This is a genomic window from Bacillus sp. FSL K6-2819 (genome assembly GCF_038008305.1).
GTDB classification, from domain to species: Bacteria; Bacillota; Bacilli; order Bacillales; family Bacillaceae; genus Bacillus; species Bacillus amyloliquefaciens.
In genome coordinates, this window is sequence record NZ_JBBOYV010000001.1 from 496,751 (window position 1) to 553,230 (window position 56,480).

Annotated in this window: 58 protein-coding genes, 3 pseudogenes and 1 riboswitch (2 of these 62 running past the window's edge); of the genes and pseudogenes, 31 read left to right on the top strand and 30 right to left on the bottom strand. The window is 44.7% G+C overall.

The window, feature by feature from the left end:
* Positions 1-354, bottom strand: the 5' end (the start) of a protein-coding gene (locus MHH91_RS02595) for a patatin-like phospholipase family protein (protein WP_014469807.1). 609 nt of this gene lie to the left of the window's left edge; the window shows 354 of its 963 coding nt (coding positions 1-354); its start codon is at positions 352-354; the stop codon falls past the left edge of the window.
* 186 nt (positions 355-540) lie between these two features.
* Between MHH91_RS02595 and MHH91_RS02600 the strand changes: the two genes are divergently transcribed.
* Positions 541-840 carry a hypothetical protein gene (locus MHH91_RS02600; protein ID WP_014469808.1) on the top strand — a complete coding sequence of 100 codons (300 nt, stop codon included), beginning with the start codon at positions 541-543 and terminating at the stop codon, positions 838-840.
* Positions 841-1,247: 407 nt separating this feature from the next.
* Positions 1,248-2,594: an FAD-binding oxidoreductase gene (locus MHH91_RS02605; protein ID WP_014469809.1), complete on the top strand. Its 1,347-nt coding sequence runs from the start codon at positions 1,248-1,250 to the stop codon at positions 2,592-2,594.
* 122 nt (positions 2,595-2,716) lie between these two features.
* Here MHH91_RS02605 and MHH91_RS02610 read toward each other — a convergent pair whose 3' ends face one another.
* Complete coding sequence (locus MHH91_RS02610) at positions 2,717-3,142, bottom strand: VOC family protein (protein WP_014469810.1); 426 nt, start codon at positions 3,140-3,142, stop codon at positions 2,717-2,719.
* Positions 3,143-3,418: 276 nt separating this feature from the next.
* On the opposite strand from MHH91_RS02610, the gene MHH91_RS02615 reads away from it, so the two are divergent.
* Positions 3,419-4,354: a cation diffusion facilitator family transporter gene (locus tag MHH91_RS02615; protein WP_014469811.1), complete on the top strand. Its 936-nt coding sequence runs from the start codon at positions 3,419-3,421 to the stop codon at positions 4,352-4,354.
* Positions 4,355-4,631: 277 nt separating this feature from the next.
* On the opposite strand, the gene MHH91_RS02620 is transcribed toward MHH91_RS02615, so the two are convergent.
* The gene (locus tag MHH91_RS02620; protein ID WP_013351121.1) at positions 4,632-5,912 is read right to left on the bottom strand and encodes a DedA family protein; all 1,281 of its coding nucleotides are present in this window, start codon (positions 5,910-5,912) and stop codon (positions 4,632-4,634) included.
* A gap of 463 nt (positions 5,913-6,375) precedes the next feature.
* Between MHH91_RS02620 and MHH91_RS02625 the strand changes: the two genes are divergently transcribed.
* Together MHH91_RS02625 and satA are read left to right on the top strand one after the other, a co-directional pair.
* Positions 6,376-6,909, top strand: coding sequence for a cupin domain-containing protein (locus tag MHH91_RS02625; protein WP_013351122.1), 534 nt, complete (start codon positions 6,376-6,378; stop codon positions 6,907-6,909).
* 331 nt (positions 6,910-7,240) lie between these two features.
* Positions 7,241-7,762, top strand: a complete 522-nt coding sequence (gene satA, locus MHH91_RS02630) for a streptothricin N-acetyltransferase SatA (protein ID WP_013351123.1) — start codon at positions 7,241-7,243, stop codon at positions 7,760-7,762.
* A 131-nt stretch (positions 7,763-7,893) separates the two neighbouring features.
* Here satA and MHH91_RS02635 read toward each other — a convergent pair whose 3' ends face one another.
* The gene (locus tag MHH91_RS02635; RefSeq protein WP_013351124.1) at positions 7,894-8,784 is read right to left on the bottom strand and encodes an AraC family transcriptional regulator; all 891 of its coding nucleotides are present in this window, start codon (positions 8,782-8,784) and stop codon (positions 7,894-7,896) included.
* 372 nt (positions 8,785-9,156) lie between these two features.
* Here MHH91_RS02635 and MHH91_RS02640 point away from each other — a divergent pair, with 372 nt between their 5' ends.
* From MHH91_RS02640 to MHH91_RS02655, 4 genes and pseudogenes are all read left to right on the top strand, one after another.
* Positions 9,157-9,360 carry a hypothetical protein gene (locus MHH91_RS02640; protein ID WP_014469812.1) on the top strand — a complete coding sequence of 68 codons (204 nt, stop codon included), beginning with the start codon at positions 9,157-9,159 and terminating at the stop codon, positions 9,358-9,360.
* 149 nt (positions 9,361-9,509) lie between these two features.
* A pseudogene (locus MHH91_RS02645) lies at positions 9,510-10,542 on the top strand (Cfr family 23S rRNA (adenine(2503)-C(8))-methyltransferase).
* Between the two features lie 264 nt (positions 10,543-10,806).
* Complete coding sequence (locus tag MHH91_RS02650; protein WP_013351127.1) at positions 10,807-11,214, top strand: hypothetical protein; 408 nt, start codon at positions 10,807-10,809, stop codon at positions 11,212-11,214.
* A gap of 115 nt (positions 11,215-11,329) precedes the next feature.
* Positions 11,330-12,292 (top strand): arsenic resistance protein, encoded by a 963-nt coding sequence (locus tag MHH91_RS02655; RefSeq protein WP_013351128.1) that lies wholly within the window; start codon positions 11,330-11,332, stop codon positions 12,290-12,292.
* A gap of 77 nt (positions 12,293-12,369) precedes the next feature.
* Here MHH91_RS02655 and MHH91_RS02660 read toward each other — a convergent pair whose 3' ends face one another.
* The gene (locus tag MHH91_RS02660) at positions 12,370-13,419 is read right to left on the bottom strand and encodes an NAD(P)-dependent alcohol dehydrogenase (protein WP_013351129.1); all 1,050 of its coding nucleotides are present in this window, start codon (positions 13,417-13,419) and stop codon (positions 12,370-12,372) included.
* A gap of 166 nt (positions 13,420-13,585) precedes the next feature.
* Between MHH91_RS02660 and MHH91_RS02665 the strand changes: the two genes are divergently transcribed.
* The gene (locus MHH91_RS02665; RefSeq protein ID WP_013351130.1) at positions 13,586-13,990 is read left to right on the top strand and encodes a MerR family transcriptional regulator; all 405 of its coding nucleotides are present in this window, start codon (positions 13,586-13,588) and stop codon (positions 13,988-13,990) included.
* Positions 13,991-14,241: 251 nt separating this feature from the next.
* Complete coding sequence (locus MHH91_RS02670) at positions 14,242-15,531, top strand: Na+/H+ antiporter NhaC family protein (protein ID WP_013351131.1); 1,290 nt, start codon at positions 14,242-14,244, stop codon at positions 15,529-15,531.
* Positions 15,532-15,560: 29 nt separating this feature from the next.
* Here MHH91_RS02670 and pdxR (MHH91_RS02675) read toward each other — a convergent pair whose 3' ends face one another.
* Complete coding sequence (gene pdxR, locus MHH91_RS02675; protein ID WP_013351132.1) at positions 15,561-16,943, bottom strand: MocR-like pyridoxine biosynthesis transcription factor PdxR; 1,383 nt, start codon at positions 16,941-16,943, stop codon at positions 15,561-15,563.
* A 118-nt stretch (positions 16,944-17,061) separates the two neighbouring features.
* On the opposite strand from pdxR (MHH91_RS02675), the gene MHH91_RS02680 reads away from it, so the two are divergent.
* Entirely contained in the window at positions 17,062-17,682 is a 621-nt protein-coding gene (locus tag MHH91_RS02680; RefSeq protein WP_013351133.1) for an FMN-binding negative transcriptional regulator, read from the top strand.
* 173 nt (positions 17,683-17,855) lie between these two features.
* On the opposite strand, the gene MHH91_RS02685 is transcribed toward MHH91_RS02680, so the two are convergent.
* The gene (locus MHH91_RS02685) at positions 17,856-19,046 is read right to left on the bottom strand and encodes an MFS transporter (RefSeq protein ID WP_013351134.1); all 1,191 of its coding nucleotides are present in this window, start codon (positions 19,044-19,046) and stop codon (positions 17,856-17,858) included.
* A 239-nt stretch (positions 19,047-19,285) separates the two neighbouring features.
* On the opposite strand from MHH91_RS02685, the gene MHH91_RS02690 reads away from it, so the two are divergent.
* Positions 19,286-19,864, top strand: coding sequence for a TetR/AcrR family transcriptional regulator (locus tag MHH91_RS02690; protein ID WP_118977665.1), 579 nt, complete (start codon positions 19,286-19,288; stop codon positions 19,862-19,864).
* A 51-nt stretch (positions 19,865-19,915) separates the two neighbouring features.
* Here MHH91_RS02690 and MHH91_RS02695 read toward each other — a convergent pair whose 3' ends face one another.
* On the bottom strand, positions 19,916-20,800 hold the full coding sequence (locus MHH91_RS02695) for a DMT family transporter (RefSeq protein ID WP_013351136.1): 885 nt from the start codon (positions 20,798-20,800) through the stop codon (positions 19,916-19,918).
* Positions 20,801-20,947: 147 nt separating this feature from the next.
* On the opposite strand from MHH91_RS02695, the gene pdxR (MHH91_RS02700) reads away from it, so the two are divergent.
* Entirely contained in the window at positions 20,948-22,339 is a 1,392-nt protein-coding gene (gene pdxR, locus MHH91_RS02700) for a MocR-like pyridoxine biosynthesis transcription factor PdxR (RefSeq protein ID WP_013351137.1), read from the top strand.
* A gap of 56 nt (positions 22,340-22,395) precedes the next feature.
* On the opposite strand, the gene MHH91_RS02705 is transcribed toward pdxR (MHH91_RS02700), so the two are convergent.
* From MHH91_RS02705 to MHH91_RS02725, 5 genes are read right to left on the bottom strand one after another with little or no spacing between them, the layout of a single operon-like run.
* Positions 22,396-22,695: a spore coat protein gene (locus MHH91_RS02705; RefSeq protein WP_013351138.1), complete on the bottom strand. Its 300-nt coding sequence runs from the start codon at positions 22,693-22,695 to the stop codon at positions 22,396-22,398.
* A gap of 15 nt (positions 22,696-22,710) precedes the next feature.
* Positions 22,711-22,908 (bottom strand): hypothetical protein, encoded by a 198-nt coding sequence (locus MHH91_RS02710; protein ID WP_013351139.1) that lies wholly within the window; start codon positions 22,906-22,908, stop codon positions 22,711-22,713.
* A gap of 19 nt (positions 22,909-22,927) precedes the next feature.
* Entirely contained in the window at positions 22,928-24,064 is a 1,137-nt protein-coding gene (locus MHH91_RS02715) for a zinc-dependent alcohol dehydrogenase (RefSeq protein ID WP_014469821.1), read from the bottom strand.
* 18 nt (positions 24,065-24,082) lie between these two features.
* Positions 24,083-24,451 carry a spore coat protein gene (locus MHH91_RS02720; RefSeq protein WP_003156070.1) on the bottom strand — a complete coding sequence of 123 codons (369 nt, stop codon included), beginning with the start codon at positions 24,449-24,451 and terminating at the stop codon, positions 24,083-24,085.
* Positions 24,452-24,468: 17 nt separating this feature from the next.
* On the bottom strand, positions 24,469-24,714 hold the full coding sequence (locus MHH91_RS02725; protein WP_013351141.1) for a hypothetical protein: 246 nt from the start codon (positions 24,712-24,714) through the stop codon (positions 24,469-24,471).
* A gap of 86 nt (positions 24,715-24,800) precedes the next feature.
* Here MHH91_RS02725 and MHH91_RS02730 point away from each other — a divergent pair.
* A pseudogene (locus MHH91_RS02730) lies at positions 24,801-25,160 on the top strand (MMPL family transporter); the annotation flags it as partial.
* Between the two features lie 40 nt (positions 25,161-25,200).
* Here MHH91_RS02730 and MHH91_RS02735 read toward each other — a convergent pair.
* The 4 genes from MHH91_RS02735 to MHH91_RS02750 all read right to left on the bottom strand — a co-directional run bounded on the left by MHH91_RS02735 (position 25,201) and on the right by MHH91_RS02750 (position 29,457).
* Positions 25,201-25,923 (bottom strand): gamma-glutamyl-gamma-aminobutyrate hydrolase family protein, encoded by a 723-nt coding sequence (locus MHH91_RS02735; RefSeq protein WP_013351143.1) that lies wholly within the window; start codon positions 25,921-25,923, stop codon positions 25,201-25,203.
* A gap of 126 nt (positions 25,924-26,049) precedes the next feature.
* Positions 26,050-27,681 (bottom strand): ribosomal protection-like ABC-F family protein, encoded by a 1,632-nt coding sequence (gene abc-f, locus MHH91_RS02740; protein WP_013351144.1) that lies wholly within the window; start codon positions 27,679-27,681, stop codon positions 26,050-26,052.
* Between the two features lie 275 nt (positions 27,682-27,956).
* Positions 27,957-28,484, bottom strand: coding sequence for a GNAT family N-acetyltransferase (locus tag MHH91_RS02745; protein ID WP_013351145.1), 528 nt, complete (start codon positions 28,482-28,484; stop codon positions 27,957-27,959).
* Between the two features lie 115 nt (positions 28,485-28,599).
* Positions 28,600-29,457, bottom strand: coding sequence for a YitT family protein (locus MHH91_RS02750; RefSeq protein WP_014469822.1), 858 nt, complete (start codon positions 29,455-29,457; stop codon positions 28,600-28,602).
* A gap of 281 nt (positions 29,458-29,738) precedes the next feature.
* Here MHH91_RS02750 and MHH91_RS02755 point away from each other — a divergent pair, with 281 nt between their 5' ends.
* Entirely contained in the window at positions 29,739-30,872 is a 1,134-nt protein-coding gene (locus MHH91_RS02755; RefSeq protein ID WP_014469823.1) for a glycerol dehydrogenase, read from the top strand.
* A gap of 155 nt (positions 30,873-31,027) precedes the next feature.
* Positions 31,028-32,239 (top strand): Bcr/CflA family efflux MFS transporter, encoded by a 1,212-nt coding sequence (locus MHH91_RS02760; RefSeq protein WP_013351148.1) that lies wholly within the window; start codon positions 31,028-31,030, stop codon positions 32,237-32,239.
* A 27-nt stretch (positions 32,240-32,266) separates the two neighbouring features.
* Here the strand turns inward: MHH91_RS02760 and fabF are convergent, their stop codons facing one another.
* Positions 32,267-33,502, bottom strand: a complete 1,236-nt coding sequence (fabF, locus tag MHH91_RS02765; protein ID WP_038462619.1) for a beta-ketoacyl-ACP synthase II — start codon at positions 33,500-33,502, stop codon at positions 32,267-32,269.
* Positions 33,503-33,610: 108 nt separating this feature from the next.
* Between fabF and MHH91_RS02770 the strand changes: the two genes are divergently transcribed.
* Entirely contained in the window at positions 33,611-34,450 is an 840-nt protein-coding gene (locus MHH91_RS02770; protein WP_013351150.1) for a helix-turn-helix transcriptional regulator, read from the top strand.
* Positions 34,451-34,491: 41 nt separating this feature from the next.
* Here the strand turns inward: MHH91_RS02770 and MHH91_RS02775 are convergent, their stop codons facing one another.
* Positions 34,492-35,235: a sulfite exporter TauE/SafE family protein gene (locus MHH91_RS02775; RefSeq protein ID WP_014469825.1), complete on the bottom strand. Its 744-nt coding sequence runs from the start codon at positions 35,233-35,235 to the stop codon at positions 34,492-34,494.
* A gap of 157 nt (positions 35,236-35,392) precedes the next feature.
* On the bottom strand, positions 35,393-35,851 hold the full coding sequence (locus tag MHH91_RS02780; protein WP_013351152.1) for a GNAT family N-acetyltransferase: 459 nt from the start codon (positions 35,849-35,851) through the stop codon (positions 35,393-35,395).
* Positions 35,852-36,004: 153 nt separating this feature from the next.
* Here MHH91_RS02780 and MHH91_RS02785 point away from each other — a divergent pair, with 153 nt between their 5' ends.
* The 3 genes and pseudogenes from MHH91_RS02785 (at position 36,005) to MHH91_RS02795 (ending at position 38,667) form a co-directional block, all read left to right on the top strand.
* On the top strand, positions 36,005-36,826 hold the full coding sequence (locus tag MHH91_RS02785) for a MerR family transcriptional regulator (RefSeq protein WP_013351153.1): 822 nt from the start codon (positions 36,005-36,007) through the stop codon (positions 36,824-36,826).
* A 207-nt stretch (positions 36,827-37,033) separates the two neighbouring features.
* Positions 37,034-37,880, top strand: a pseudogene (locus tag MHH91_RS02790) (DMT family transporter).
* A 169-nt stretch (positions 37,881-38,049) separates the two neighbouring features.
* Positions 38,050-38,667 (top strand): NUDIX hydrolase, encoded by a 618-nt coding sequence (locus tag MHH91_RS02795; protein ID WP_013351155.1) that lies wholly within the window; start codon positions 38,050-38,052, stop codon positions 38,665-38,667.
* Between the two features lie 129 nt (positions 38,668-38,796).
* On the opposite strand, the gene MHH91_RS02800 is transcribed toward MHH91_RS02795, so the two are convergent.
* Positions 38,797-39,705 carry an alpha/beta fold hydrolase gene (locus MHH91_RS02800; RefSeq protein WP_013351156.1) on the bottom strand — a complete coding sequence of 303 codons (909 nt, stop codon included), beginning with the start codon at positions 39,703-39,705 and terminating at the stop codon, positions 38,797-38,799.
* A 21-nt stretch (positions 39,706-39,726) separates the two neighbouring features.
* Positions 39,727-40,782 carry a tartrate dehydrogenase gene (locus tag MHH91_RS02805; protein ID WP_013351157.1) on the bottom strand — a complete coding sequence of 352 codons (1,056 nt, stop codon included), beginning with the start codon at positions 40,780-40,782 and terminating at the stop codon, positions 39,727-39,729.
* A 180-nt stretch (positions 40,783-40,962) separates the two neighbouring features.
* On the opposite strand from MHH91_RS02805, the gene MHH91_RS02810 reads away from it, so the two are divergent.
* The 4 genes from MHH91_RS02810 (at position 40,963) to MHH91_RS02825 (ending at position 44,913) form a co-directional block, all read left to right on the top strand.
* Positions 40,963-41,658, top strand: a complete 696-nt coding sequence (locus MHH91_RS02810; protein WP_013351158.1) for a GntR family transcriptional regulator — start codon at positions 40,963-40,965, stop codon at positions 41,656-41,658.
* 131 nt (positions 41,659-41,789) lie between these two features.
* Positions 41,790-42,983 (top strand): macrolide family glycosyltransferase, encoded by a 1,194-nt coding sequence (locus tag MHH91_RS02815; protein WP_014469829.1) that lies wholly within the window; start codon positions 41,790-41,792, stop codon positions 42,981-42,983.
* Between the two features lie 211 nt (positions 42,984-43,194).
* Positions 43,195-43,464: a hypothetical protein gene (locus MHH91_RS02820; RefSeq protein WP_013351161.1), complete on the top strand. Its 270-nt coding sequence runs from the start codon at positions 43,195-43,197 to the stop codon at positions 43,462-43,464.
* Between the two features lie 90 nt (positions 43,465-43,554).
* Entirely contained in the window at positions 43,555-44,913 is a 1,359-nt protein-coding gene (locus MHH91_RS02825) for a serine hydrolase (RefSeq protein WP_013351162.1), read from the top strand.
* Positions 44,914-44,963: 50 nt separating this feature from the next.
* Here the strand turns inward: MHH91_RS02825 and MHH91_RS02830 are convergent, their stop codons facing one another.
* The gene (locus MHH91_RS02830; RefSeq protein WP_014469830.1) at positions 44,964-45,137 is read right to left on the bottom strand and encodes a hypothetical protein; all 174 of its coding nucleotides are present in this window, start codon (positions 45,135-45,137) and stop codon (positions 44,964-44,966) included.
* A 205-nt stretch (positions 45,138-45,342) separates the two neighbouring features.
* Between MHH91_RS02830 and MHH91_RS02835 the strand changes: the two genes are divergently transcribed.
* Positions 45,343-45,909 (top strand): YdhK family protein, encoded by a 567-nt coding sequence (locus tag MHH91_RS02835; RefSeq protein ID WP_013351163.1) that lies wholly within the window; start codon positions 45,343-45,345, stop codon positions 45,907-45,909.
* A 52-nt stretch (positions 45,910-45,961) separates the two neighbouring features.
* Here the strand turns inward: MHH91_RS02835 and MHH91_RS02840 are convergent, their stop codons facing one another.
* Positions 45,962-47,122 carry an MFS transporter gene (locus MHH91_RS02840; protein WP_014471486.1) on the bottom strand — a complete coding sequence of 387 codons (1,161 nt, stop codon included), beginning with the start codon at positions 47,120-47,122 and terminating at the stop codon, positions 45,962-45,964.
* Positions 47,123-47,177: 55 nt separating this feature from the next.
* Positions 47,178-47,277, bottom strand: a riboswitch (purine riboswitch).
* Between the two features lie 177 nt (positions 47,278-47,454).
* Between MHH91_RS02840 and MHH91_RS02845 the strand changes: the two genes are divergently transcribed.
* The 3 genes from MHH91_RS02845 to MHH91_RS02855 all read left to right on the top strand — a co-directional run bounded on the left by MHH91_RS02845 (position 47,455) and on the right by MHH91_RS02855 (position 50,184).
* Entirely contained in the window at positions 47,455-48,171 is a 717-nt protein-coding gene (locus MHH91_RS02845; protein ID WP_014469831.1) for a GntR family transcriptional regulator, read from the top strand.
* A 122-nt stretch (positions 48,172-48,293) separates the two neighbouring features.
* A complete protein-coding gene (locus MHH91_RS02850; protein WP_013351166.1) occupies positions 48,294-48,980 on the top strand; it encodes a FadR/GntR family transcriptional regulator in 687 nt (228 codons plus the stop codon).
* Positions 48,970-50,184: a CynX/NimT family MFS transporter gene (locus tag MHH91_RS02855; protein WP_013351167.1), complete on the top strand. Its 1,215-nt coding sequence runs from the start codon at positions 48,970-48,972 to the stop codon at positions 50,182-50,184. The genes MHH91_RS02850 and MHH91_RS02855 overlap by 11 nt, the downstream gene beginning before the upstream one ends.
* Positions 50,185-50,243: 59 nt before the next feature.
* Here the strand turns inward: MHH91_RS02855 and MHH91_RS02860 are convergent, their stop codons facing one another.
* From MHH91_RS02860 to MHH91_RS02885, 6 genes are all read right to left on the bottom strand, one after another.
* Positions 50,244-50,558: a DMT family transporter gene (locus MHH91_RS02860; RefSeq protein WP_013351168.1), complete on the bottom strand. Its 315-nt coding sequence runs from the start codon at positions 50,556-50,558 to the stop codon at positions 50,244-50,246.
* Positions 50,558-50,887 carry a DMT family transporter gene (locus MHH91_RS02865; RefSeq protein ID WP_013351169.1) on the bottom strand — a complete coding sequence of 110 codons (330 nt, stop codon included), beginning with the start codon at positions 50,885-50,887 and terminating at the stop codon, positions 50,558-50,560. The genes MHH91_RS02860 and MHH91_RS02865 overlap by 1 nt, the downstream gene beginning before the upstream one ends.
* Positions 50,888-50,958: 71 nt before the next feature.
* Positions 50,959-51,540, bottom strand: coding sequence for a TetR family transcriptional regulator (locus tag MHH91_RS02870; protein WP_013351170.1), 582 nt, complete (start codon positions 51,538-51,540; stop codon positions 50,959-50,961).
* A 115-nt stretch (positions 51,541-51,655) separates the two neighbouring features.
* Positions 51,656-53,218: an APC family permease gene (locus tag MHH91_RS02875; RefSeq protein ID WP_013351171.1), complete on the bottom strand. Its 1,563-nt coding sequence runs from the start codon at positions 53,216-53,218 to the stop codon at positions 51,656-51,658.
* A 257-nt stretch (positions 53,219-53,475) separates the two neighbouring features.
* On the bottom strand, positions 53,476-54,330 hold the full coding sequence (locus MHH91_RS02880) for a manganese catalase family protein (RefSeq protein WP_013351172.1): 855 nt from the start codon (positions 54,328-54,330) through the stop codon (positions 53,476-53,478).
* A 113-nt stretch (positions 54,331-54,443) separates the two neighbouring features.
* Entirely contained in the window at positions 54,444-54,911 is a 468-nt protein-coding gene (locus tag MHH91_RS02885; RefSeq protein ID WP_013351173.1) for an SRPBCC family protein, read from the bottom strand.
* A gap of 128 nt (positions 54,912-55,039) precedes the next feature.
* Here MHH91_RS02885 and MHH91_RS02890 point away from each other — a divergent pair, with 128 nt between their 5' ends.
* Complete coding sequence (locus tag MHH91_RS02890) at positions 55,040-56,041, top strand: NADPH:quinone oxidoreductase family protein (protein ID WP_013351174.1); 1,002 nt, start codon at positions 55,040-55,042, stop codon at positions 56,039-56,041.
* A 429-nt stretch (positions 56,042-56,470) separates the two neighbouring features.
* Positions 56,471-56,480 carry the 5' portion of a sugar porter family MFS transporter gene (locus tag MHH91_RS02895; RefSeq protein ID WP_013351175.1) on the top strand. The gene runs 1,409 nt beyond the window's last position, so only the first 10 of its 1,419 coding nucleotides appear in the window; its start codon is at positions 56,471-56,473; its stop codon lies off the right edge, out of view.

Below are 56,480 nucleotides of genomic sequence, written 5' to 3' on the forward strand. Positions count from 1 at the left end.
TGAAGGGACAACAATTCGTCTTTTTAAATCTTTGAGACGAAGATCTGCCGGGAAAAAGTTTCGTACCGCTTTAATAAAACCGGAATATGGTAATTGTTGATTGAAAACAGGTCCGCCCGGCCGGGAAATGCTGAATGCTGGCAGGATATTTTCCTTAAAATAGCGGAATGTCTCCTGCGGTGATCTTCCGCTGGCTAATGCAAGGGCAGTGAATGAACCGATTGAATTTCCCGAAAACACATGGGTTCGGCTTATTAATGTTGGATTTTGTTTAACCAGTCTGTTCAATAGTTGTAAACTTAAAGCACCTAAGGTACCGCCCCCATCAAAGGTCATAATCCGATATTTTGCCAAAGTTAATTTCTCCTTTCAATTTAAAACTATCATTCAGTATATGTTTCTCCAGTGTCTATTGTATGGATGAATGAAAATTTCTCTAAAATGTGTTGATTAATCAAAATAATAGTCCAAGCTGTGATTTTTTATTTACATAATATGTAATGATTTAATCATTTAATCATATGAGAAGGAGTGATGGTCATGTATTATAACCAAGATGAAGATCAAATGTTCATTCCGAAGAAAAAGCCATACAACGAAGCCTGTGACATTGGTCATGATATGGATCAGGTGGAAGAAGCATTAAGAGCAGAAGCAGCAAGAGAAGCAGAGGCAAGAGCAAGAGCAGAAGAAGCAATAGCGAGGGCAGAAGAAGCAAGAGCAAGAGCGGCGGAAGCAAAGGCGGAAGCAATAAGATTAGCAGCAAAAGCCAAATGTAAAAAGCGTCATAAGAAAGAGAAAGAACATGATTGCAAACGTAAGCACAAGAAGAAAAAATAAAATTTTAATAATGTAAAAGACTTGAATCATTTTTTCTTGAAAGAAAATTTTCACCGCGGAAATTCCTGCATGGCTGTTGGAGGAGCAATCACGAAGCTTGCTCAGCAGAACTAAACGGGCAGGCATAAAAAACATCCGGCTCATAACGTTTAGGGAACTGTCTGTCGGACAGCCTACAAAAGTCAATATGTTATCCCAGAACGTTATAAAAAGTGAGAAGAGACAAGAGAGTGGCAGCTTGCCGCCCTTGTCTTTTTTTGTGTTTTTATAGAGGGATAAGTCGATGATCAAGTTAAGCTTTCGCATATATTTATCTATTTTTAAGTTAGTAGACCATCTGTCTAAGAATTTGTCCAAATCCTACATATACTGGTACCGGAATCAAATGCTTATTGGGAGTGAAATAGATGGGATCAGCACAGTTAACAGGACGTGTAATCTTCAAAGGGGACCCCGGCTATACACAGGCGGTTAAGAATTGGAACCCTTATGTTGATGTCTATCCGCTTGTCTTTGTTTTTGCACAAAATTCATACGATGTCAGTAATGCTATTAAATGGGCTCGTGAGAATAATGTGCCTTTGCGTGTCAGAAGCGGCCGCCATGCTCTGGATAAGAATCTTTCAGTAGTAAGTGACGGAATTGTTATTGATGTGAGTGACATGAATAAAGTCCTCTTGGATGAAAAAAACGCGATTGCAACCGTTCAAACCGGCATTCACGTTGGTCCGCTTGTAAAAGGATTAGCTCGGGATGGTTTTATGGCTCCGTTTGGAGACAGTCCGACCGTCGGAATCGGAGGAATTACGATGGGCGGCGGATTTGGCGTGCTCTCACGATCGATTGGCCTTATCAGTGATAACCTTCTCGCACTGAAAATGGTAGATGCAAAAGGCAGGATTATTCGAGCAAATCAATCTCACAATGAGGACTTACTATGGGCTTCCAGAGGAGGCGGGGGAGGTAATTTCGGATATAACACCCAATATACTTTCAAAGTTCATCGTGCTCCTAAAACTGCAACCGTCTTTAATATTGTTTGGCCATGGGAACAATTAGAAACTGTATTTAAAGCTTGGCAAAGATGGGCGCCGTTTGCAGATGAACGATTAGGATGCTACCTTGAGATTTTCAGCAAAGTAAATGGCTTGTGCCATGCAGAAGGAATTTTCCTCGGTTCAAAACCTGAGCTGATTAAAGCATTAAGACCGTTATTAAATACCGGAACTCCGACACAAACCGTAATCAAAACATTATACTATCCAGATTGTATAGATTTCTTAGACCCTGATGAACCAATCCCCGGCAGATCCGATCAGAGTGTTAAATTTTCCTCGGCTTGGGCGCTCAATCTTTGGCCGCAAGAACCCATATCAATCATGAGACAATTTTTAGAAAGAGCCACTGGGACAGAAACTAATTTCTTTTTCATAAATTGGGGCGGTGCGATAAGCAGAGTTCCTAGCAGCGAAACAGCCTTCTTTTGGCGCCGGCCATTGTTTTATACGGAATGGAATGCCAGTTGGGAACATAAATCACAAGAAGCCTCGAATCTTGCGTCAGTTGAAAGAGTGCGTCAGCTGATGAAGCCATATGTAACAGGTTCATATGTGAATGTTCCGGACCAAAATATTGAAAATTTCGGAAAGGCATATTATGGCTCAAACTTTGCAAAGCTTCAAAGAATAAAGGCGAAATACGATCCCGAAAATGTATTTCGTTTTCCGCAAAGCATCCCGCCGTCTTATCACTAGTGTATTGTTTTGTTAAGCATTCTAAATATCATCAAGTTGGAACACACCAGAAAATTCAGGTGTGTTTTTATTTTTGCTTTTATTTCTTAAATGAAAAGCACTCTCCATCAGAAAATAGCATATCAGTTTTCTAATGTATCCCAGTGCGGATTCCAAACGATTTCCCATAGGTGCCCATCGGGGTCTTGGAAGTGACCGGAGTATCCGCCCCAAAAAGTATCATGAGCGGGATCAGTTATAGTTGCTCCTGCCTGTTTTGCCTGATCCATTACTTTATCGACTTCAGCTTTACTATTAACATTATGCCCTAATGTACATTCGACAGGGCTTGGTGCGGTTAAAGCAACGTTTGCTTCATGTGCGATGTCTTTGCGATCCCAAATGGCAAGTTTCAGTCCTGGCTGCAAGTCAAAAAAGGCAACTGCACCATGCTCAAACTCTTTACCGACTATTCCTTCTGTAGGCAGACCCAGACCATCTCGATAGAAGTGCAGCGCTTTTTCTAAATGATCTACACCTAACGTGATTACTGTAATCTGTGGTTTCATAAAAATGCAGCCTCCCATGCTCATGATAAGAAAATTATATCAATCATTGATTAGGAGAGACAGCGGAAGTTATTTAATTATTCAGTTTGTTTTTGGGGATGTAAAGAGGGTATTGGAAATCTTCATTAAAAATTATAGTAAAGAACATTTATATTCAGATATGAACACATGATCATATATAATTGTTTGTGTGTGACATGTTAGAATGCTTCATAACAGAAAAGAAATAATAAAAGCATATGCATCAAGAAATTTTAGGTTAAGGAGGAGATTTTTATGGGTCACAATCATACTGATGGGGCCAACAAAAAGGTTTTATTGATCTCTTTTATCATGATTACAGGTTATATGATTATAGAAGCAATAGGCGGATTTTTAACGAATAGTCTGGCGCTTTTGTCAGATGCGGGTCATATGCTGAGTGATTCAATCTCATTAATGATTGCTCTGATTGCTTTTAAATTGGCTGAAAAAAAGGCGAGTCACAATAAGACGTTCGGCTATAAACGATTTGAGATTCTTGCAGCTGTGATAAACGGTGTTGCATTAATTCTTATTTCCCTTTATATCATTTATGAAGCAATCAAACGTTTCTCTCATCCGCCCGAGGTAGCAACAACGGGCATGCTTATCATTAGTATCATCGGATTAGCTGTGAATATATTGGTCGCATGGATTATGCTGAATGGCGGAGATACAAAGAATAACCTGAACATAAAAGGAGCTTATTTACACGTAATAAGTGATATGCTCGGATCTGTGGGTGCCATTCTAGCTGCGATTCTTATCATCTTCTTTGGGTGGGGCTGGGCAGATCCATTGGCCAGTGTCATTGTGGCTGTTCTTGTCCTAAGGAGCGGTTATAACGTGACGAAAGATGCCATTCACGTATTAATGGAAGGAACTCCAGAAAATATTGATGTTACTGACATCATTCATACAATTGAAGAGACAGAGGGCATTCAAAACATTCATGATTTACACATATGGTCTATCACAAGCGGATTGAATGCTCTTTCCTGCCACGCTGTTGTTGATGATCAGCTGACTATTTCAGAAAGTGAACGTATTTTACGCAAAATTGAACATGAGCTTGAGCACAAAGGCATTACGCATGTAACGATTCAAATGGAAACAGCCGCGCATAATCACGACAATGCGATTCTTTGTCAGGCCAAAAGTGAGCAGACGGACGGCCACCATCATCATTAAATTTTTATCTGATTTGAATGCAGAGATGGATGGGAACGTTAAATGGTATTTCTCATCGATTGATGCAGGATGACGGCACCCAGCCAGCGGCTGTTTTAGAAAAAGACTAACTCTTGGAGCTGAATGAAAGCTTTCCGGGATGTATACGCTTGGTAAGTAAATTTACAGAGAATTGTTTAGCTCACGCACATAGAAAAGCTCCTTGTTAAAGGAGCTTTTCTACTCTTTACATATGGTTCATATAAAATGTTTGCTTTCACTCCCCGCCCAGCCTTTCTCATTTAATCCTTTCAAGCACAAGTCGAAACAGCTCAAATAACAGGAAGTTAAAAAACATCCAAACCCCGCCGTATACATATCCGCCCACTATGTCGCTTGGAAGAACGCTTGTCCATTTAATATTTACAATCGCGAGACCTATTAATAACAATAATCCAAATAAAGGAGCCGCAATGGTCACATAATGTGTGTTTGAATGACGAACAAGCAAAAATATGCAAGTTCCATAAATGATAATCATCATAGCTGCATTCAGATCCGGAAAATCGGCAGAATGAAATTTCCCCTTAAAACCAATCGTTCGAAGGATAGAGAAGGCCTCCATAATAAATTCACGAAAAGGGGCTCCTCCGAGTATGGAAACCGATAATAATAGATACTCCAGCAGCCTATTCTGATTCTTCAACCAAATGACTAATAGGGTTAAAACGATGAGGCCGGCGATGCCAGCGGGTTGTTGAAAAATGAATAATTCTTTCATCCAGTCCATATAAAAGGCAGTATAAACGACATATTCCGCAATTTGATTAAACTGGGCAACGTCATTTGCAAGATAATCCTGAGCTAAGCCAAACATCAGGATCACAAATCCAATTAAAACTGACGTGAGGCAAGTAAGGAATATTTCAGTGGCTCTTATCGTTCTGAATCGATTTGTTAATCTCGTCAGCCATTGGATAAAAAAGTTTTTAATCTGGATTTTATAAAATCTAAAAAGAAGATATCCCGCTAACAAAACAGCCAGAACAAGAAGAAAAATGATTAAATATTTGCTTGCTGCCTGATGTAAGGTTTCCCATTTAGGCCCCAATAATTTCCCTAAAGTAATAAAACAGCTTCCCCACAAAATGGCCCCAATGTAAGCAGGGATAATAAATGTCTGGAATGACATTCTGGAACTTCCTGATACATAACCGGCAAAATGCCTGACCCCGGGAATGAAATAAGCGAACACAAGTAATTTACTTCCTGACCGCTCAAACCAAGCCGCTGTTTTGTTATACCTTTCGGGCCCTAAATGAACATACTTTCCATACCGCTCGATTAATCTATATCCTCCGGTTCTGCCAACCCAATATGTGATTGTTATCCCCGTGCCCGCGGAAATAAAGGCAGTTAGAAGTGCTAAAGCATAATCCATTTTTCCTTGATAAACAAAATACCCTGCATAGCTCATGATCATCTCGGCTGAAATTGGAATAGCTAAGAGCTCTAAAATAATACCGGAAAATAAAATCAGATAACTATGTTGTTCAAATAAAGTTATTAAATGTGACATAAAAGCCTCCGGATTTTTATCTAACACCGTTACCTTGATCTGCAAAGTATCATTATTTTTTTAGTAAGTTTAGCATTTTCAGAAACTTGTAAGTTTTTAATAGGAACTAGTTTATTGTATAGAGTAAGGATGCCCGATTCCGAAAAAAATATAACATCAGTCCAAGCAATTGCGATGCTTACTCATATGTAAAAGCGATTTTTAAAGCTTTAACTTTTAATGCAAAGCTGACGGGTTTATCAATTGCTTCGAATTTTTGTCACCTCTTCTCATTACGTATCAAAATATAGTAAGTTTGTGGAGCAGAGAACAGTATCATTGAGGGACAATGGATGAGTGACCTGCGGAAGTTCAAGTTTTCTCAGTCGTAATCATGATAAGGGGAAAATTCCTTAGCGTGGCACATTCTCACTGTAAAAGCATAGGATAACATCATAAAAATTTAAAATTGCGGGGATGAAAAATGTATTATATACCTTTTTCACATCAATGTTATTATTGTGTGAATGTACCGATGTATAGCGATGGAAGATCTGTTTATTGGACTGTTCCAAATAACTATGATCCTTCATACGAAGATAGAAACCTTCTCTTGAAAGATTATGGACCAAAACCATTTGTCGTGAATATCAATAAAGCCGCAAAACAAAATCATACGTTCCGTACTGCCTTATGGACCGGAAAACATTTTCAAATTACTTTGATGAGTATCGGCATTGGAGAAGATATCGGTTTGGAAATCCACCCCCACGTAGATCAATTCTTACGGATTGAGCAAGGCCGGGGAATCGTTAAAATGGGCAGGAGTAAGGAAAATTTAACTTTCCAAAGAAATGTCTATGATGACTTTGCCATTGTTGTACCTGCAGGCACTTGGCACAATGTTATTAATACGGGTAATACGCCGTTAAAACTATATTCAATTTATGCGCCTCCCAACCATCCATTTGGCACGGTTCATGCGACTAAGGCAGATGCAGAGGCTGCGGAAGGTTAGCATAAAGTATACTGCAGAGGTTTGACAAACTGGGATTCCGCCTTTCTGGCTGCCTAAGAGTATGGTAAATAAGGCCGATTTAATATGAATCGGCTTATTTTTTGTTGGATTTATTTTCTTTGAACAGCCTTGGATCGCTGCGGGCAATGTATCGGTTTTATCGGCCTTAAATTCTCCGGTATACCCCGGCACGAGTCCAATATGGCCTTCTTGATTAGGCTTTTCAGCAAAGAATAGCTTTTTCATTCATTTGGCAAACGTTATTGATTTATTTGCGGAATAACATATAATGGAACCGTCAAAATATAATCTCGTTAGAAGGGAGATTCATATGATTATTAAAATGACTCAATGTCATATGAAAGACTTCAATAAACCAAATGAACCTCTGGTTGTTTTCGGGAGAATTATACCCGCACTTGAAAACAATGTGTGGTCATATACTGAGGAACGGTTTTCTAAACCTTATGTTAAGAAATATGAAGATGAGGATATCGATGTCAGTTATGCTGAAGAAGAGGGGAAAGCTGTTTTTTTGTATTATGCTGACAACAACTGCATCGGCCGGATTAAGATTCGTGCCCATTGGAATGGGTATGCGCTGATAGAGGATATTGCTGTTGCAAAAGACTATAGAAAAAATGGTGTTGGAACAGCATTATTAAATAGAGCGATGGAGTGGGCAAAGGAGAATGATTGTTGCGGTCTTATGCTTGAAACACAGGATATTAATGTGTCAGCTTGTCATTTTTATGCCAAACACGGCTTTGTAATAGGCGCAGTTGATACTATGCTTTATTCCAACTTTTCAACGGCAAATGAGATCGCGATTTTTTGGTACTGTAAATTTTAATTGCTGCTGAATTTTAAACGGGCACTATTGTGTGCGTATTGAGGAAAGACGAAAAATGCAGACAGGGCTGCAAAATGGTGCATAAAAAGGAAGGGGGCATAATCCTTCCTTAAAAGAATCTTCAATACCTTTTACTTCTTTGTATAACATTCCTTTTTTGAAATCGGCACCCAAATTTCGCTTTTGAAAGATGGCGATGTTATATCCTTATGCTCGTTCCACAGTATTTCCGGGCCTTCTACTTGTTCATAATTTGACGATGGAAACCATTCGGAATAAATCCGTCCCCACACTTCTTGCAGCGCATCCGGGAATGATCCGATTGCTTCGAATACAGCCCACGTTAAGGCAGGAACTTTAAGCTGCGATAGGTGATTTGGGCAATGTTTCGTCGTTGCTGCGCCAATATAGTGATCAAGCTCCCCTTTCTCCTCTGTACGGCCTTCAGAAAAGTTTGTGGATGCACTAATGAGTCCCAAAGGTGTTGTATTAGAAAGCTCTTTAAGTTCATTTATTGTTTCTTCATCTAAACTTTCCCACATGGATGCAATATCCGGATTCACCCCTTTGAAAATAATAGGAACTCTTTTCTTAATGCCAACGATGCGAAATGCCTCTTTTTCTTCGATACGATAGTTCATTTCATTTCCTCCTTTGATTGATAACTGGAAGGTCATTCGTGGATAAGCTTTAAGTGAATGGCCATTATGTTTAGCTTCAGATGGTCTTATGCCATGCAAATGTTGAAATGCTCGAGCGAAAGAATCTGGTGAGTGATAACCGTACTTTATTGCAATGTCAATAACCTTTGCGCTGCGGTCTTTAAGTTCAAAAGCTGCAAGAGTAAGACGTCTGCGGCGAATGTATTCCGATAATGAAATACCCGTAAGGAAAGAAAACATCCTTTTAAAATGATATTCAGAGCAGAAAGCAAGCTTTGCTGCTTCTTTAAAATCAATATCGTTCGTAAGGTTTTCTTCAATATACGTTAGCGCACTGTTCATACTTTTAATCGAATCCATTTTATTGACCTCCTTTAACAAAAGAATAACAGGAGCGGCGTGTATCTGCCCGACATTCCGTGCACGGTTTTGCAGGGTTAATAAAAAACGTTACCATGCTATAAGGGCATTTCATACGGTATCTTATCTGAAACTGTATCTTTTTAAATGTCAGTCGATGTAATACCCTGCAAGCCATGCAGAATCTAAATGCTGCAATCCCTGCCCCTTAGCTTATTAGATAATAAACCGGTCAATCTGGAGCAATTAAACGAACTGATCGATGAAGTGACATAAATATAAAACATTACTATAAGAAGATTGGTATTCAAGCAGGCAGTTATAGTCAAGCATTGTTATGTTTTAAACTTTACATAGGGGAACCCTTATGATATGGTGATTATTACTAATATTGACAATAAAGAGGTGAAAGCAATGATAACCGTTTTTAGAATTTTGTATGGTTCAGATGCAAAAATTGGAAATATCTTGGCCGACAAAGGGAGCAGTCTGTCCTTTTTTAAGCCAAATAACCATAAAAAAACAGTTATCGGCGCTTTTTCTCTTTGGCAAATAAACGTTAATTCAATGACATGATGTCCTTGTTTATTTGTGCATGATTTTATTTAAGCGCAGCACCGATAATTGTGTCGGTGTTTTTTTGTGCCTAATTTTAAAAAAGGTTAGATGATGACTCCCTTCTATTTACTCAAACAAACGAGAGTTTTATGGAAGGATGAGAAAACATGCGACAAAAAAACAAGTATATAAGAATTCAAGAGTTCTTGAAACAGAATGAATTTCCTGATTTTAGAATGAAACAAATCACAAATGCTATATTCCATGGGAGAATAAATCATTTCAATGAAATAACGGTTCTTCCTAAATCGTTGAGAAAAATGTTAGTTAAGGAGTTTGGAGAGTCGGTTTTAAATATTGCTGCTTTAAAAGAACAGCATTCTGAGCAAGTTACAAAAGTCTTATTTGAAATTTCAGGAGACGAAAAAATAGAAACGGTAAATATGAAATATAAAGCTGGCTGGGAGTCATTTTGTATATCCTCGCAGTGCGGTTGTCATTTTGGCTGTACATTTTGTGCAACAGGAGATATTGGTTTAAAACACAACTTAACGTCAGACGAAATTACTGACCAAATTTTGTACTTTCACTTAAAAGGGCATTCAATTGATAGTATCTCTTTTATGGGAATGGGAGAAGCATTAGCCAATAGACAAGTTTTTGATGCTTTACATGTACTTACAAATCCGGAGTTGTTTGCTTTAAGTCCTCGCAGGTTATCTATTTCGACCATAGGGATTATTCCGGGCATTAAAAAAATGACTCAAAACTATCCGCAGGTCAATCTGACGTTTTCATTACATTCTCCTTTTAACGAACAGAGAAGCAAGTTAATGCCAATTAATGAACGCTACCCGTTAATGGAAGTAATGGACACATTAGATGAGCATATACGTGTGACCTCAAGAAAAGTTTATATTGCTTATATTATGCTGCCGGGAGTTAATGATTCTATTGACCATAAAGCTTTTAAGAGGCAGATATAAGAGAGGGAACTTGTTCCATGTAAACATCATTAGATACAACCCAACTGTTAGCTCACCTATGAGATTTAAAGAAGTAAATGAAAATCAAGTTGTAAACTTCTATAAAACATTAAAGTCAGCAGGAATTAACGTTACCATCAGAAGTCAATTTGGCATTGATATAGATGCCGCTTGCGGGCAATTATATGGTAACTATCAAAAAAATAATAGCTAATAAAGATGAGAGTCATGTTTCTAACGTGGGAAGCATCGATACGGGGATTGTGATAAGAGGAATGGAGTGACAGAAGAGAACGCGGGAAAGTGACGGATACGATATAGCGGAGGGGTTTTATCGTTAGTATTAGTTCCGGCGGTGATATAGCTTTAGGGCAGGAAATGACACATTGACTTCATATTATTTCATTTGATAACATAAAATGGTTATTTTAGTGAAGAATCAGGATATCCATTTTGATAAAAAAAAGGAGTCATAACGTTGTTGAAAAGGTTTTTTCTTGTTTTTCTTACGCTGATGATGTCTATATTTGCTGTACTCGCGGCTGCTGAAGAGTCTCCCGGCGAACATGTCATTTCATTTGACGAGCCTATAATTTTATTGGTATCACTCGGAATCATTTTATGTTTATTCCTCCCTCCGTTAGTCATGTCCTTTTTTGGCAGCTTGATTGTGAGAATCATATCCGGAGTCTATCAATGTTTTATCGTTCTCACTTTCGCAGGGCTCATCCCAATTGGATTTCTTATTCCCAATGGCTATTTGACACTTCTTGTTGCCGTTGCGGGAACTTTGGTCAGTTCAGCCAGTGTTGCGGTCACCTTATTCGCTGGCAGGACAAAGAACACAAGGAAAGTTAGAAATGATACTGAAACTAAGCTTTCGTAGGCGGTCCCAAAAACACCAAGTGTTACAGACACTTGGTGTTTTTTTATTCCGGCGGCGCCAACCCGATTCTTATAAACAAAAGAAGGTATAATGGGCAGGGGAGGGTTGCCAGCCAATGAAAATAACCAGAGAAAAATTAGAAAATCAGCAAATTTGGATATATGGTGTGTCTCTTGTGATCGGAGGAATAGCGGGGATCGCCGGGAAAGATTCAGGACTCACCTGGGGCTGGACGATATCACCGCTTATTGCTGTTCTCATGTATGCCATGTTTGCCCAAATTCCTTTCTTAAAACTGAGGGAAGCCATTTCAAACCTCAAGTTTATGGCGGCATTACTGATCGGTAATTTCTTAGCTGTACCTGTCGTTGTGTGGGTTTTGACCGCCATTTTTCCTCAATCTCCGCCTATATTATTAGGAGTTTGTTTGGTATTGCTTACACCTTGTATCGATTACGTCATCGTCTTTACTCAGCTCGGCAAAGGAAATGAGAAATTAATACTGGCTTCTACACCGGTTTTGTTTGTCGTTCAGATGGTCTTGCTGCCGTTATACCTGTGGCTGTTTATCGGAAAAGAGGTCGTAGGAGCTGTTCATGCGGGGCCGTTTCTGGAAGCATTCTTATTTTTAATAGCTGCGCCGCTGCTGGCGGCAGTCATGACTCAATTATGGGCTGATAAAAAGCCGGCGGGAGAAAAGGTGTTAGAATGGACAGCGTGGATGCCTGTTCCTTTTATGGCTCTAGTCTTACTGGCGGTCGTCGCCACACAAATCGGCAAAGTTTACAGTGATTTTGACATCATTGTACGTGTGATTCCCATCTATCTGTTATTCTTGCTCATTATGCCGTTTGTTTCTCGGTTTATCGCATATGCATTTCGTTTGGATACAGGTGAAGGAAGAGCACTGATCTTCAGCACGGGCACAAGAAATTCTCTCGCAGTTCTTCCGTTGGCGCTGGCCTTGCCGGATGCCTGGGCCTCACTGGCCGCTGCTGTTATCGTCACACAGACGATTGTTGAGCTGATAGGCGAATTGGTTTATATAAAAGCGGTGCCCGACTGGCTGCTGAAATAAGCCGTGTTCCTTGTCGGGCGGATTCCGTCTGAACTGAAAAAAACATACCAATAGATATTGGTATGTTTTTATGCGGATTATAAAGTCGAAATATCAATAACGAAACGGTAGCGGACATCGCTTTGGAGAACCCGTTCGTACGCTTCGTCGACTTGATTGGCCGGAATCACTTCAATTTTAGGAGCAATGCCGTGCTCAGCGGCGAAATCAAGCATCTCCTGAGTCTGCGGAATACCGCCGACAAGTGAACCCGCAATGCTGCGGCGGCCCGTGATTAAGGAGAATACACTGTATGAGTCCGGATTAGCAGGCGCTCCTACATTTACTAATGTACCGTCAATGCGAAGCAGGGATAAGTAGGCATCTACGTCAAGGTTCGCGGACACCGTATTTAAAATGAGATCAAAACGTCCGGCCAGCTCAGTGAATGTATCCGGATTGCCTGTCGCAAAGTAATGATCGGCTCCAAATTCAAGAGCTTCGTCCTTTTTATTCATTGAGCGGCTGAGGACGGTGACCTCTGCGCCTAAAGCGTGCGCGAATTGAACGGCTAAGTGTCCGAGGCCGCCCATTCCGACAATCGCCACTTTTTTGCCGGGACCGGCATTCCAGTGTTTCAGCGGGGAATATGTGGTAATACCGGCGCACAGCAGCGGGCTGGCAGCATCCAATTCCAGCTGATCCGGAATCCGGACAACGAATCTTTCAGTGACAACTATTTTCTGGCTGTAGCCGCCGTACGTAGGATTTCCTTCGTAGTCCAGGTTATTATAAGTCTGAACAACACCTTTTGTGCAATATTGTTCGTCACCGTTGAGGCAGTATTCACACTCTCCGCAGGAGTCTACAAAACAGCCGACACCCACGCGGTCGCCGACGGCAAATTTGGTGACTTTTTCGCCCACGGCTTCTACAACACCGGCAATTTCATGCCCGGGAACCATCGGAAAAATTCCGCCGCCCCATTCATCGAATGCACTGTGGATGTCTGAATGACAAATGCCGCTGTACTTAATGTCAATCAGGATATCGTGCGGCCGTAATGCTCTTCTCTCAATCGTCGTCCGTTCAAATGCAGCTTTTGCATGCGGAGCGCTTAACACACGAGTTGGATGATTATTGCACATGGTTATCTTCCTTTCCGAAATAAAGTGGTGAATCCTCTTTTCAATTTTACTTTAAATGTTAAAGCGGACTTTAAGTCAAGGCATTTGGTTTATTTTTTTATGAAATGATATTCTATAATGGCACGCTTATGAAAGGTATGATAGATGAAGGATGGGTGGTAAGAACATGAAGATTGCACAAGCTGCAAAGCAGGTTGAGTTATCAACCGCGACGCTTAGGTATTATGAAAGCATAGGACTGATCCCTCCGGTAAAGCGCAATGGAAGCGGCATCCGCGATTATGATGAAAATGATGTGAATTGGATTCAATTTATAAAATGCATGAGAAGTGCCGGCCTGTCGATTGAGGCGCTGATTGAATATACCGCTTTATTTACTGAAGGAGCCGATCATACGATTGAACCCCGAAAAAACATTCTTATAAATGAAAGAAAAAGGCTGAAGGAGAAACAGAGAGAAATTGGTGAAACCATAAATAGGTTAAACAAGAAGATTGAAGACTACGAAGACATACTTGAAAATGAAGCGAAACTAAAGGGCAGCTTGAAAGCTGAATGTATTTCTGAGTGAAGAAGATGACCTGAGCGCCGGCCGCAAGAAATGTACCAAGGGAACAAGCCTTGGTTTTTTTATTTTCTGCTGACTTTATCCGCATCTTTTTGGGAAAATATAAAAAACCCACAATAGAGAGAAATGAATCTAATTTAATCTTTATTTATCCTTTTTTCAGCTTGACTTTTTCACTGCAGACTTTTAAAGTGTGAAATGTTGCTTAGACTGTGATTAGCGACTTTAATGCTGAAAAGAGGTGGTTTACCCAGATGAACAATAATAAGAACCCTTGGGCTTTATTGCCATTAGTTTTATTCGTAGGGCTTTTTGTCGGCTCTGGTCTGGTGACCGGAGATTTTTATAAATTGCCGATCTTGATTGCCGCGATCATTGCATCAGCTTTTGCGCTGTTATTTAACCGCAAGAAATCGCTCAATCAAAAAATAGAATGGTTTGCTTCCGGTGCGGGACATCCTGATATTATCATTATGGTGATGATTTTTATATTGGCAGGTGCCTTTGCTTCAGCGGCTGAAGCGATGGGTGCGGTGCATTCAACTGTCAATCTTGCTTTGAGCATTATTCCGCAGCAGTTTTTGCTGCCGGGGCTGTTCATCATTTCTTGTTTCATTTCTATATCGATGGGAACATCAATGGGAACGATTGCGGCGGTTGCCCCGATCAGCGCCGGTTTGAGCGGAGAGCTAGGCATCCCAGGCGCGATTACGATGGCGGCCGTCGTCGGCGGAGCTATGTTTGGAGATAATCTATCCTTTATTTCCGATACGACCATTGCGTCAGTCCGGACGCAAAAAACACAAATGAGAGATAAATTTAAAACGAACTTTCTGATTGTTTTGCCCGCTGCCATTGTCACTGTTATTATCCTATTTTTTATTCCGGCAGGCCACGCAGGCCATGCGGGCGCTGAATCTTACAGCTGGATCAAAGTGCTTCCTTATGTCGCCGTGTTAGTCTTTGCGTTAATCGGTTTTAACGTAATGGCTGTCATATTCGGCGGATTGGTTTTAACGGGAATCATCGGATTAGCGGGCGGCAGCCTGACGTTTGCATCTTATTTTAAGGCGATTACGGATGGAATTGCCGGAATGTCCGACCTTATCATCCTGTCCATGCTGATCGGCGGAATGGTCGGCGTTATGAAACAAAACGGCGGGATCGACTTTTTACTGGAGTTCATTACGAAACGAATCCGTTCGAAAAAAGGCGCTGAAGCCGGCATTGCCGGTCTGGTCAGCGTGACGAATCTGGCTGCGGCCAATAATACGATCTCGATTATCGCAGCCGGGCCGATTGCAAAGAATATCGCTGATGAATTTAAGATCGACAACAGAAAATCGGCAAGTATTCTGGATATCTTTTCGTGCATGGTACAAGGGCTCATTCCTTACGGCGCGCAGCTGTTATCGGCCGGGAAATTCGGGAATATTTCACCCGTCAGCATCCTGCCGTACTCTTTCTATCCCGTTCTCATCGGAATCTGCGGCATTATCGCCATTATGTTTGGCTTGCCGAAGTTTACAAGAAATACGAAATAAAAAAGGCGTCGAATGGCGCCTTTTTTATTTCATGTCAGCCAGGCATGTTTCAAAAGCTGAATGCCCTGCGCGATCTGATCAGTATCAAGATGGGCGAACCCTAACTTTATGATCGGCGGTTCAGGCTTTCCGGAAACGAAATAGATGGCGGTAGGGTATACCTTCACCCCGTACTGAAAAGCGCGCTCGATTAATGTTTCTTCTGAATAGTTCAGGTGAACTCTCACCAATATATACAACCCCGACTGCTCGCCGATGATCGTCACATGATCGCCGAACTGCTGCTTGATATGTGAAATCAAATGCTGCATTTTGCGCTTGTAGACAGTGCGCATGCGTTTAATATGGCGGGTCCACTCACCAGCCTTCATCAATTCAGCCATGGCCAGCTGGTTAAGCGAAGAAGCGGTGCTTTCAAAATAAAGAAACCGTTTTTTATACCGGTGTAAAATGCGCTGCGGCAAAACCATATAGCTAATGCGGATGCCCGGAAGAAAGGATTTTGAGAAATTCCCTAAGTAAATCACGCGGTCTGATTGAATGGAGGCAAGAGCGGGAAACGGCTGCTGCGTATAACGGTATTCACTGTCATAATCATCTTCAAGAATATATCCTTCTCTTTTATTCACCCAATTGATCAGTGTCTGGCGCTGCTGAATGGACATGCTTACGCCGTAAGGGCTGTGATGGGAAGGGGTCACATAGATTAATTTTTCTTTCATTGCATGTAATTGAGAAAAATCTGCTCCGTTTTCATAGACAGGCATCGTTTCAAGTGACAGCCCATGAAATTGAAATGCCTCTCTGGCACCGTCAAACCCCGGGTTTTCAACGATAATTCCGGAAAAATCTTCTTTCAGAATCCGGCTGAGATAAATCAGCATTTGCTGTGTGCTGCTGCCGATGATAATGGAATCCGCATCTGTTTTCACCCCGCGGGATTCCAAGAGATAAGCGGCAATTTGTTCACGCAGGCCCAACTCGCCGAATGGGTCACCGTACAGGAAGCTTTTCTTTGATGTCAAAACGTGATTGTATAATTTTCTCCATGTTTTCAGAGGGAAATGCTTTTGATCGACGGCTCCGGCGCGAAAATCAACCGAGACCGGCTGCGGCGATTCTGTTTTCTCAGCTTGAACAATATCATTTTCTTTTTGAAATAAAGAGGGTTCTATTTCGTTTGCAAAATATCCTTTGCGCGTTTCGCCGCGAATGTATCCCTCCGCTAAAAGGAGATCATAGGCCATCAGCGTTGTATTGCGGCTTACCAGCAGGGAATCCGCCAGCTCCCGAATGGATGGCAGCCGCTCATTTGTCTGGATATTTCCCTGTTCAATCAATGTCTTAAATTGCTCGTAAATTTGTTTATATTTCGGGGCGTCGCTTCTGAAAGCGAAAATTATATTTTTCATCAGATGTTCTCCTCTGACATGTATATTTATCTGAATCTGTACCTTTTTAAATGTCAGTCGATACCTTATTATAGCGGAAAGCGCTTTATTAAATCCATGTTCAGAGAGGAGAATGTTTATGTATATCCCCGCTCCATTTCAGCTTAGTGAAGCTGATGCGAGTAATGTCATCAAAGAGTATGGTTTCGCAACATTGTTTTCAACGGCAGGGGGCATGCCATACGCAACCCACCTGCCATTGATGATGAGCAAGGATAACCATTACTTGTACGGTCATTTTGCACTGCCGAACCCGCAATGGAAAGAGATTGAAGGCCAAAGCGTGTTAGCCGTTTTTCAAGGGCCTCATTGTTATATCTCGCCCAAATGGTATGAGACGAATCAGGATGTTCCTACATGGAATTACGTGGCGGTTTATGTTTACGGAGAGGCGGAGCTTTTAGATAATGAAGAAACCGTGCATTCGATGAGTGATCTCGTATTGAAATACGAAAGCCCCGACAGCCCGTATAAATTAGAGGATATCGATGCGAAATTGCTGGCAGGCTTGAACAAAGGGGTAAAAGGCTTTAAAATCAAAATCAGCAAAATAGAGGGGAAAGCAAAGCTGAGCCAAAATCAATCAGCCGCAAGACAAGAGCTGGTCGTACAACAGCTCAAACAGATTCCTCATACAAATGAACAGCTCATTTCCGGTCTGATGGAAGAAAACATCAAACGGATTGCTGAAAAAAACTGAAACGAAACACAAAAACATACCGGCAGAATGCGGTATGTTTTTTCTGGTTATCAAGCTTTTCTCGGGATGAATAACGATTCAAACAGGAACCGCATGAAGCAAAATTTTTCATGAAGAATACACCAAAAATAAGCTGTCAGCTTGGTCCCTGACGGCTTATTCTTGGCGAAAGACTATTTCTCGGTGGCGAAATAAAGCAAAGCGATGACCGGAAAAGTGATTCCGATCCATAATGTGATACTCCACCCGCCTGAAGCGTATGCCCATCCGCCGATTGATGATCCTATAGCGCCGCCCAGAAAGAAAATTGCCATAAATAATCCGTTTAATCGACTGCGGACTTCAGGCCCCAACGAAAAAATTGAACGTTGACTGAGTACGAGATTGGCTGATACACCCACATCTAACAGAATAGCTGCCGCCACTAGAACTGCTATTCCGACGGGGGAGCTGCTCTGAATCATGAGCGGCAGTAATAAAGAAACGATGACAGCACCGAGAGCGATTCCGGTGGCAAGCCGGGTCAAGCCGCGATCAGCCAGACGGCCGCCTATCGGTGCAGCGGCTGCACCCGCAATGCCCGCTAATGCATATAGCGCTATTGCCTTCTGAGAAAAATGAAAAGCAGGACCGGACAATAATAAAGGTACAGTCGTCCAGAACAAACTGAAAGCTCCAAATACAAACGCATGATAAATGGCACGGCGGCGTAAGACCGGAGTCGTGCGCAGCAGCTTCCACATTGAACCGAGTAAGACGTTATAGTTTGTGTTTGCTGTTGGTTTTCTGGCAGGAAGCACTTTTGATAACACGATTGCCAAAACAACACTTAACGCGGCGGATAAAGCAAATATTGCATTCCACCCCCAAATATCCGCGACCAGACTGGATATCGGACGGGACAGCATAATACCGAGCAGCAGGCCGCTCATCACATTGCCGACAACCCGGCCGCGTGCAGCGTCTGGTGCAAGATATGATGCAAACGGAACAAGCACTTGGGCTGCGATCGATCCCAATCCGATGAAAAACGCAGCGGCTAAAAACAGTGTTCCATGCTTCACAAATGCTGTCAGTGTCAAAGCGGCTGCGCTTAGAAGGAGCGATACAACGACAAGTTTTTTATTTTCGATAATATCTCCCAAAGGGACGAGAAACAGTAATCCGGCAACGTATCCAATTTGGGTTAGTGTGACAATCAATCCAGCACTGCTGGGTGAAAGCCCAATTGCCGCACTAATGGATCCTGCCAAGGGCTGCGCATAATAAAGATTAGCGACAATGATACCGCATGCAGTCGCGAGAAGAAGGGTTAAACCAGATGAAATCCTCTGATCTGCTGTTTGTTTGTTTTCTTTAGCCATAAAAATGAACTCCTTTTTAAGTGGTTTTTATGATACTTGATAAATGATTTGCTGATTCATCTCCTTTACGCGTTTCATTAAGACTTCCTCAGGTTATTTTATAAACTAAACGTTTAGTTTTAATTATAAGCAAATGATATACTGAACGTTCAGTTTTGTAAATAGGTTTCTGTTTTATTTTTTTAATCATGTTACGTATACTGAACGTATCGTTTATATTTGGGGAAGGAATGATTTATGTGCAGAGTAAACGAGGGCGGCCGCGCGATGAAGGAACACATAAGGCGATTCTTTCTGCAGCCTATGACCTATTATTGGAAAAAGGCTTTGACGCGGTGACCGTCGATAAAATTGCAGAGCGTGCAAAAGTGAGTAAGGCGACGATTTATAAATGGTGGTCAAACAAGGCTGCCGTTATCATGGACAGCTTTCTTTCGACCGCTACGGACAGACTGCCTGTGCCCGATACAGGGTCAACAGTGCAAGATATATTGACCCACGCCACGACTTTAGCAAGGTTTTTGACAAGCCGGGAAGGAACCGTTATTAAGGAATTAATAGGTGCGGGACAGCTGGATGCAAAATTGGCGGAAGAATATCGCACGAGATTTTTCCAGCCCCGCCGCCTCCAAGCGAAAGGCCTTCTGGAAAAGGGAATTCAGCAAGGTGAATTAAGAGAGAATCTTGATATTGAAGTAAGCATCGATCTCATTTACGGACCGATTTTCTACCGTCTGCTGATAACAGGTGATGAGGTGAATGATTCCTATGTGCATGATTTGGTGATGAATGCGTTTAAGGGAGTTCAAGCTACTTGAATAATCGCTTGGTGCCTATGGGGCAGAAAATAATAAAAAGGCCGAACAAGTTCATTGTTCGGCTTTTTCTGATTTATTTGCAAACCGCCGGGCGGCTGCCACGCAAGCGATAACGCCGACATTCACCGCTGCAAGTCCCCATCCTACTTTTTCGTGCAGAATCATAGCGGCCAGTAACAGTCCGAAGAAAGGCTGCAGCAGCTGCAGCTGTCCGACCGCCGCGATACCGCCTTGGGCGAGTCCCCGATACCAGAATACGAACCCGATCAGCATGCTGAATAAGGACACATATGCAAGACTTAGCAGTGCAGGCGCGCCGATGTTTGACCATGAGTGCGGAATAAAGCAGACAGACAGTATGAACATAAGGGGAAGCGATAAAACGAGTGCCCAAGAGATCACCTGCCAGTTGCCCAGCCGCCGGGAGAGACGGGCGCCTTCGGCATAACCGAGACCGCATACGATAATCGAAGCGATCATGTACGTATCACCGAGAGGAGAGGATTCTCCTCCTTGAAGCAGAGCATAACCGGCTACGAGGATGCTGCCGGCAGCCGAGAAAATCCAAAAGACCGGACTGGGCCGTTCGCCTCCGCGCAGTACGCCGAAGATCGCCGTCGCAAGCGGGAGAAGCCCAATGTAGACAATGGCATGTGCGGAAGTGACATACTGAAGCGCTAAGGCTGTAAGCAGCGGGAAACCGATTACGACTCCGACCGCTACTGTTAGTAGTGAGATGATGTCGCTTTTGGCCGGGCGTTTCTCCTTAAAGATGAGGAGCAGAGCGCCTGCCAATATACCGGCTATCGCGGCGCGGCATACAGTGAGAAATACCGGATCAAAGTCCGCTACAGCCAAGCGGGTCGCAGGAAGCGAACCGCTGAAAATAAGCACGCCGATAAATCCGTTGATCCAGCCGTTTGCGGCTTTGTTCATTTTCAATCACTCCAACATAAAATTTGCTTTATCCGGTTTGTGTTTCTAAATCGATTTTCAAAGTTTATAATGACTATAAACTGAAATTGGCCTTATACAAATGGCCAGTTTTTATAAAAAGAAGAATGCCAGTTTGGGGGAGGCAGAATGGATATTACGCCATTTTTAAATAGAGATCTGAATATTCCGCTTTATCAGCAGCTTTATCGGCATTTTAAGGAGAATATGCATCAGGGCCGTATTCCTAAAGGACTGAAGCTTCCTTCAAAAAGGCTTTTGTCGAGTCAGCTTTCTGTCAGTCAGACAACTGTAGAACGGGCCTATGATCAGCTTGCCGCCGAAGGCTATATTGTCAGTAAGCCGAGAAGCGGATGGTTTGCCGATTATGATTCAGAAGCTGTCTATGTGAAGAAGAAGCCGGGCGCTTCACCCGTTCAAAGAAAGACGGAGGAAGTTCCGCAATGGATTGATTTCCATTACGGCGCTGTGGATGCCGTGCATTTTCCTTTTTCGGCATGGCGCAAAAGCATGGTCACAAGCTTGGATCAATATGGGCATGAGCTGTATCGGCCCGGGGATGATTTGGGCGAGGCTGAGCTGAGAACGATCATTTCAGAGTATTTATATCAATCGCGCGGCGTGAATTGCCTTCCTGAACAAGTCATAGTAGGCGCCGGAAACCCTATTCTTCTGCAAATGCTGTGCAACGTATTTGAATCGAATGTTTCCATCGGGTATGAAGATCCGGGTTACCCGAGAGCGAGGGAGATTTTTGAAGCCAATCATATGAATATCACACCGATACCCGTTGATGAGGAAGGGGTCTGTATTCGGAAGCTGCAGGAAGAGCGGCCGCGTCTAGTGTATGTCACGCCTTCTCATCAATTTACGTTAGGGACGATTATGCCGGTAAACAGAAGGATTCAGCTGCTGAAATGGGCGGCGGAACACCAGGCGTTTATTATAGAAGACGATTATGACGGTGAATTCAGATACACCGGCCGGCCGATCCCTTCATTGCAAGGGCTTGATCAGCATCACCGTGTCATTTATATGGGGACGTTTTCTCAATCCCTGCTTCCCTCGCTGCGCATCAGCTATATGATTCTTCCTTTGCCGCTTATCGAAAAAGGCAGGGAAATCGCTTCTTTATATAAACAGACCGTCTCCTGCCACAGTCAGCTGACGCTGGCCCAATTTATCAAAAGCGGAGAGTGGCAGAAACATATCAACAGAATGAGAAAGCTGTACCGGAAAAAAAGAGCGGTATTATTAGAGGCCGTGCGGCGCGAGCTGGGACAATACGTAAGGATTCGCGGAGAAAATTCCGGGCTGCGGATTTTACTGGACGTTCAGCTGCCTTTCAGTGAAAAAGAGCTGATTGAAAAAGCAAATGAACAAGGGGTCGTCATCTATCCCGTGTCTCATACCTATCAAAAACAGCTCCCTGCGAAAACAGTTTCCCTCGGGTTCGCGGGAGTTTCTGAAACGGATATACAAAACGGCATAAAAAAACTGAGAGCCGCCTGGGCGCTGTAAAAAAAGATTGCTGAGGACAGCGGCATTCATGCTGAACTGTCCTCAGCAGCAAACGTTTATAGAACGGGCAGGCGGAGCACAGTATCAATATTTTGTAAATTGAGCTGGATTTGTTCGTTTGTGTTCCACGGATGATACCACCCTTTTTCCATCATATAGGTTGAGATTTGCTCGTGCATGTCAAGGGCTTCTTCTAAGTGCCGGGTGAGGATCGCTTTCACTTCCGGCGTTCCTGCTTCCGTCGCCGCCATCGCATAGTTTCTGACTCCGCTTTTTGCCGAATTCAATAAATCCATTGCGACAATTTGGTCTGTCAGTGCATCCATTCCCGTCAGGTATTCAATAATCGGATTCATTCGTCATTCATCTCCTCATTCATGCTGTTGATCAGATAAAATCGAGGCAAATTCCTGCAATTGCCTAGTAGATGTATCCACATCCTGCTGCATGATTTCTTTCAGATGCGGATCGGATACCAGCGCTTTCATGGTTTTGGATTTCGTCAGACAAAGTGATTTAAAAGACGTCATCTCCTGAATTTCGAGTAATTCATGTAAGGCGCGGGCCATTTTCTGTAGCCTCCGTTCTCTAAGGTTTGAGTACAACTTTTATGCAATCATCTGTTTTCGTGTCAAACATCTCATAGCCGTGTTTCGCTTCGCTGAGCGGAATGACGTGGCTTACAACATCGCCCGGATCAATTTTTCCGGTTGATACCAATTCAAACATATACGGCATATAGTGGATGACCGGAGCTTGTCCTGAGCGGATATTGACGTTCCGCTGCATGATATCGCCAAGGGGAAAACCGTTATATCTGCCGCCGTACACGCCCGTAATCTGAATCGTTCCTCCTTTTCGCACCGCTTGGGAGGCAATGACCAAAGCGCTCATAGCCCCGCCATGAAGCTTTAATCCGCTTGCGAGGAACTCCATGTCTGTCATTTTTCCGTCCATGCCGACGGCGTCAATGACAACATCCGCGCCGCCTTTGGTGATTTCTTTCAGGTAGCTTCCCGTATTTTCGTGGTCTTCGAAGTTAACGATTTCCACTTTATTCGTCCGTTTGGCATGCTGGAGACGGTAGTTGACATAGTCTACAGCGATTACGCGTTTAGCTCCTTTTAACCAGCAGAATTTTTGAGCGAACAGGCCCACTGGCCCGCAGCCGAGAACGATAACTGTATCGCCTTCTTTTACGCCGGCATTGTCAACGCTCCAAAAGCCGGTTGTCATCGCATCGGCAATCACACTCAATTTCTCATCAGGTTCTTCACACGTTTCGGGGACTTTAAAATGGGTAAAGTTCGCAAAAGGGACGCGTAAATATTCCGCCTGGCCGCCCGGATAGCCGCCGGTACTCCCTGAATAGCCGAAATAAGCGCCCATATCGCCGTTATCATTTGATTGATCACACTGGCTTTCCAGGTGATTTTTGCAATAAGTGCATTCTCCGCAGGCGATATTAAAAGGTATAATGACACGGTCGCCTTTTTTGACTTTCGTCACGCCGGGGCCGACTTCTTCCACGATGCCCATCGGTTCATGCCCGATGATGTAGTCTTCCTGCAAGTTCGGGATGAGTCCGTGGATTAAATGTAAATCTGAGCCGCAAATTGCCGTACTTGTGACTTTTATAATCATGTCATCATGTTTTTCAATTTTCGGATCAGGCACGTCTTTGACTACAACGTTTTTAACTCCTTGATACGTTACGGCCTTCATGCTGTAATACCTCCAGTATTAGTGTTCATCAGGTGTACGGTCAAACATTCCTTTTCTGTTTGTTTCAACGGGAAACAGGTTCATGTTTCCGACCATGAGGGTATTTTTCGCTGAAAGCTGATCCAATTTATACTGTTCGCTCAGATCATGCGGGTGAAACCACTTTTTGCTGACCATCAAGTCTGTAATCTCCTGGTGCATCGCGATTCCTTGCATGAGCTGTTTGCGCAGCAAAGCCCTTACATCAGGTGAAGCGGTTTCCGTTAAAGCGACGGCGGTATTTCTGACGCCTTCTTTGGCGCGTATGAGAAAATCCATTGCGAATGTCATATCTGCGAGTTCAGGGACATGTAATGAATTGATTGGATCTAAATGGTCATGATTCAATGGTGCTTACCTTCCTTTCAGTTGATGATCGGTGTCGGCCGGTTTTGAGGAACAGGAGCCTGAAAAGGTGCACGTTCATAAACCGTCTGCAGATCAGCCAGATCTTGAGAGGCCTGCTGAACATCTTTTTCCATTAACGTTTTCAGATCCTGATCAAACACAAGCCCTTGCATGAGCTTGGATTTCGCTACACAAAGCGTCTTGAAGTTAATTATTTCATGTAAGTCGAGCGACTCATGAGCCGCTAATTCACGCTTATCCATAATCGTCTGTAGCCTCCTTTTCTAGAAATACGCAGTTAATTTTCCCTGAGAAAAGGGATCTAGTCTTACAAATTTTGTTTATCAGGATCGAAAAGTGCCGCGCATCCCGGAAAAAGGCAAAAAATCCGGTACAAGCCATTCATGCCGGATTAAAACATAACGGACCTGTCGTGACAGCGGCGGGGCTGATTATGATTTTCGTCTTCGCAGGATTTATCTTTGCGGGGGAAGCTACGATCAAATCCATGGGATTGGCAATGGCATTCGGTGTTCTTTTCGATGCGTTCATTGTAAGAATGACCATCATTCCGAGCGTCATGAAGCTGATGGGACATGCCGCTTGGTATTTGCCGAAGCGGCTGGATAAAATTATCCCAAACGTTGATATAGAAGGCCATAAACTGACACAAGGCAAAATGCCGGAGAAACCGAAAGAACAGAATTGAATATAAAATAAAAAAGCAGATCATCGTGATCTGCTTTTTTTTATGTGCCGACTGCATCCATAAACAGAGAAAAAAGCTTTTTCATGTCTTCATGTTTCTTTGTCAGCATTTCAGGATGCCATTGCACGCCGACGACAAATAACTCACCCGTCCGTTCAATCGCTTCAATGACTCCGTCTTTCGCATAAGCCGCGGCCTTAAACGTTGAAGCTGTCTCTTTTATGATCTGGTGATGGAATGAATTCACACGCGCTGAATCGCCAAACAAGGAATGAAGACGGGTCCCTTTTTCGAAAGAAACATGATGGGTTTTTAACGGAGGATCTTTTTCTTGATCATGCTTGATCTCAGCAAACGAAGCGTGTGACAGGTCCTGATATAAAGTGCCCCCGAAAGTGACATTTAACATATGCATCCCGCGGCAGATCGCCAGAATCGGCTTCTCCATAGCAATCGCCGTTTGAATGAGCTCCTTCTCATAGGCGTCCCGATCAGGAAAGGTCTTTCTCAAAGCCTGTAAAGGTTCCTCGCCGTAAAGCAGCGGGTCTATATCCTGGCCGCCGGACAGAATGATGCCGTCAACCTGAGAGACCTGTTCCTTTAAAAGCTCCGTCTCTTGAATCACCGGCAAAATAAACGGCACGCCGCCGGCTTCGGCAGCAGACTGAATATAATCATTATTGACATACGCCCGATTATAACCCGGGAAAGGACCGGATTGATCAGCCATGATGTTTCCCGTAATTCCAATTCGTTTGGCCATTCTTCGCCCTCCTGAACCATGCTCATAATAATCTGAATGTAGGTTGTACAAATCAGTTTGAAATTATTCTTTTCTATACGTAAACTTTCCAAAAAAAAACCCGTGAGAATCACGGGTTTTTTGTACTCATTTCAATTTCTTGATCTCTTCCGTCAGCTCTTTGAATTTTTGATCAAGCTCAGAATATTGTTTATCAGCCGGAGTCATGAAGCTGAGCTTTCCAAGCACTTCCTGCCGTTCGGTTTCGAGCTTTAATCGTAATTCTTCAATATCATCTCTGGCGGCGGGGGATTCTTTCCATTGTTTTCGGACGCTGCCGTTTGAGATATCAAGCCGGATGTCCGTTGTTTTTTCGAGAAAGTAACGATCGTGCGATACGATGATGAGCGTTCCGTCGTATTGAGCCAATGTGTCTTCAAGCTGCTCGCGTGACGGCAGGTCAAGGTGGTTGGTCGGCTCATCGAGAATCAGCACATCTTTTTCCTCCAGAATAAATGCCATCAGCTTGCATTTGACCCGCTCTCCCATGCTCATCTTGCCGATAGGCTCCGTCCATTGCGCTGCGGTAAATCCTAAATGCTTCATGAGGGCTTGCACATTTCCCCTTGCTTCGAACGTTTCTTTGTAAAAAAGCTGTTCGGGGGTTTTGTCAAGCGGAAGGTCAAATACTTCCTGCGTTAAATACCCGACATTTGCAGACGGAGACATCCATATGCTGCCGCCCTGAGCTTTTTCCTGACCGAGGATGACCTTCAATAATGTTGTTTTCCCGCTGCCGTTCGGGCCTGTAATGGCAATCTTTTCACCGTGCAAAACAGTGAAATTCACATTTTTGAACAGCGTTCGGCCGTCATACGATTTTGTGACATCACTTACTTCTAAAAAACGCTTTCCCGCTTTTTTGCGGTGTTCAATGGAAAAGCGGACTTCATACTCAGCCTCAACCGGTTCTGCTTTCGCTTTTTCAAGCTCTTTTTCAAGACGCTTCTGCTTTGATTTAATCTGCGCGTCCGTACGTTTTGCTTTTACGCGGTGGTATTCTTTAAAGCCTTCTATTTTCGTTGATTGGGCGTGGGCTTTTTTTGACCAGGCGTTCAGCTCGTTCATTTGAGCTTCAATCCGTGCGATCATATTCTGCTGATTCTCATAATTCCGCTGCTGTGTCAGTCTTCTCTGTTTGCGGACTTCCATATAGCTTGAATAATTCCCTTTATGCTCAATGAGTTTCTTTCCTTCGATGGCCCAGATTTTTGTCGCCGCTGCATCCAAAAAAGCACGGTCGTGGGAAACCAAAATAATGGTGCCTTTATAGTTCTTGATCTGATTTTGCAGGATTTCTAAACTGTGCTGATCAAGGTGATTCGTCGGCTCATCTAATAACAAAAGGCCGCTTGAGGAGGAGAACCCTTTGGCAAGACGGGCTTTCAGTTTTTCTCCGCCGCTTAATTGGGAAAAGGCTCGGGCGGGCACGTTCCATTTTTCTAATAATGCTGCCTCCGCAGGCTCCGGCAGGCCGGAATCATAAGCTTCCGTTTCTTGTTCGACCATATAGATGTTCACATCTTGCATCATCTGGATCTGTCCTTGTGACGGTGCTGTTTGATTGCAGATCAATTGCAGCAATAAAGATTTGCCGGCGCCGTTTTTGCCGATGACACCGATAATCTCTCCCTGCTGAACACTCGCGCTGATCTGTTCAAAAAGGGGAACACTGTTGATTTCATAACTGATTCCGGTTAATTTTAATATTTCTTTCATATGTCAATCCCTCGCTTTAAGGGAGGACAAAAAAATCCTCCCAATTGATTTGGAAGGATTAGCCGTACCTGTGCATGATCAAATAAGCTATTTTTACATAGCTTTTGTATCGTATAGAAAATGGGCAGACTAATCCTATTTTTTCTGATTTGAAATATTTGATTTCAAACGGTCAAAATAAGATTAGTTAATCATTGTCCACCCATCGTCCCTTCGTATTTGTTACAAACAGTGTAGCACACACTTACCTGTAAAAGCAAAAGGTATAAGCCTTTTTATTCCAGGTTTGAGGCTTCCCACTCTTCTTCTAAAACGGCATAATAATATTCATCCCACCAGTCATTATCATGGGGGATGCATTTTTTGAAAAAGCCTTCCCGCCGCATTCCGATCTTTTCCATCACCCGATGCGAGGCAGTGTTTTCCGGTTGGCATGTCGCAATGATCCGGTGTAATTTCATCGTTTTAAACCCGAATCCCAGCAAGGCGCTTGCAGCCTCTGAAGCATATCCTTTGCCCTGATAATCAGGGTGAAACACCCATCCGATTTCATACGTATGGTCACCAAAATACTTAAAAAAAGCAATGTGGCCAATGACCGTTTTTTCATCCTTCAATACAACAGGGAACATCTCGGCATGTTCACCGCTGTTATCAATAACGAATTTCTTGGCATCTTCTTCGGTAAAGACACCCTCCGGTATATACTTCATGACATTCAGATTTGAGGTGTACTCATAGACATCTTTCCAATCTTCCGGTTCAAATGTCCGGATCACGAGCCTGTCGGTTTTGATATTCATATTATGTTCTCCCATCAAAAAAGATTTCATTTATTACTTCAATCAAAAAGTGTAAAAACCTTTGAGAGGGGAAGGGACGAATATAAAAAAGCCTGCAGATATACACTGCAGGCGGTTATTTCTCATTCGCGGCGGCGGGCAGGTTTGTAAAGCCGAATTGCCCTCCGACAGCTTCTTTTACTTCATGAATAACGATAAATGATTTCGGATCAATTTTTTGAACATGTTTTTTGATTTTCAGTAATTCGTTCTTTTTAATGACGACATATATAATGCGCTTGTCTTTGCTGCCGTAATACCCGTATCCGTAAAAAATCGTTGCCGCGTTGCCGTATACGGAGGTGATCGCTTTGGCGATTTCTTCGTATTGGTCAGACATAATGGTGAGGGCTTTTTTATTATGGAAACCCTCAATGACAATATCGACGATTTTGGCGCACAGATAAACGAATATAAACGTATACAGCGTATGATTGATGCCGATCGCTAAAACGGATGCGACAATAATGACACAATCCATATAAAACATGCTTTTGGAGATGTTAAAACCCTTTGTGTAATTTAATAAATACGCTAAAAGCGTGGTCCCGCCGGTAGATCCGTCAGCGATAAAGATTAAAGCCAGCCCCGCTCCCATCAGCAGAGCGCCGAACACGATCCCGAGCACCATGTCATGAACCCCGAACGGAATAAAGCTGACGATGCTGAGAAAAACAGAAGTCATCCCCGTACCGAGTATCGTGTATAAAATCGTTTTTTTCGTTAGAAATTTATAAGCCAGTCCGATAAAAATCAAATTTACAACCAGTGTTGTAATACTCGCAGGTATATGGAAAAGATAATATAAAACAAGAGCGATTCCCACGGTGCTGCCGTCCCCTAAGTGATTCGGGATGACGAAAAATTCCACGGACGCCGCGATAAGAAAGGCCCCGGCCATAATCATCAGTATATCCTTGCAAATGTTCTTCATGTGTAGACCTCCTTTGCAGTCAAAAATATATAAAAAACAAAAACGCCTCAAAAATTATCCAGCAGAACTAAATAATTTTTAAGACGAATCATTCACAATCTCGTTTGTTCATTCAGTAAAGAATGATCAGCTTCAATATCGAAGATTATATAGACACCTTCACATCTTGTCAATGCTGTGAAAATTGATTTTTCTATTATGTAAATGAGGTTTGAATCAAATAAAAAAGAGGAATTATATCAGAAGAGTTTTCATTTCTGCTCTATCATTAAGAGAAATGTATGGAAGACATCAAAGAAGGGATGATGACATTGGAACGAATTTTTATCAGTCCGGCCAAATATGTGCAAGGAAAAAACGCAATTGAAACAATCGGCGGACATCTGGAGGGCGTTGGTGAAAAAGCCGTCGTCATTGCCGACAAAACCGTATGGGATATCGCTGGTCACAAAGTGACGGCTGAATTAAAGAAAAGCAATATCTCCTCTGAAGAGGCGGTTTTCAACGGAGAAGCTTCCCAGGAAGAAATGAAAAGAATTGCGGGCATTGCAGAAAAAGCGGGTGCGTCCATTGTGATCGGAGTCGGCGGCGGTAAAACGCTTGATACGGCCAAAGCCGTATCAGATGAAATAAACGGCTACACGGTTATCGTGCCGACGGCCGCTTCAACGGATGCTCCGACAAGCGGACTGTCTGTCGTTTATTCAGAACAAGGCGCGTTTGAAAACTATCGTTTCTACCATAAGAATCCTGACCTGGTTCTGGTCGATACGAAAATCGTCGCGGAAGCCCCGCCGCGTTTTTTAGCATCAGGTATTGCCGATGCGATGGCGACGTGGGTAGAGGCGCGCAGTGTCATCGCCAATGGCGGTAAAACGATGGCGGGCGGAATTCCTACAATCGCAGGAGAAGCCATCGCGGAAAAATGTGAAGAAGTACTATTCAAATATGGCCATCTCGCCTATGAATCCGTAAAAGCGAAAGTCGTCACTCCTCCATTGGAAGCGGTGGTTGAAGCCAATACACTTCTGAGCGGACTGGGATTTGAAAGCGGCGGCTTGGCTGCGGCGCATGCCATTCACAACGGCTTCACCGCGCTTGAAGGTGAGATCCATCACTTGACTCACGGTGAAAAAGTGGCATTCGGCACGCTCGTTCAACTGGCGCTGGAAAAACGTTCGCTTGAAGAAATTGAGCGGTATATCGCGTTTTATATCAGCTTGGGGCTGCCTGTCACACTTGAAGACATCAAATTGAAAGACGCATCTAAAGAGGACATTATGAAAGTGGCAGAAGCCGCAACCATTGAAGAAGAAACGATACATGCCGCTTTTGATGTCACGGCTGATGACGTGGCAGATGCCATTATAGCGGCCGACCAATACGCAAAAGCGTTTAAAGAAAAGCATGCGTAAAACGTTTCACCGCAAGATCGGAGACCAAGGGCTGTTATGGCCCTTGGTTTTTTTATGTCTTCCTGCCGCCCTTGAAAACTTTAAAAAATAAAGAAAAAATTATGATACAATATACAAATGTTTTGAGAGATTGACAAAGGAAAGGTGGGAACGATATGCTGCATAATCCGACCGGCAAGGAGCGGCTTGCGCTGGCTTTTCTTCTCGGCATGCTTGCGATACTGGGGCCTCTGAATATAGATATGTATCTGCCGAGTTTCCCTGAAATCGCCGAAGATTTAAGCGCCCGCGCTTCGCTTGTCCAGCTCAGTTTAACCGCATGTCTGATCGGCTTGACAATCGGACAGGTTGTTGTCGGCCCGTTAAGTGACGCGCAGGGAAGAAGAAAACCGTTATTACTATGTATTTTTTTATTTGCCTTGTTTTCTCTGTTTTGCGCGCTTGCGCCGAACATTACAACATTAGTGATTGCCCGTTTTCTTCAAGGGTTCACCGCTTCGGCAGGACTCGTTCTGTCCCGTGCGATCGTCAGAGATGTCTTTACGGGGAGAGAGCTTTCTAAATTTTTCTCGCTGTTAATGGTCATTACCGCCGTCGCGCCGATGGTGGCGCCAATGACGGGAGGCGCGATTTTACTGCTCCCGTTTGCATCATGGCATACGATTTTTCTCTTTTTAACCGTTATCGGGTTTTTGCTTGTTCTCATCATTGCGCTCAAGCTGAAAGAAACCCTGCCGCCGGAAAAGCGTATCCCGAGCTCTATCGGAAATTCCGTGCGGACAATGGGAAGCCTGCTGAAAGATCGGTCATTTATCGGCTATGCGTTGACGGTCGGTTTTATCCACGGCGGGAGCTTTGCGTATGTCTCGGGGACGCCTTTTGTGTATCAGGATATTTACGGAGTATCGCCTCAGGTCTTTAGTGTTTTATTCGGCATAAACGGGCTGGCGATCATTACAGGAAGCTTTATCATCGGGCGTTTCGGCGGAATCATTCATGAAAAAAGCCTGCTGAGGATTGGTGTCATTACAGCGATGACGGCGACAGCCGTTCTGCTTGTCATGACGATCATTCACGGGCCGCTGGCGGCACTGGTGATTTCCATTTTTATTTATATGATTACGATCGGCATGACGCTGACAAGCACCTTTACACTGGCGATGGAAAAGCAGGGACACCGCGCGGGAAGCGCAAGCGCACTGCTCGGCATGCTTCCGCTTCTTCTCGGTTCCATCGTGTCGCCGCTTGTGGGAATGAATGAAGCGACGGCCGTGCCGATGGGGCTGATCATGTTTGCGACATCCGTTATCGGTTCCATCGCTTTTTTCACCTTAACAACAAAACAGGAGAAAGCAAAAAAGGAGTGAAATGATTCACTCCTTTTTTTATGCCCGCTATTCATATTTCTTCAGGATGATCGCTGAGTTATGTCCGCCAAAGCCGAATGAATTGGAGAGGCCGATTGTTAAAGATTGCTGACGCGGACCGTCTGATACATAGTCCAAATCACACGCCGAATCAGGGGTTTGCAGATTGATCGTCGGCGGGATGATGCCGTGTCTCAAGCTTTCTGTCAGAGCGATGGCTTCAACTCCGCCTGCCGCGCCAAGCATATGGCCGAGCATTGACTTGTTTGCCGTGACCGGAATGTCATAGGCAAGCTCCCCGAATAATTTCTTGATTGCCAATGTTTCAGAAAGATCTCCGGCTTTAGTGCTTGTCGCATGGGCGCTTACGACATCAATGTCTTCCGCTGAAACCTTCGCCTTTTTCAAAGCGTTTTTCATCGCCAAGTATGCGCCCGTTCCTTCAGGATGGGTGGCTACCATGTGATACGCGTCCGAGCTTGCGCCGTAGCCGAGCACCTCACAGAGGATCGGAGCATTTCGGCTGATTGCGTTATCCAATGATTCTAATACTACAATACCCGCGCCTTCACTCATGACAAAACCATCGCGATCCGCGTCAAACGGCCGGCTTGCCGCGGCGGGGTCTTCATTTCTCGCTGACAGCGCGTGGGCATTGCCGAAGCTGGCTAATGACAGGTTTGTAATCGCTGCCTCCGCACCCCCTGCAAACATGATATCTGCGTCATCATTCCGAATGGCGTTAAATGCTTCCCCGATCGACGTATTGCCGATAGAACACGCGGTGACGGGAGAAAGTGAGGGACCGAGCGCGCCTAATCTGATACTGATTTGAGCGGCGGCCGCATTTGAAATCATCATAGGGACAAGGCTCGGGCTCACTTTTCGCGCTCCCCGTTCGTTTAACGTACGGACATTGTCAATCAAGGTCGTGATGCCGCCGATTCCGGAGCCGACGTACACGCCGAGGCGTTCACGGTCAATTTGCTCGAGCTGAATCCCGGAGCTTTCCAGCGCCTGTTCCGCTGCGGCTAAAGCAAACTGGCTGAAACGGTCAAGCTTTCTCGCTTCTTTTCTGCCCCATCTTTCTTCTGCGTCGAAATCGCGGACGGTGCCGGCTATTTTTGTCTTGGAGCCGGAGACATCAAACGAATCTATGATAGAGATTCCTGATTTTCCTTCCGTCAGGTGTTTCCAAAATGTATGCACATCATTGCCGAGAGGTGAAATCACTCCCATTCCGGTGATCACAACTCTTTTCATGGTCATTCCTCCTTCGGTATGTATTTATTGTAACTCGCAATTATCCTATTACAAGTTGTTGATTATCCTAGTATAATAAGTACCAGGGTAAGAAAGGAGAGGGTCAGAATGATACCAGAAGCAAGATTGCAGGCTCTTTCTGAGTTTTTAAAAACGCAGCGGGCCAAAATTTCTCCGCAGATGGCCGGGCTGCCAATGGGCACACGGAGAAGAACGCCGGGCCTCAGAAGAGAAGAAGTCGCGCAATTAGCCGGCGTAAGCACCACGTGGTATACGTGGCTGGAGCAGGGCAGAGACATTAAAGTGTCAGCAGCCGTATTGGACGCCGTTTCCGATGCGCTTCAGCTGAATAAAGATGAGAGAAATTATTTGTACGCGCTTGCCATTGATGAGGGCGTGAAGCAGCCGTTTACAGCGGAGGAAGAAGCGGTCATCAGCCCGTCCCTTTCAAAAATCCTCCAGGAGCTCCGTTATTGTCCCACCATTATCTCGGACAGGCGGTGCCATATCGTAGGGTGGAACCAGGCGGCGGCTCACGTGTTTTTGGATTTTGAACAAATTCCTCCTGAAAAGCGGAATCTCATAGAGCTATTGTTTTCCAGAAAAGAATTAAGAAGTCTAGCCGTGAACTGGGAGCATTTTGTGAAAGGGTTCATCGCCATTTTCAGAACGTATTACGGCCAGTATGTCGCGGATACGTGGTATTCTCAGTTTATAGAAGAAATGGAGCAGACATATTCAGAGTTTCATACGCTGTGGAATGAGAGCGAAGTCAGCTCGGCTCCCGAAGTATTAATTGAGTTCCGCCACGCGAAGGCGGGAAAAATGGTTTTTAACCTGACTTCCTTTCAGGTTCAGGGCAACAGTGACCTGCGCTGCAGCGTGTATACGCCGGTAGATCACACCGAAACGGAGGCAAAGCTGAAAAAGCTCTGCGAAAACCGGTAAAGAACAGAAAAAAACGGGAGGCGGCTGCCTTCCGTTTCAGTTTAAAATAAAAGCATCAGACCGGCGATGGCCGGTGTTAAAAAGATGGCTGATTTCAGAATGACTTTCGGCACGAGATTGGTGAATTTCGCTCCGACATACGCGCCGCACATCGTTCCGATCAGCACTTTGACCAACAGCATATAATCGACAAATCCTTCCGTCACATAACCGAGTCCTCCGCCGACTGCAAGCGGGATAATGACAAGCATGGTGGTGCCGACCGACTGGCGGATGGATAAGCGCAAAAGAATCATTAAGCCGATTTGGATGAAGGGGGCAGAACCGATGCCGAACGTTCCGGACAAGATCCCTGCGATGATACCGAGCACAACGGCTTTCACCCATATGTTCAGGTTGCTTTGCCGTCCGGAGTCTTCTTGTGTTTCTTTTAAAATAAATAACCGGACCAAAATAAGCAGAGCAGATAAAAACAGCATGCCCGCCGTCAAGTAATGCAGCAAATCTGCGGGAATAAGAGAAGTAAGTCTGGCTCCGAAAAACGAACCGAATGCCGCAAAAACGCCGACGATGAGACCGATTTTCATCTGAATATTGCCTTCACGGTAGTGGCTGAAAGCCCCCGATAAACTTGTGAAAGCCATTCCGGCAAGGGAAGTGCCCAAAGCCGTATGAATTGGTACGTGAAAAAGTATGGTTAAAAGCGCAATGACAAAACCGGCTCCCCCCGCGCCGATAAACCCGAGAATAATCCCGAGAAGAAACATAACGAGTATAATAAGCACAATCTTCTCCTCCATTTAGATGCCTGATCACAATATTCCGATCCGCTGTATCAGGTTTTAACAATCGACATTGGTCGTCCGTCGACCGTCGTTCAATACTTTTATGTTACCTCAAATTTAAGTTGGCAAGAAGACGAATGGCTTTTATACAGAGAGTCTACAGCTCTTTGACCATCACTTTTTCCCCGTTGAAGTCCAGCTCTCCATTGAATATAAAGCTGAATCTTTGATAAAGGCGCAATGCGTGCACGTTATCTTCAAACAGACTTAAATAAATCCGTCTGCAATCATATAATCGAGCGAGGTGCCGGATAAGGGCATCAAGCATCAGTTTGCCCAAACCGCGTCCCTGATATCGTTCATCAATGAAAAAACGGTCAAGCCACACTCTGCCGTTTTGGTTTTCCTCATCATATTCCGGAAACCATCCGTACATGGCAAAGCCGACCAATTCTCCGTTAAAATAAAGGCCGGCCGGCTGATAATGCCGGCAATCCTCAGCATCTTGTAAACACTTTTCCACGGTTTCAATAAATGAAGTCTGGCTTTCGCTTACATGAAGCGCCAGTATATCAGCACGGTTTTCTTCCGTGACTGCTTTGATTTCAATAGTCATACTTAATACTCCTCTTCCGCTTTTTCTGAGACGGTTAAAAGCTTCGATTGCCGTAAGCGTCCGTCCATAGGTAAGCTGATTTGTGAGTCAGCCTTCTCTCAGATACAATGAACATCATAAAGGATATGGTTACCGTATAGTCAAGGAGGTATTATGAGCGAAGACGTCAGAAAATACTTTACAACGGGTGAATTTGCAAAACTCTGCCACGTAAAAAAACAAACCCTGTTCCATTATGACGAGATCGGCCTGCTCTCTCCGGAAATCAAAAAAGCGAACGGATACAGATATTATTCCTATCATCAATTCGAGCTGTTTCAGGTCATCAGTCTGTTTAAGGAGGTCGGCATACCCTTAAAGCGTATCAAACCGCTCTTAACAGACAAAACCCCCGAGGATATCATCGCGCTTTTAAAGGAGAAATCCTCAGAAATCGAAAGCAAAATCAAAAAGCTCGAACACCTGCAAAGGATGATTCAGACAAAGGTGAAACTGACCGAACAGGCCTTGGAGACGGACTTTTCCTCCGTCTCTCTGCAGCACTCAGATGAAGAACCGCTTATGATCGGGCGTCCTGTACTCAATTTGCCTGAACGGCAATACACCGCCGCTCTTTCCGAATTGATCCGCTATAGGCAAATCCATGAACTCGATCAGGGGCACCCGGTCGGCGGCCTGTTTGCGCGGGAGCAGATTCTGAAGAAAGAATTCTACAACTACACTCATTTTTATATCAAGACAGAAGAAGGCATAGTGAATAAAGACCTCCATATCAAGCCGAAAGGGCTTTATGCGGTCGGGTATCAAATAGGAGATGAAGCGGAAGCGGCTTACCGCAGAATCATGCAGTTCATTGAAGAGTATGGGCTGGAAATGGGGGATTATGCATATGAAGAATACATGCTCGATGAAGTTGTGGCGGATGGGTTTGACAATCAAATCACAAGAATTCAGCTGCAAGTCCGCGGCACATAAAGCTGATCATTTACGCCTTTTAACAAACCTTGTATAATGAGAAAAATCAGATTGGAAATTGAGGTGAAAAGCGATATGTTTTTGGCGCCTTTATTTGAACATGATGTACCGGCAGCACTTCTCCGCCCTTAATGGAGGAAAGTGACTGCGCTTCTCTCCGTTAGGGCATGTCACATGACCTAATATGATAACGGAGGGTGCATCAAATTGAAAAATACGTTGTTCGGTTCGATTTATTTGGCATTGGCCGCCAGTATCTGGGGCGGTATGTATGTCATTGTAAAAGTTGTGGTAGCGGTCATTCCGCCGCTTGAACTGGTATGGCTGAGATATGCGGTCGCGCTTTACACGTCAATCCTGGAAAGTTCATAAACGTGATCTATTACTGATTGCTGTGATCGGGTTGATCGGCAACACGATTTCGATCGTCACGCAGGAGATCGGCACGAAATTATCAACCGCGCAAATGGGAGCGATCATTACGGCATCCACTCCCGCATTTATGGTTGTATTTGCCCGTCTGATTCTGAAAGAACGGTTAACGCTGAAAAAAGGAATATCGGTAGGACTGGCGACCATCGGGGTATTGCTCATCGTAGGGAACGGAGATATCAATATGTCGGGCCAGCTCGGCGGTCTCTCGCTTCTGGCTGCGGCGCTGACATGGGCTTTGATGTCCGTGCTGATTAAACGGGTTCCCGGCCGTTACTCACCGCTTGTCGTCACAACCTATTCCATTTGTGTCGCATTTGTCATCCTGACCCCGTTTACAGCGGGCCCGCTTCAGGAGATTCCGTTGTCTCAGCTTGCCCGGCCTGAGATATGGGGCGGCCTTTTATATCTGGGTGTGATTTCAACGGCCTGTGCGTTCATGCTGTGGAATCGCGGATTGCAATTGCTGAATGCGGCAAGCGGAGGTCTGTTTTTCTTCTTTCAGCCGCTCTCCGGGACATTGCTCGGCTGGCTGCTGCTGGGGGAGAAGATCGGAGGAACCTTCTGGATCGGGGCGGCTCTTATTGCTGCAGGCGTCGTGCTCGTTATTAAAGAAAAATAGTGTCTGAAAAAAAGCCATTCATTGCAGAATGGCTTTTTTCTGATGTGTAACAGCAGGATTCGTCCCGCCATACACAGAAAACAAGAAGCAGAAACGGATCATGAGTACTCTCAAAGTGCAATACCTGGGTCCTCGGGAGTTCGTGAATCAAAGTTAGGCGGTGAAAATAATGGAGCCAAAATGGCTTGAATGGGCAAAACAGCTTCAATCCGCGGCGCAAGCGGGGCTGGCTTATTCCAAAGACATATATGATATTGAGAGATTTGAAGAAATAAGAAAAATAAGCGTGGATATCATGGTGCATTATACAGGCATCGAGAAAAGGATCATAAAAGACATATTCGCCGGTGATAGGGGCTATCCCACTCCGAAAGTTGATATCAGAGCGGCAGTTTTTAAAGATCAGAGCATATTAATGGTGAAAGAGAAAAGCGACGGCAAATGGGCGCTGCCGGGCGGGTGGGCTGATATCGGGATCTCTCCTGGCGAAGCCGCTGTCAAAGAAGTAAAAGAAGAATCGGGAATCGACGTAAAGCCGGTCAAACTGTTAGCTGTAATGGATAAGAAATGCCATTCCCATCCGCCGTCCGCCGTCCACGTTTACAAAGTGTTTATCAAATGTGAGATCATCGGCGGACAGCTCAGGGAGGGAACGGAAACCAGCGCGGCCGCTTTTTTTGCGGAAACGGAGCTGCCGCCGCTATCTGCCGCCCGCAATACGGAAAGTCAGATTGAAAGGATGTTTTCATATCTCAAACATCCGGACAAACCCGTTTATTTTGATTAAGGCAGCAAGCAGGAAAAAGAGGGGGCTGGTTCAGAACCATTTCACTTATGAATGATCCGGCCTGTGATAGAGAAGGTAAGTCATCAGGCCGGGTTTTAAGAGTCTGCCTGTTTCGGTGTGGTGCGCCCCTTAAAAAACCGTTTTTGAAAAATCGATAATCCTGCGGGCGGTTTCTGTCGGTTTTTCCTCGGGGACATAATGGCCGCAGCCTTTTACCTCATATCCACCACTGACTTCACGAATTGATTCTCTCCATGTGTCAAGCACGGGAAGACCGGCTAAGTTCCCTTTTTCTCCCCACAGCAAAAGTGTGGGAACATCCAGTTTTTTCTGTGATTCCTTTTCTGAACGATATCTCGGCAAATCAATTTGATAAGCGGCTCTGTAGTCATTAAGCGCAGCCTGGACAGCGCCGGGCTGCTTCCAGGCGGCTAAGTACCGGTCCCAGGCGCCGTCTGATGTCAGCAGGTCAAAAAGCCCGTCACCTCTGCTTAATAAAAATCTAAGATATTCCTCTTCTTTTCCTTTTATTAATTCTTCCGGCAGATGGGGAACGACTTGAAATGTCCAGTGCCAGTATTTTTTTGCCGCTTCAGCTGCGGTCAGAGAATCATAGACGTATTCAGTCGGCATAATGTCAATGAGCACAAGGCCAGCCGCCAGCTCCGGAGCATCTAAAGTCAGCCGCCTTGCTACCCTTGCGCCTCTGTCATGCCCTGCAATTAACGCTCTTTGTATATGCAGGCGGCGCATCAGACCTTGTATATCGCTTGCCATCGTTTTGTTATCATAACCGTTTATGCCGCTCGGCTTTTCAGAATCGCCGTAGCCCCTCAGATCCACAGCGATGACTCTATGAGAAGCGGCAAGCGTCGGAATTACATAACGCCACGTCACCCAGCTTTGCGGAAAGCCGTGCAGGAGGATGACGGGGGGAGCATCCTCCTTTCCCGCAAAGACGTAATGAAGGCGGATGCCATTTACCTCAATTGAATCATGGGTCACATGCTTTTCAAATTGTTCACGAAAAGAATCCATTTTCTCTCTCCTCATAAAATTTTATTTTTTTATTTGAGAAATAATAGCGGAGGTGACGTCTTCCGTTGAATGCTTTCCGCCGACATCAGGGGTCAGGACGCCGCTGTTTGTGACGGTTTCAATTGATTGTAAGAGGAGATTGCCCAGTTCCTCTTCTCCGAATGAATCGAGCATTAATTTTGCCGTCCATATTTGCCCTATAGGATTGGCAATTCCTTTCCCGACAATATCCGGAGCGGAGCCGTGAACAGGCTCAAACATAGAAGGATATTTTCCGTTTACATTGATATTGGCCGCAGGAGCGATTCCGACGCTTCCCATAATCGCCGCGCCGATATCTGTCAGCACATCTCCGAACAGATTTGAAGCGACAATGACATCAAAGCGTTCCGGATGAGTGACAAAAAAGGCCGCCAGTGCATCGATGTGCTGCGAATCTGTCTTAATCCCGGCGTAATCCCGGCTGACCTCTTTAAAGATGTCGTCCCAGAACGGCATAGAGTGTACAATACCGTTAGATTTCGTCGCGCTTGTGACGTGTTTCCGCCGATTTGCCGCCAGTTCAAAGGCATACCGCATCACTCTTTCCGTTCCTCTGCGGGAAAAGACCGCGTTTTGAATGGCGATTTCGTCTTCATCCTGATAGATTCTGCCGCCGACAGAGCTGTATTCGCCCTCACTGTTTTCGCGGACGACTAACAGATCAAAATCCTTCGGGTTCACGAGAGGGGAGGTGATTCCCGGCAGCAGCTTGGCCGGCCGTACATTAATCACCTGTTCAAATTCCCGGCGTATCTTGATGAGCAGCCCCCACAGCGAAACATGGTCGGGGACGAGTTTTTGATTTCCCACCGCTCCCAAAAACAAAGCATCAAAGTGTTGTAACGTTTCTAATCCATCATCCGGCATCATGGTTCCGTGCTCCAGATAATACTCGCAGCTCCACGGAAAAGAAGTAAAATCAAATGCAATGCCCCCATGTAATTCGGCGATCGCATTCAATACCCGCTCCGCTTGCAGGACTACTTCTTTTCCCACGCCGTCTCCCGGTATGCTGGCAATCTTGTATGTTTTCATGTTTCCATCACCTCTGAATGAATTGTTTCGGTTTACGGAAGACCGTCGACCGTCGTTTGTAATAATTCCATATTACGCCACTTTTGCTGGGCTGACAAGCTTGGGAATGTTGCTTCCATAGATAAACTGTTATATGATCTTGGTAACATAAGGCCTAAATTGTATGAAGAGGTAGGAAAGATGGATAATTTTAAATTAGATAAGCCAACCCCGTATTATCTGCAATTTTATTCTCAATTGAAAAAAATGATATTCGACGGGGTGTTTAAACCGGGAGAACGGCTGAATGAAACACAGCTGGCCAAGGATTTTGGAGTCAGCCGATCACCGATCAGAGAAGCCATGCGGCTCCTTGAAAAGGACGGGCTGCTGACGGCAGACGATCGAAACGGCTTTGTCATCTATTCGCTGTCCATTAAGGATGTCGAAGAGATTTACAAAATCAGAATATCGCTTGAATCACTGGCGGTCGAACTCGTCATTGATGAAGCGGCTGAGAGCGAAATTGAACGTATTGAACAGCAGCTACGGGAGACGGAAGAAGCCATTCATAAAGGCGCCAAAGAGACTGAGATTATTTCCTTGAACGAAACGTTTCATCAGCTCCTTGTGGATTTCAGCCGCAACAGCCAGCTGGCCAAGCTGCTTGAGCATGTCAATGTGCTGATTCATTTTTGCAGAGTTCTTAATTTTAAAGGAGATGACCGTGCGGAGGTTATCCTGCATGAGCACCGGAAAGTCTTTGAAGAAATAAAAAAAGGCGACAAAGCAAAAGCCGTGCAATATATGACCGAGCATCTCCAGCATGATGTAGAACATCTGAAAGGCGTGCTGAAAGCGGAAGAAACAGACGAATCGTCACGATTGACAAGGTGAAAAGCCTTGTCTTTTTTTGTTGGTGTCATTAAATCGCCATAAAGACCCGACGGATGTTCCTTGCATGATTTTTTTCGCATCATTTATGATGGATATGGAAAAAGGGCGAAAAGGCAAAGGAGTTTGAAAAAATGGCTAAACATATTCTAATGATCAATTTTCCCGCAGAAGGACACGTAAATCCGACTCTGGGTGTGACAAAGGCCTTCAGTGAACGGGGCGATCACGTTCATTATATCTCAACGGAAAAATACAAAAGCAGGCTGGAAGGAGTAGGGGCGGAGGTCCATCTTCACCGCGATCTGCTCAGAATGACACCCATTGATCCCGGCACCCCGGCCGGTATACTTGCATTTTTAAAGGTTCATATCAAAACGTCACTGGAGATTTTACAGATTGTGCAGCGTCTGGCTGAGGACATTCAATTCGACGCCGTCTATTATGATAAATTCGGTGCGGGAGAGCTGGTGAGAGATTATCTCAACATCCCCGGCATCTCTTCTTCAGCATCCTTCCTGTTCAATGAAGACCGTCTGAAAATACTGCCGCTCCATCCGGAATCAGGCGTGCCGTTTAAGCCGGACAGGGAATGTGAAGAGCTGTTGGCCGAGATGAAAGACAAATACGGCGTTGCTCCTGACAGCCTGGTTCAGTTTATGAACAACACGGGTGAACTGAACGTCGTCTATACAAGCAGATATTTTCAGCCCGAAAGCGAGACATTCGGAGATGAGTATTTATTTATCGGTCCGAGTTTTCCGAAGAGAAAAGGGGACACCGCCTTCCCGATTGACTCTTTAAAGAATGAAAAAGTCATTTATATCTCAATGGGAACGGTGCTCGGGAACACGGAAGCGTTTTTTAATCTGTGCATAGACGCGTTCTCAGATTTTGAAGGCAAGGTTGTCATTGCCGCCGGGGAAAAAGCCGATCTGTCGAAAATCAAACAGGCGCCCGAAAACTTTATCATCGCTCCATACGTGCCGCAGCTTGAAGTGCTGGAGCAGGCAGACGTGTTTGTTACACATGGCGGAATGAACAGTGTAAATGAAGGCATTCATTATCAAGTGCCGCTGGTCGTCATCCCGCACGATAAAGATCAGCCGATGGTTGCGGGCCGGCTGACTGAATTGAATGCGGGCTTTACAGTGCAAAAAGATGAAGTAAGCGCTGAAAAGTTAAAGCTTGCCGCAGAAGAAGTCCTTCACAACGGGAAATACAAACAAGGCATTCAAGCCATCAATGAAAGCTTTAAAGAATGCATGGACATGAAGGATGTTCTGGCACGGATCGACCGGTTTATTGAAACGAAAAATGCTCATTAAAATGAAAAAAAGCCTGTTTCCGCCTCCAAAGGGGAAACAGGCTTTTTATAATGGCTTTCAGATGATATGATGCTCTTCATTTGCAAGTTTCACCGCCGGTTTGGCGGATGAGCCAATTCATATTTTGTTCATATTTTATTAAAAGTTTATCCAAGCCTGTCCTTTACAGTGAATATAATCACAAATACGCTGCTGAAAGGGGCTTTTAAAAATGCATATTCATATGATCAACAAAAACCAGTTTGAGAGTGACTTGGAGGCGGCCGGGTTCAGCCGTCAGGCAGATGATATTATCGGGAAAATGAAAGAGTACGTAATGGAATATGCGGCTTCATCCGAACGGTTCCTGATTGAAACACAAACCGTCATGAACGAATACAAAGCTGTCGTCTGTGCGATGTTTTCAACCATGGAAATTGCCGGGGCAAAGAAAGACGAGAAGCATGTTGAATTCGAAGCCTGCACTGTATGGTGTGAATAAAAGAATCACATTAAAAAGGAAAAATATTGAAACCTATAAAGCAGGTATCCGTATAAAAGAGAGAATCAGTTTTTAGAAGGGAGGACGCGAATGAACGATAAGAAAAAACAAGCTTTTGAACAGCTTTTCAGCACATTAGACGGAAGACATGAAATAAACGGAGCTGTATTAGCAGCAGAAAACGGCCGCATTTTATATCAGGGTTCATTCGGAACTGCAGAACTGGAAACAAACAGGATGCTGAATGACCAATCGGTCTTTGAATTGGCTTCAGTATCGAAGCCGTTTACAGCTCTGGGTGTCATCATTTTAGAGCAAGAAGGGAAGTTGCGCTATGACGATATGATAGAGCGGTGGCTTCCTGATTTTCCTTACCCGGGCATTACCATTCGGCATTTACTTCATCATACGTCAGGGTTGCCGGACTATATAGAGTTGTTCTTAAAACATTGGGATCGGAACAAAATTGCCGTTAATCAAGATGTTATGAATATGCTCAAACGGCATAAGCCGGATGTTTATTTCCCGCCGAATAAAGGCTGGCTTTACAGTAATACGGGGTATGTTGTGTTAGCGGTTATTATTGAAATTGTATCAGGCATGAGTTTTGCTGAATTTATGAAACAAGCCGTATTTCATCCCCTTCGTATGCACGATACGCGGATTTATAACAGAAGATTGAGCAAAGAAACCATTCCGAACTATGCATATGGCTATGTCTATGATGTTCATTCCGGAGAGTATGTGCTGCCGGATGAACTTGAGGAAACCGATTATGTCGTCTTTCTTGACGGGATTCAAGGCGACGGAACCGTTAACTCTGCCATAAAGGATTTATATCTGTTTGATCAGGCTCTTTATACGGAAGAAATTATCAGCAAGGAATCTAAAGATCAAGCGTTTACACCCGGCTATTGGAATGAAGAAGAGCAATTCGGATATGGTTTTGGCTGGATGATCCGAAACAGCAGCGAAAAAGGGAAGATGATCAGCCACGACGGAGGCTGGCCGGGATATTCCAGTCTGATGCTTCGATATATTGATCAGAATAAAACTCTGATTTATCTCAGCAACATGGAACAATCGGATCAATTTGAACAAGTTGTGATCGAAGCGGCGGTAAACATCTTATTTGATCAGCCATATGTGATTCCGAAACGTCCGGCGGATCAGAAAAAAGCAGACATCGACCCCGCCGTTTACAGCAGATTTATCGGTAATTATTCATTTCAGGATGGTACCTATGCAGCGGTGACGGTAAGAGAAAACCGATTGTATATTACAATAGACGGACAAACACCATTCGAATTATTCCCAATGACAGAAACCCGTTATTTTGTCAGGGCGCTGCCGATTGAAATTGAATTTGCAGGTGATAAAGCACAAACAGCCTCACATTTCGTTTTATATCAGGACGCCACAGAAGAAACAGCTCTGCGAATAGACTGAGTGACATACAGAAAAACCGCCGTCCTGAGAAGACGGCGGTAACAGAAAAGTCAAACCCCTTTGATTATGCGAAATTTTATTTTCGGCTCTGACATAAATATAGAAGAAAAAATCATAGCTCCGAGCATTGTGATGTATTCCATATAAAGTGAAACCTCTGCCAAAAGCAAACCCGCAATCATTAAAACAGCGCCCAATACCACCGCAAAAACCTTCGTTTTCATGATGAGTTCCCCCTATTATCTGATAATTGAATTATACTGCATTTCTATTAATGTGTACATTTTGTGAACAATTTCACCTGACGAAAGGCAATAAAGAGAGATTTGAAGAATTAGGAGAAATGACAGGCCGCAATTCATCTTTTGTTTTACTGAGGAACCGAAAGGGAAACGCAAAACTATCAAAAAAGCAAAGGAGTTAATTGAAATGAAAGCGCGACTATTTTTATTCAGCATGTTTCTCCTGATTCCCGTTCTGGCGCTTGCCGGATGCAACAGCCAATCTTCAGGAGGAAGCGAAAAAGCGAAAGACAAAGAAACGCACTCACACGAAGACATGAATCACTCAGGTTCATCTGAGGTGCCGAAGGGTTTAAAGAAGGCCGAAAATCCGACTTATAAAGTGGGCAGTGACGTCATGATTTTAGCTTCTCATATGAAAGGCATGAAAAATGCGCAAGGGACCGTAAAAGGTGCTTATGATACAACGGTTTACAGTGTATCTTACACTCCGGAAACCGGAGGAAAGCGCGTTGAAGATCATAAATGGGTCATCCAGGAAGAATTGAAGGGCGCTGGCGATAAAACGTTAAATCCGGGTGACAAGGCAGTCATCGAGGCAGCCCATATGAAAGGCATGAAGGGTGCTGAAGCCGTCATTGATTCAGCCAAAAAGACAACCGTTTACATGGTCGACTATACACCAACTGATGGGGGCAAAAAAGTAACCAACCATAAATGGGTGACAGAAGACGAGCTTACTGCCGCAAAATAAAAAAGAACGCAAAAGCCGAAGGAATTCCTTTGGCTTTTTTGCGGTCTCACACTTATGCGGATTTTCTTTTCAAAGCGGGTCTCGTTAAAGAGAATACGGCTAAGCTGACTGCGATAATGACAATCAAACCGCCGCACCAGGCGGTTGCTGTGACAGAACCCGTTTGTCCGATCACGCCGCCGCCGATGGCTGACCCGAGCGCAATGCCGATTTGCAAAGCGGACGTATTGAAGCTTTGCTGAATATCGGAAGACTCAGGCGCGATTTTGATCAAATAGCTTTGCTGCGCCGGCGCAAGGCTCCAGCTGAGCAATCCCCAAATGACCATCGCAGGCAGGAAAACGATTAAAGAAACCGTTGACAGCGGAAGGATAAACAGGATCAAAGCGAAAGAAACGGTCACAAGCATGATGCTTTTAAATGATCCTAAACGGTCATACAGCCAGCCTCCGAACGGGCCGCCGCATACCGCTGACAGGCCGAACAAAAAGTAGCATACACTGACCCAAACAGAACTCAAATGAAGCGTTGTTTCCAAAAAAGGCGCAAAGTAGGCATATAGTGTGTAATGCCCCGCCAATGTAAATAAGGTAACAAGATGCGCGCTGGCAATCTTGGCGTTCCCAATCGTTTTAATCTGCTCACGGAACGGGATCATTTTTTCAGCAGGTATTTTTTCAAAAAAGACGCTGATAATCAGCATGGAAACCAGAGATAATACGCCGATTCCCAAAAACAGCACGCGCCATCCGAAGGCATTGCTGATGATAATGCCGACAGGCATGCCTAAAGCGATTGCGGAGCTGAAGCCCATGAAAATGATGCCGATCGCCCGCGCTCTGTATTCCGGCGCCACGATTTTAGGAGCAATCGTTAAAGAAAGGACGACAATCAGCCCTGTGCTCATGGAAGCGAGCACTCGTGACACCATAAGTACGGCGAAATTGGGACTGAAGTAAGCGACCAGATTACTCAGGAAGAAAACAAAAAGTGCGATTAAATAAAGCCGCTTTCGTTCAGCTTTTGCCGTCACTGCCAAAAGCAGAGGGCCTGATACCGCGTAACCGAGCGCGAACACGCTGATCAGCTGCCCGGCGCTGACGATCGATATGTCTAAGTCGGAAGCGATTTGCGGGAGAATACCGCCCACAATTAATTCAACCAATCCGACTGCAATAGTAGATGCTGCAAGCAGAAATACTTTGAAATTCATGTACAGATACTCCTTTTTTTATTTTTTAGAAAATAAAAAATCCTGATTACAAAAAGTGTGCGGGACAGTTTTTTGTAATCAGGATTTTACGGTTCCTGGTAGACACCCTCAAACCATATCATTGAGGTTATACAATGTATGCAATATTCGTTTGTGTCCGTTTCTGCAAAAAATTCTACCATAATAGTGAGAGAGATTCCATAGAAAATTCGAGGAAATCCTTTCAATTTTAATAACGGCGGCTGTAACGTCATTGATGAAGCAGGGAAAAAAATTTATGATAACCGTAAGGAGTCTATACAGATCAAACATTACACAGCCGGAGGAAACCGATGAATAAGTACGAAAAAATCGCCAACGAAATGAGAACGAGGATTAAAAGCAGTGTTTATGACATAGATCAGCCGATCCCGGATGAAAAGACGCTCGCACTGGAATTCGGGTGCAGCCGAATGACGATGAAACGGGCGCTCGACACGCTTGCGGCTGAAGGGATGCTTTTCAGAAAAAGAGGGCACGGCACGTTTATTATTCAATCAGCCATGCAGGACGAGCACGTTCACGTAGTCAGCAACGAAATTCTCGGCTTGAGCAATTTGTTAAAAGGCAAAGACGTCAAAAGCAAGGTCATCCGGTTTGAAGTGCAGTTCCCGTCTCAAGATGTCGCCGCGCATTTGGCCATCGACGAAAAGACTCCCGTCTATTATGTAGTGAGGCTGAGAATCGTCGAAGGCGAACCGTACGTTCTTGAAAAAACGTACATGCCGGCGAGCCTTATACCCGGCATTAACGACGAGGTGCTCAACCATTCCATCTACGATCATATTACGCAAGAGCTGCAGCTCAAAATCGCAGGCACACACAGAAAAATCAGAGCGTGCAAGTCGGATGATATGGATCAGCAATATCTCGGCTGCCGGGCGGATGACCCGATACTGGAAGTCGAGCATGTAGGCTTTTTGGATAACGGCACCCCCTTTGAATATTCATTTTCCCGCCACCGCCATGACAAGTTTGTCGTGACCTCAGTTAATATAAAACGTTCGTAAAAGCGCCGAAGAGTGAGAGAAAAAACTCACTCTTTTTTTCGTTGCGCCTGATTTACACCTTCGCCGATTTTATGTTATATTATCCAATGATAGAATCATCCTACAAATTACAGAGGTGTTTGATGGATATATCCAAAACAAGCAGACTGTCGCTCGTAGAACAAGTGGTGGCGCAAATTGAATCGTTAATTCAATCGGATAAATGGCCGGTCGGGACGCGCATTCCCCCTGAACTGGATTTAATGAAGCAATTTGATGTGAGCCGAAACACGCTGCGTGAGGCCATCCGGGCGCTCGTACATGCCGGCCTGCTTCAGACAAGGCAGGGGAGCGGTACGTATGTCAGCTCATCCAGTGTCCTCGGCGCGGCATTTTACCGTCACATAAAAAAATCAAATTTGCTTGAAACATTAGAAGTCAGATACGCACTTGAAAGAGAAGCCGCACGATTGGCGGCCCAAAGGCGTACTGATGAAGACTTGGAGGCACTGAAGGCATGTCTGGATGAATGTGAAGCGGCCTTGCAAAACGACGATCGAAAACGGTATGCCGAAGCCGACATTAAGCTGCACAAAACAATTGTACAGGCGGCCCATAACAATATGCTTTCTGATCTATACGAACATATGACGGAGGCGCTTTGTGCGTCAGTCCATAACCTGTTGGAAATCACCCCTGATATCAGGGTCCACAGCCAGCTTGCCGATGCGATTGCCGGACAGAAACCGGATCAGGCCATGGAGGCTGTCAATCAATACATCACAGGATTTAAAGATACAATACACATGGAGGATAAACATGAAAATTGAAGACGAACATCAAATGTTACAAGCAAGTCAGCGTAAGAAACTGATCTTGCTGATCATCGGAGTCATATTGATAGGGGCCAATCTCAGAGCGCCTCTGACATCGGTCGGACCGCTGGTTTCCTCAATTCGGGACAGCCTCGGAATGACCAATGCGGCTGCCGGCACCATTACCACAGTGCCGCTCTTGGCCTTTGCATGTCTGTCGCCGTTTGTTCCTTTATTGTCCCGGCGCTTCGGAACCGAACTTGTCTTACTGTCATCATTAATTATCCTGACAGCCGGTATCCTGCTGCGCTCAATCGCCGGGATCGGCACTCTCTTTTTAGGGACGATCCTGCTGGGATTATCGATTGCCGTATGCAACGTACTGCTGCCGAGTCTCATTAAACATAAGTTTCCGGGAAATTTAGGCGTTATGACCGGCGTCTACTCGGTTTCTATGAATCTATGCGGCGCGATTGCATCCGGCATCAGCGTACCGATCGCCTCCTCAGCTGGATTGGGCTGGAAAGGCGCGCTCGGCTGCTGGGGCATTCTTTCTTTAATAGCGTTCGTCATGTGGATTCCGCAAATGAGGGGACGCGAACTGCCCGTCCGCACGCCGGGGGCAGACGGAGGGAAGAAAAGCAGTCTGCTGCGGTCCCCGCTGGCTTGGAAGGTGACGATGTTTATGGGCCTGCAATCCCTTATTTTTTACACAGTCATCGCTTGGCTGCCGGAAATTCTTCAGCAGAATGGACTCAGCTCAAGCAGGGCGGGATGGATGCTTTCGTTAATGCAGTTCTCACTCCTGCCGATTACCTTTATCGTGCCGATCGCTGCCGCTAAAATGAAAAATCAGCGCGCTCTCGCCGGACTGACGGCCTTATTTTTCTTCATCGGCATTGCCGGTGTTCTTTGCGGGAGCCCGTCTCTTACTCCGCTATGGGTCATTTTGATCGGAATTGCGGGAGGCTGTGCGTTCAGTCTGGCGATGATGTTTTTCAGCCTGCGGACCCGGCATGTTCATGAAGCCGCGGCGCTTTCCGGCATGGCTCAGTCATTCGGATACCTGCTTGCCGCCTTCGGACCGCTCGTATTCGGCCTGCTGCATGACATCACGCACGGCTGGACGGTTCCGTTATTCATGCTGATCGCAGTCTCCGTTCTGATCTTTATTTTCGGAGTCGGAGCGGGAAAAGCAGAACAGATCAAAACAGCATAAAAAAACAAAGGACCCGAGACGGGTCCTTTTTTTTTTATCTGAAAAGCAGTCTCCGGCCATCATGTCGTCAGTTTTAAACCGATGACACCGATGAGGATAAGCCCCAGAGACACCAATTGTGACAGATTGAATTTTTCTTTAAACCAGAGTATGCCCACGGCCGAAACGCCGATGCTTCCCATGCCGGTCCAAGCTGCATACGCAACACCTGTGGGAAGGACCTGCATCGCTTCAGAAAGGCAAAAGAATGAAAGCATAAAGCCTGTTGTCATGACAATCAGCGGCCACTTTTTTTTAAAGCCGTCAATATGTTTCATGGCAACGGCCGCTACAACTTCTTCCGCTCCGGCAATAAATAACAGCAGCCAAGCCATTAATGTTCACTCCTTGTTTTATTTTCTTTCGTAAATACCTTCATTCCTAAAATGCCGGACAGCAGCAAAGCCAAAAAGAATATCTGCCCGATTGAAAAAGGTTCTCCTAAAATAACGCCCGTTACATATGTGCCGACCGTGCCTATTCCGACAAAAACGGTATATGCGGCAGCCATGGGGATTTTTTTATAAGAGCGGATCAACATCAGAAAGCTGACGGCAATCAGAAGGAAAATACCAATCCAATCAATGAGCGAATCCGCATGCTTCAGGGCAGACGCCCAAATCACTTCTAACAGTCCGGCTATCAGTACAAGCAGCCAATACATTTACAGTCACCTCAATTATGAATGAATGTCAGTCATTTTTATGGCGGTCAAAAATGATCGGTCTCTGCCAATCATTTCTGCAAGCTTCTTTTAAGAAAGCTGAATATTTCTTTTTTATACACTTCGAGATCGACATCCTGTTCACAGCCGATATAAAATCGTTCAGCCGCGTTCTCGACAACGTTGATAATCGTTCTGGCCGTCCATCTGACATGAATGCCGCTGATGACCACATTCTGCTCAATGGCCGTATTGATCACGTCTTCCAGCCAGGAATAATAAGGCTGATAAATGGCCTCCCATTTTTCCATTGAGTGATCGATGGCAAGACCGGAATAACAGAGGACGATAATATCTTTATGAAGCCGGGTGATGTGAAATGTCTCATCAACCAAAATGTCCAGCACCGTCCAAAAATCTTCAGTGCCGTCGGTTTTCCCTTTAATTCTGTCCAGCGTAAGGTCGAGCAGGTTTTCTGCAATCGCTGATATCAGTGCGTTTTTAGAAGAAAAATATAAGTAAAACGTACCTTGGGCCGTTCCGGCTTTTTTAACGATTTCTGAAATGGATGCTTTGTCTAATCCTTTTTCAGAAATGACTTCAATCGCGGCTTGCAGGATCTTTTCATATTTTCCCGAGCTTTGTTTTGCCAATAGAGGGGTTCCTCCTTTATGAATGACTGTCATTCATTTTATCATATGATTGTTTTTTTGTCATCCTTAACAATAAAAATACCGGAAAGAAGATCGTGCTTCTTTCCGGCATTCGTCATTTATCACTGTCGATTATAGCCTTCGGCAGCCCTGTATATTTTGCCCAGTAATAAATGCCGAGCGAACCGATGGCGATCAGAATCAGGTCAAGCGGATTGCTGATAATGCCCAATCCATGGCCGAACGAGCCGATATAGGAGAAAATCAGCATCATGACATAAAAACCGACGATCCACCAGGCTGATTTCAGCTGCTGCCGTATGCTGACATCATCTTTAGGGGCATATTTACTGAAACAGAGGTAGACGAGAAACATGACAATTTGAGAACCGAGAAGCCAGGAAACAGTGCGCCAGCCGGACCAATATACAATATAAGAAGTAAAAATAAACGACAGCGGTCCGATGATGCTCATACCCTTTAAATAAAACGGTCTGTTAATATCCTTCGCGTTTACCCTCAGCGCCGCTGAAGAAATCGGCGCAATCGCATAAGACAGAATCAATGCGACGGAGCATACGTTGACGAGAGCGTTCCAGGAAGGGAACGGCAGCGTCCAAAAAACAGCCAGACCGAACGAGAGCCAAAGAGAGGCACGCGGTGTTCCGGTTTCTTTATTGACTTTAGAAAAGATGCTGAATAATGTTCCGTTTCTGGCCCAGGCATAGACGAGACGTGAAGTCGTATTCATAAAGATATTTCCGTTGCCGCCCGGTGATAAAATCGCATCTAAAATAACCAATGTCGCCAGCCACCCTAAACCGAGTAAAACGGCGATATCTTTGAACGGAAGGGAGAATTCCTGCCCGATAGCCGGCCATCCGTGCTTCAGTGTGTCTCCCGGAATCGCCCCGATAAAAGTGATCTGCAGCACGGTGTAAATTATGGTAGAAACAATAATACAGACAATTAATGCGATCGGAATGTTGCGCTTCGGATTCTGCACTTCACTGGCGACAGCTACAATAGGGTGCAGCCCGAGGTAGGCAAACATGACACCGCCTGTGGAAATCGCCGCCTGAATACCGGTGAAACCAAAAGGCGCAAATCCGTGAACGGTCATATTGCCCGGGTGAAAATGAAAAATCAGTACCACAATAACCGTAATCGGAACGACGTATTTAAAAATCGAAATAATGAAGTTTGCTTTCGCAAAGGTTTTGACACTCCAGTAATTGAGGAGGAAGAACAGGCAGAGCAGCGCAAATTGCAATATCCACCCGGCAATTGTCGGCGAATCGGAGCCTTTTACGGTCAAACCGGGAAACCAATACGCCACGTATTGGCGGACTGCCGTGACTTCTATAGAAATAAGGCTCGTGTATGCCACAATGGTGACAAAGGAAATTAAATATCCGACGAGATGTCCATGTGAATAAACGGGATACCGGATAATTCCTCCGGTCCGCGGCAGAGCGGCGCCCAGTTCCGCGTAAACCAAGCCGATCAATAAGATAATCCCCCCGCCGATCAGCCAGGAAAAAGCCCCTGATGGACCCGCTTTAGAGGCGACGTTACTGACGGCAAACAGCCATGCCGAACCGAATATGGCTCCCATGCCGATTAAAATAAGATCAAATAGTGATATGGATTTCTGGAAGTTTCCTTGCTTAGACATTCGCTGCCTCCTTAAAAAGACATTGTTCTATTTACATAATTCCCATTATCATTCGAACATACCCAGCCGGCCGGCTGGAAAATTAGGACAACTTTCGAGTTGATGGTATGTACAGCAATGTGCTCAAATTATAATGGAGTGACTTGAAAAACGGCCGTATCTCAAGATCTCCCCGCATATATTCCCTGTTTTGACCGCGTTCAAACCTCATTCCCATAAAAATTAAAAAAACGCCCGAACGAAGCAGGCGTTTTTTATTACAAGTTCATATCTTTCAGTCCTGGGCTGTGCTCATTCGGAAGCTCCGGAAGCTCAGGCACAGGAAAACCTTTAGGCGGTTCGGACACACTTAATTCGCCGCCGTTTCGGCTCGGCGTCGTTCCCTGCAGAATTTCTCCGATCCGTGTCGGGTCCAGCCTGAAATTAAATTGGGTATTATGATAACCCATCTCAACGAATTTCCGGCATTCCGGATATTTTTCAATATCATAATTCGGCACGGGGAATAATTTCCCCCATTCAACACCCAGAGTTTCCAGCGCTTTTGTAAAAGCATTTTGATGGGCGTTGTCACGGACAATCAGGAAACCGAGTGTTTCTCTGAACGTCTGATTTGAACTCATTTCATAAATGCGCGTTTTTTGCAGAACGCCGGTTGATTCCAGCACAACATTGTCCAATAAGTCGGCAATCAGATTACCGTGATTGTAGACCCAAGAGCCATTCCATGGGTTGCCGCTGGCATCTGCAGGCAGGGAACTTTGCGCCCCGATAATATAATGGTGCGGATTGGCATGCTTCACCGCTTCATCAATCGGCGCCTGATCTGCTGCCTGATTTCCGGCACCCTCAGCGCCGCTTTCGTCGAGCAGCGCATTAATCGTATTCTGGACGAGCTCAACGTGTGCAATTTCTTCTAAAAATACACCGCGAAGCAGGTCGCGGAACTGCTTTTCTTTTCCTCTGAAATTAGAGCTTTGGAAAAAGTATTGCATCATCGTCCGCATTTCCCCGTAATGCCCGCCTAAAATTTCCTGAAGCACCTTGGCTGCGGCCGGGTCCGGCTTGTCCGGTTTAATGATATTGATCAGCTCTTCTTTGTAATAATACACAAACAGCGCCCCCTGAAATAAGTTTTCGGTTCTTCTGTTAGTGTCTTTGCAAAGTCGATTTTTATGTATCGGCAGCAAACAAAGGGACGGAAAGCGTATCCCGTCCCTTTGTTTTAAGCTTCGACCGCCCCGCGGAGTTTTGTGTTCACAAGTCCGTTCCATCCTTGATCCATTGTACTGTGAATCTCAGAGCTTTTCCGATTGACTTTATTGATGACGGCATCCGGTTCTTTCCATCCGCCGTGAATGAGAGTGAATTCCGTATCTCCGCTTTCCGTTTCTTTTAAGACAAAAGAAACGATCCAGCCCTCCGTATCCCACGAAAAAGAAAGACGGTATGGCGCCTCGATATCCAACAGCTTGCACGGAGATGGACCGAATGGGGATTCCAGCTGAAACTCACTGTCTTCCTGAGGCGTGAAATCATTCGGCATAAACCAGAGGGACAGTCCGTCTGCAGTGGAGACCGTATCCCAGACAACTTGTATCGGCGCCTTGAAAACGGCGGTATGAATAATGTCCGGTAATGTTTGATTACCGCTGTTGCTGTTTTTGTTATCATTGTTTTGTTTATCAGACATGCTGTGTAACCACTCTTTCGCTGTTTTTTCTTTTGATCATACTACACAGGGCAGGACATTTGAAAACAAATCAAACTTATTTTATACTTTTCCAAAGCAATTCAATTCATTTTAAGGGAGACGTAGTGATGACAGATCAATTTAAAGCGTTAGTAGTCGATCAACGTGAAGACCGGTTTTCAGTAAGCGTACGGCAGCTGGCTGTTCAGGACCTTCCCGAGGGCGAAGTGCTGATTAAGGTTTGCTATTCAGGCGTGAATTATAAAGACAGCTTGGCCGCCATTCCGGACGGCAAGATCGTAACCTCGTATCCTTTCGTACCGGGAATTGATTTAGCGGGAATCGTTGTTTCCTCAGATGACGACCGATTCAAAGAAGGGGACAAAGTTATTGCGACAAGCTACGGCATAGGTGTTTCCCACTTCGGCGGCTATAGCGGGATGGCCCGCATTCCGGCAGATTGGGTTGTGCCTCTGCCTGATGGTTTGACACTTAAAGAAGCCATGACGATCGGAACCGCCGGTTTCACGGCTGCGTTGTCCGTTCAGCGGCTTGAAGAAAACCATGCCGCCCCTGAAAAAGGGAAGGTCCTGGTGACGGGAGCAACAGGCGGTGTCGGAAGCTTTGCGGTTTCCATTCTTTCTTCCTTAGGTTTTGACGTTGAGGCCAGTACGGGAAAAGAAGAAGAAAGCGCCTATTTGAAAAGTCTCGGAGCGAAGACGGTTATTTACCGTGACGAAGTTTATAACGGCACGTTAAAACCGATGCAAAAACAAAAATGGGCAGCGGCCGTCGATCCGGTCGGAGGTGAGCCGCTTGCGTCAGTTCTCAGTCAGATTCAGTACGGCGGGGCAGTGGCAGTGAGCGGACTGACAGCCGGAACGAAACTCCCGGCTACTGTATTCCCGTTTATATTGCGCGGCGTCAGTCTCTTGGGAATCGATTCCGTATTCTGTCCAATGGAAATAAGAAAGAAAACATGGCAGCGTTTAGCTGATGATTTCAAGCCTGCAGATCTGGAGGCCTTTATTCAAAAGGAAATTACACTTGAGGAGCTGCCGGACACGCTTCCTGCTCTCTTAAAAGGAGAAGCGAGAGGAAGAACGATCGTTAAATTGAATGAAGAATAAAGCGAAAACCCTCAACATTAGTTGGGGGTTTTTTCAATATATAATCAATTATTGGTTAAAAGTAAGGTTAAATATTGAGTAAGTTATAAAAGTAAGCTGATTATAAATATGAAATGATTATATATAGGTCACATATAGATAAATTATAAAATTTTCTGAAATATTTATTGACTGAAAGCGCTTTTAAAATTATGATAATAACATAAGTGCCAATAATATCATTATAACTTCACTACAAAGTAACTATAAAATAACAATTTGTCGGAAGGGAAGTGAATATTAATTATAAATGATAACGCTTTCATATTGATTTCTTCATTATAGGACTGTTTTGGGCGGTCGGAGCATGTGTGCAGACGGTATAGGTGTAAATATCGATAACTGAATATTCAGGTATTATCTCAGCATAAAAGCTAGGAGGATTTGAAGATGAATAAAA

What these genes read in the sequence shown, in the direction of transcription:
- MHH91_RS02600 (WP_014469808.1), top strand. Translation starts at nt 541, where the DNA reads ATGTATTATAACCAAGATGAAGATCAAATGTTCATTCCGAAGAAAAAG.
- MHH91_RS02605 (WP_014469809.1), top strand. Translation starts at nt 1,248, where the DNA reads ATGGGATCAGCACAGTTAACAGGACGTGTAATCTTCAAAGGGGACCCC.
- MHH91_RS02610 (WP_014469810.1), bottom strand. Translation starts at nt 3,142, where the DNA reads ATGAAACCACAGATTACAGTAATCACGTTAGGTGTAGATCATTTAGAA.
- MHH91_RS02615 (WP_014469811.1), top strand. Translation starts at nt 3,419, where the DNA reads ATGGGTCACAATCATACTGATGGGGCCAACAAAAAGGTTTTATTGATC.
- MHH91_RS02620 (WP_013351121.1), bottom strand. Translation starts at nt 5,912, where the DNA reads ATGTCACATTTAATAACTTTATTTGAACAACATAGTTATCTGATTTTA.
- MHH91_RS02625 (WP_013351122.1), top strand. Translation starts at nt 6,376, where the DNA reads ATGTATTATATACCTTTTTCACATCAATGTTATTATTGTGTGAATGTA.
- satA (WP_013351123.1), top strand. Translation starts at nt 7,241, where the DNA reads ATGATTATTAAAATGACTCAATGTCATATGAAAGACTTCAATAAACCA.
- MHH91_RS02635 (WP_013351124.1), bottom strand. Translation starts at nt 8,784, where the DNA reads ATGGATTCGATTAAAAGTATGAACAGTGCGCTAACGTATATTGAAGAA.
- MHH91_RS02640 (WP_014469812.1), top strand. Translation starts at nt 9,157, where the DNA reads ATGGTGATTATTACTAATATTGACAATAAAGAGGTGAAAGCAATGATA.
- MHH91_RS02655 (WP_013351128.1), top strand. Translation starts at nt 11,330, where the DNA reads ATGAAAATAACCAGAGAAAAATTAGAAAATCAGCAAATTTGGATATAT.
- MHH91_RS02660 (WP_013351129.1), bottom strand. Translation starts at nt 13,419, where the DNA reads ATGTGCAATAATCATCCAACTCGTGTGTTAAGCGCTCCGCATGCAAAA.
- MHH91_RS02665 (WP_013351130.1), top strand. Translation starts at nt 13,586, where the DNA reads ATGAAGATTGCACAAGCTGCAAAGCAGGTTGAGTTATCAACCGCGACG.
- MHH91_RS02670 (WP_013351131.1), top strand. Translation starts at nt 14,242, where the DNA reads ATGAACAATAATAAGAACCCTTGGGCTTTATTGCCATTAGTTTTATTC.
- pdxR (WP_013351132.1), bottom strand. Translation starts at nt 16,943, where the DNA reads ATGAAAAATATAATTTTCGCTTTCAGAAGCGACGCCCCGAAATATAAA.
- MHH91_RS02680 (WP_013351133.1), top strand. Translation starts at nt 17,062, where the DNA reads ATGTATATCCCCGCTCCATTTCAGCTTAGTGAAGCTGATGCGAGTAAT.
- MHH91_RS02685 (WP_013351134.1), bottom strand. Translation starts at nt 19,046, where the DNA reads ATGGCTAAAGAAAACAAACAAACAGCAGATCAGAGGATTTCATCTGGT.
- MHH91_RS02695 (WP_013351136.1), bottom strand. Translation starts at nt 20,800, where the DNA reads ATGAACAAAGCCGCAAACGGCTGGATCAACGGATTTATCGGCGTGCTT.
- pdxR (WP_013351137.1), top strand. Translation starts at nt 20,948, where the DNA reads ATGGATATTACGCCATTTTTAAATAGAGATCTGAATATTCCGCTTTAT.
- MHH91_RS02705 (WP_013351138.1), bottom strand. Translation starts at nt 22,695, where the DNA reads ATGAATCCGATTATTGAATACCTGACGGGAATGGATGCACTGACAGAC.
- MHH91_RS02710 (WP_013351139.1), bottom strand. Translation starts at nt 22,908, where the DNA reads ATGGCCCGCGCCTTACATGAATTACTCGAAATTCAGGAGATGACGTCT.
- MHH91_RS02715 (WP_014469821.1), bottom strand. Translation starts at nt 24,064, where the DNA reads ATGAAGGCCGTAACGTATCAAGGAGTTAAAAACGTTGTAGTCAAAGAC.
- MHH91_RS02725 (WP_013351141.1), bottom strand. Translation starts at nt 24,714, where the DNA reads ATGGATAAGCGTGAATTAGCGGCTCATGAGTCGCTCGACTTACATGAA.
- MHH91_RS02735 (WP_013351143.1), bottom strand. Translation starts at nt 25,923, where the DNA reads ATGGCCAAACGAATTGGAATTACGGGAAACATCATGGCTGATCAATCC.
- abc-f (WP_013351144.1), bottom strand. Translation starts at nt 27,681, where the DNA reads ATGAAAGAAATATTAAAATTAACCGGAATCAGTTATGAAATCAACAGT.
- MHH91_RS02745 (WP_013351145.1), bottom strand. Translation starts at nt 28,484, where the DNA reads ATGAATATCAAAACCGACAGGCTCGTGATCCGGACATTTGAACCGGAA.
- MHH91_RS02750 (WP_014469822.1), bottom strand. Translation starts at nt 29,457, where the DNA reads ATGAAGAACATTTGCAAGGATATACTGATGATTATGGCCGGGGCCTTT.
- MHH91_RS02755 (WP_014469823.1), top strand. Translation starts at nt 29,739, where the DNA reads ATGGAAGACATCAAAGAAGGGATGATGACATTGGAACGAATTTTTATC.
- MHH91_RS02760 (WP_013351148.1), top strand. Translation starts at nt 31,028, where the DNA reads ATGCTGCATAATCCGACCGGCAAGGAGCGGCTTGCGCTGGCTTTTCTT.
- fabF (WP_038462619.1), bottom strand. Translation starts at nt 33,502, where the DNA reads ATGAAAAGAGTTGTGATCACCGGAATGGGAGTGATTTCACCTCTCGGC.
- MHH91_RS02770 (WP_013351150.1), top strand. Translation starts at nt 33,611, where the DNA reads ATGATACCAGAAGCAAGATTGCAGGCTCTTTCTGAGTTTTTAAAAACG.
- MHH91_RS02780 (WP_013351152.1), bottom strand. Translation starts at nt 35,851, where the DNA reads ATGACTATTGAAATCAAAGCAGTCACGGAAGAAAACCGTGCTGATATA.
- MHH91_RS02785 (WP_013351153.1), top strand. Translation starts at nt 36,005, where the DNA reads ATGAGCGAAGACGTCAGAAAATACTTTACAACGGGTGAATTTGCAAAA.
- MHH91_RS02795 (WP_013351155.1), top strand. Translation starts at nt 38,050, where the DNA reads ATGGAGCCAAAATGGCTTGAATGGGCAAAACAGCTTCAATCCGCGGCG.
- MHH91_RS02800 (WP_013351156.1), bottom strand. Translation starts at nt 39,705, where the DNA reads ATGGATTCTTTTCGTGAACAATTTGAAAAGCATGTGACCCATGATTCA.
- MHH91_RS02805 (WP_013351157.1), bottom strand. Translation starts at nt 40,782, where the DNA reads ATGAAAACATACAAGATTGCCAGCATACCGGGAGACGGCGTGGGAAAA.
- MHH91_RS02810 (WP_013351158.1), top strand. Translation starts at nt 40,963, where the DNA reads ATGGATAATTTTAAATTAGATAAGCCAACCCCGTATTATCTGCAATTT.
- MHH91_RS02815 (WP_014469829.1), top strand. Translation starts at nt 41,790, where the DNA reads ATGGCTAAACATATTCTAATGATCAATTTTCCCGCAGAAGGACACGTA.
- MHH91_RS02820 (WP_013351161.1), top strand. Translation starts at nt 43,195, where the DNA reads ATGCATATTCATATGATCAACAAAAACCAGTTTGAGAGTGACTTGGAG.
- MHH91_RS02825 (WP_013351162.1), top strand. Translation starts at nt 43,555, where the DNA reads ATGAACGATAAGAAAAAACAAGCTTTTGAACAGCTTTTCAGCACATTA.
- MHH91_RS02830 (WP_014469830.1), bottom strand. Translation starts at nt 45,137, where the DNA reads ATGAAAACGAAGGTTTTTGCGGTGGTATTGGGCGCTGTTTTAATGATT.
- MHH91_RS02835 (WP_013351163.1), top strand. Translation starts at nt 45,343, where the DNA reads ATGAAAGCGCGACTATTTTTATTCAGCATGTTTCTCCTGATTCCCGTT.
- MHH91_RS02840 (WP_014471486.1), bottom strand. Translation starts at nt 47,122, where the DNA reads ATGAATTTCAAAGTATTTCTGCTTGCAGCATCTACTATTGCAGTCGGA.
- MHH91_RS02845 (WP_014469831.1), top strand. Translation starts at nt 47,455, where the DNA reads ATGAATAAGTACGAAAAAATCGCCAACGAAATGAGAACGAGGATTAAA.
- MHH91_RS02850 (WP_013351166.1), top strand. Translation starts at nt 48,294, where the DNA reads ATGGATATATCCAAAACAAGCAGACTGTCGCTCGTAGAACAAGTGGTG.
- MHH91_RS02855 (WP_013351167.1), top strand. Translation starts at nt 48,970, where the DNA reads ATGAAAATTGAAGACGAACATCAAATGTTACAAGCAAGTCAGCGTAAG.
- MHH91_RS02860 (WP_013351168.1), bottom strand. Translation starts at nt 50,558, where the DNA reads ATGGCTTGGCTGCTGTTATTTATTGCCGGAGCGGAAGAAGTTGTAGCG.
- MHH91_RS02865 (WP_013351169.1), bottom strand. Translation starts at nt 50,887, where the DNA reads ATGTATTGGCTGCTTGTACTGATAGCCGGACTGTTAGAAGTGATTTGG.
- MHH91_RS02875 (WP_013351171.1), bottom strand. Translation starts at nt 53,218, where the DNA reads ATGTCTAAGCAAGGAAACTTCCAGAAATCCATATCACTATTTGATCTT.
- MHH91_RS02885 (WP_013351173.1), bottom strand. Translation starts at nt 54,911, where the DNA reads ATGTCTGATAAACAAAACAATGATAACAAAAACAGCAACAGCGGTAAT.
- MHH91_RS02890 (WP_013351174.1), top strand. Translation starts at nt 55,040, where the DNA reads ATGACAGATCAATTTAAAGCGTTAGTAGTCGATCAACGTGAAGACCGG.